Here is a 46,339-nt window from a genome sequence, read left to right as displayed (position 1 = left end):
GTGGTGGAAGTTGCCGGGTGTGGCCTGCCCACACCGTGCGGCTCTGGCAGCGATGCTAACCCGCGTTTATTCCCCACACGAGGCCAGCCCGTACGTCACGGAAGTCATACTGACTTACTCACCGTATCACCGGGTGAGCGCGGGCGTCGGGTATCCACCTGTATTGTTGACCACCTCGACCGCCGACGACCGTGTGCATCCGGCACACGCGCGCAAGATGGCCGCGCGCATGCAGGCGCTGGGCGCGGACAAGGTCTGGTATCGGGAGAACACGGAAGGCGGGCACGGCGGTTCCGATGAACTGGAGCAGGCCGAGCACGATGCGATGGTGTTCGAGTTTTTGTGGCGCTGTTTAGGCGCTCCCGCTTGAGCGCGACGCGGGTCTGAAAGAGGCCGTTCCAGGGTCTCGCATCGGGCGGCGAGATCAGCCGATTTGCGCGACGACCGGCGCGTGGTCCGACGGCTGATCCCATTTGCGCGGCACCTTGTCGACGTCGCACGACGAGCATGCCTCGGCCAGCGCTTTCGACAGCAGAATATGGTCGATGCGCAGCCCCGCGTTGCGGCGAAACGCGAGCATCCGGTAGTCCCACCACGAGTAGATCTTCTCCGGCTGTTCGAACTGGCGGAACGCGTCGACGAGGCCGAGGCTGATCAGCCGAACGAACTCCGCGCGTTCTTCGGGCGACACCAGATTCTGGCCTTCCCACGCTTCTGGATCGTGCACGTCGCGATCTTCAGGTGCGATGTTATAGTCGCCGAGCAGCGCGAGTTTCGGATGCAGTGCCATTTCGCTCGCGATCCAGTCGTGCAGCGCGGCGAGCCAGCGCAGCTTGTACGCGAACTTCTCGGTGCCCGGCGCCTGGCCGTTCGGGAAGTACGCGGAGACGACGCGCACGCCTTCGATGGTCGCGGCGATCACGCGTTGCTGCGGATCCTCGAAACCGGGAATGTTCCGCACGATGCTGTCTTCGTCGACGTTCAGCCCCTCGCGCACCAGGATGCCGACGCCGTTATACGTTTTCTGGCCGGCGAACCAGCTCCGATAGCCTTTTTCCGCGAGCTCGGCGCGCGGAAATTTTTCGTCGGGCAGCTTCAGTTCCTGGAGGCACAGCACGTCGGTGTGACTCGTTTCGAGCCAGTCGATGACGTGTTGCTGGCGGACTTTGAGGGAGTTGACGTTCCAGGTGGCGATTTTCATGAAATTCTCACGTTCTTGCTGGGCCATTCGGGTTATTCCGGTAGCCCGCATCTTATCGTGCGCGATGGGCGTCCGTGAAAATTGCCGTCGCCGCTGTCGAGCCTAACGGCGGAAAATAAAAGCGTGGAGCGGGCAGGGCGCAGCGTATAGTGGGATCACATTCGCGCTCACGCATCGGGAGACATCATGGCCGAACTCTATCCAGCCCTCTATAAGAATTTCGAAGTGCATCCGCTGGTGTTTTCGCGGGCGTTCGACAAATTCGACGGCCACAAGCGCCACGCCGAAGGTTACGACGTCGCGGTGCGCGTCTGCCGGCCGGGCGCGATCAGCGGCTCGAAAGCGAGCCGCGTATTTCGTCTCGTGCTGCCGGCCACATTCTCCGATTTCGGTGTCGCCAAACGCAGCGCGAGCCAGTACGGTGCCGACATTATCGACGGCAAGGTGGAAGGCGCCACGGTGCAGGATCTTTGAACGGCGTCGTGCATGCACGCGTTGTTTGAAATAAGTCCGGTGATTGTTTGACGTCTTGCGAGCATCTCTATACAATCCGTTTTCTCTGACGCGGGGTGGAGCAGTCTGGCAGCTCGTCGGGCTCATAACCCGAAGGTCGTAGGTTCAAATCCTACCCCCGCAACCAAGCATTGTTGAAAGCCCGTTGGCGCAAGCCAAGCGGGCTTTTTAACTGGTGGCGTCGGTTCTTCATGCAGTGGCATGCCGATTCCTACATGCCGCCATTCACTTCACCTCGACCGCCCACTCAACCGCCGCTTGCGCATGCAACGCGGTCGTATCGAACACCGGCAGCACGGAATCTTCCGGCTTGATCAGCAACGTGATTTCGGTGCAACCGAGAATCACCGCTTGCGCTCCGCGCGCGGCGAGGTCTTCGATCACACGCTGATACACCTCACGCGAATCGTCAGTGATCTTGCCGTGACACAGCTCGTCATAAATGATGCGGTGCACGTATGCGCGTCCGGCTTCGTCGGGAACCAGCGTGTCGAGTCCATGACGCTCGCGCAAGCGGCCCGTGTAAAACGTCTGCTCCATCGTATAACGTGTGCCGAGCAAACCCACTCGCTCGATGCCCGCGGCGCGCAGTGCCTCGCCGGTCGGATCGGCAATGTGGAGAAACGGCACCTCGATCGCCTGCTCGATCGATTCATACACGCGATGCATTGTGTTCGTCGCCAGCATCACGAGATCGGCGCCGCCTCGTTCGAGCCGGCGCGCGGCATCGGCCATCTGCTCGCCGAGCGCGCTCCAGTCGCCGGCGCGCTGAAGCGTTTCGACCGGCGCGAAGTCGACAGTGAGCATCAGGCTGCGAGCGTTGTGGTGGCCGCCGAGGCGCGCCTTCGCGTGGCGGTTGAGCAGCTTGTAGTATTCGGCGGACGATTCCCAGCTCATCCCGCCGATCACACCGATCGTTTTCATCTGCGTGCTCCGTGATTGGATGCATCACGTATGCGTGGACGCGATGCATCGGCCGTTCGAAAAGCGGAGTATAGGCGGGCACCGGGCGCGCAGCCGGTACGGATTCGCCGCCGCGCGCCGGTACGGCGGTCTCGCTAAAACGCGCGCAAACGGTTTCTGACGCCGATAGAATCGCTATCAGTCAACGAGCGGTCAACAGGGAGCGATACATGGATCTGATCATCCGCCGCGCGATGCTGCCGCGAGGCGCCGCGCCGCAACACACGCAACCGGTCGACATCGGCATCGACGCGGGCCGCATCGTTGCCGTCGAACCGAATCTGGCCGCGAGCGCGCGCGAGGAACTCGACGCCGCCGGCTCCCTCGTCACGCCGCCGTTCGTCGATCCGCATTTCCACATGGATGCGACGCTGTCATACGGCTTGCCGCGCGTGAACGCATCGGGCACCTTGCTGGAAGGCATCGCGCTGTGGGGCGAATTGAAGCCGGACCTGACGCAAGAGGCGTTGATCGAACGCGCGCTGCAGTACTGCGACTGGGCCGTCGCGCGCGGGCTGCTGGCGATCCGCAGTCACGTGGACGTGTGCGATCCGCGTCTGCTCGCGGTCGAGGCGCTCGTCGAAGTGAAACGCCGTGTCGCGCCGTATCTCGACCTGCAACTGGTTGCCTTTCCGCAAGACGGCGTCTTGCGCAGTGCCGGCGCGTTCGAGAACCTCAAGCGCTCGATTGCGATGGGCGTGGACGTGGTCGGCGGGATTCCGCATTTCGAGCGCACGATGGCCGACGGCGTGCAGTCCGTGCGCATGCTGTGCGAATACGCGGCGGAACAGGGCTTGCGCGTCGACATGCATTGCGACGAATCGGACGACCCGCTGTCGCGTCACATCGAAACGCTCGCGGCCGAAACGCATCGGCTCGGCTTGCAAGGGCGCGTCACCGGTTCGCATCTGACCTCGATGCATTCAATGGACAACTACTACGTGAGCAAGCTGTTGCCGCTGATCCGCGAAGCGGGTGTCCATGCGATCGCGAACCCGCTGATCAACATCACGTTGCAGGGCCGCAGCGACACCTATCCGAAACGGCGCGGCATGACCCGTGTGCCGGAGATGATGGCGGCGGGCATCAACGTGGCGTTCGGCCACGACTGCGTGATGGATCCGTGGTACAGCCTGGGCTCGGGGGACATGCTCGAAGTCGCGCACATGGGCCTGCACGTCGCGCAGATGACGGGCGTCGACGGCATGCAGGCGTGTTTCGATGCGGTCACGGTGAACGCCGCGCGGATTCTCGGGCTGGAAGGTTATGGCGTAGCGCCGGGCTGCGCGGCCAATCTCGTGCTGCTCGACGCGCGCGATCCGGTCGAAGCGATCCGTCTGCGGGCGGCACGCCTTGCCGTGGTGAGCCGCGGCAAGGTGGTGAGCCGGGCGCCCGCCGCGCGCGCCGCGTTGTCACTGGCGGGGCGTCCTTCGGAAGTGGACTTCAAGCTGCGTCGGGGTTAGCCCCGCCGCACAGCGCAACGCAGGCGCTGCCGGCGCGCACGAAAAAGCCGGTGCTTGCTCACGCAAGTCACCGGCTTTCTTATCGGTGCAACGCCAACGCGCCGACGGATGCTTCAACGCAAGATCAATGCGCCGCGGCGGGCGTCATGCCGTTGTGCCGCAACAAGGCGTCGATGCTCGGCTCGCGGCCGCGGAACGCCTTGAACGATTCCATCGCCGGACGGCTGCCGCCCACTTCGAGAATCTCCTTGCGATAGCGCATGCCCGTTGCCTGATCGAGCACGCTGCCGCTCGCGGCTTGCGCCGCTTCCTCGAACGCGGCGTAGGCATCGGCGGACAACACTTCGGCCCACTTGTAGCTGTAGTAGCCCGCTGCATAACCGCCCGCGAAAATATGGCTGAACGTATTCGGCCAACGCGAGAACGGCGCTTGCGGCACGACATGAAAACGCTCGTTGATCTCGCTCGCGAGTTCGGTGGCGTTCTTCGTGCCGGCCGCGTCGAAACCGGTATGCAGTTGCATGTCGAACATCGAGAACACGATCTGCCGCAGCGTGCCGAGACCGCTCTGGAAATTCTTCGCGGCGAGCATCTTGTCGAACAGCTCGCGCGGCAGCGGCCTGGCCGTCTCGACGTGCGAAGTCATGTCGCTCAGCACGTCCCACTCCCAGCAGAAGTTCTCCATGAATTGCGACGGCAGTTCGACCGCGTCCCACTCGACGCCGTTGATGCCGGACACGCCCAGTTCATCGACGCGCGTGAGCATGTGATGCAGACCGTGGCCGAATTCGTGGAACAGCGTGATGACTTCGTCGTGCGTGAAGCAGGCGGGCTTGCCGCCGACCGGCGCGGAGAAGTTGCAGGTCAGATACGCAACCGGCGTTTGCACGCCGCCGTGCGCGTGCTTGTGACGCCCGCGCGCGTCGTCCATCCATGCGCCGCCGCGTTTGCCTTCGCGTGCGTACAGGTCGAGGTAGAACTGCGCGACGAGGCCGCCGTCCTGATTCTCGACGCGGAAAAAGCGCACGTCGGGATGCCATACGGCCGCTTCGTCGCGACGGATGCGCACGCCGAACAGCGTTTCCGTGACCTTGAAAAGACCCTTGAACACGGTGTCTTCGGGGAAGTACTGTTTGACTTCGTTTTCCGAAAACGAATAGCGCTTCTGACGCAGGCGTTCTGCCGCAAACGTCATGTCCCACGGTTGCAGTTCGGTCATGCCGAGTTCGTTGGCGGCGAATTCGCGCAACTCTTTCCAGTCCTGTTCGGCATGCGGGCGAGCGCGCACGGCGAGGTCTTCGAGGAAGGCCATCACCTGCGCGGGCGATTCGGCCATTTTCGGCGCGAGCGAGACCTCGGCGAAGTTGTTGTAGCCGAGCATGCGCGCTTCTTCCGCGCGCAGTTGCAGCTGTTCGGCTAGCACGGCGGTGTTGTCCCACTCGGGCTTGCCGTTGCCGTATTGCGGACCGAGTTCGGAGGCGCGCGTCACGTAGGCGCGATACACCGCCTCGCGCATCGCGCGATTTTCCGAGTACTGCATCACCGGAAAATACGAGGGGAAGTGCAGCGTGAATTTGTAGCCGGTTTTGCCTTCGCGTTCGGCGGCTTCCTTCGCGGCTTCGATCACGTCTTCCGGCAGACCGGCCAGTTGCGCTTCATCGCCAGCCTCGACGACGTAGGCATACGCGTTGGTCGCATCGAGCACATGATCGGAAAACGCCTTCGAGAGCGCCGCCTGGCGCTCCTGCAATTCGGCGAAGCGCGGCTTCTGATCTTCCGGCAATTCCGCGCCGGACAAACGGAAATCGCGCAGCGCATTGCCGAGGATTTTCTTGCGCTCGCCGGTGAGCGAGACGAAATCGCTGCTGGCGTGCAATGCCTTGTACTTCTCATAGAGCGCGAGATTCTGTCCGACGCTCGACCAGAATTCCGTGACGCGTGGCAGGTTTTCTCCGTACACCGCGCGCAGTTCCGGCGTATCGGCGACGGCGTTCAAATGGCCCACCACGCTCCATGCGCGCGACAGCGGTTCGGTGCCGCGTTCGACCGGCTCGACCACGTCGGCCCACGAGGCGGGGGTGATCGGTTGGGCGGCGCGCTCGACGGCGGCGGCCGCGTCGGCGAGCAGCACATCGAGGGCGGGCGTCACGTGTTCGGGGCGGATTTCGCCAAAGCGCGGCAGATCGGAGAAATCGAGGAGCGGATTGTCGTGATTCGAGGCGGTAGTGGACATGAGGCTTCCTGTCTGACGCGGGTGAACGGGGTAATCGGGGCGCTTCGACGGGCGCGCGACGACGCCCCGATAAGCGCCCCGATAAGACCGGATAAAGACATTATTGGGGCAGGACACGCCGATTCCAATCCGTCGGCAGACAAATTATCAGATGTCGCGGTTCCGCGCGCGAGAGAAGTGTGGGCGGCGCAACGCGCCGTTGGGGCTTGATTACGCCGTTGCGGCCGCTTCGCGCTCGGCGGCTTCGATCGTGTTGACGAGCAGCATCGTGATGGTCATCGGGCCGACGCCGCCCGGTACCGGCGTGATGTAGCCGGCCACTTCCTTGACGCCCGCGAAGTCGACGTCGCCGCACAGCTTGCCGGCTTCGTCGCGATTCATGCCGACGTCGATCACCGCGGCGCCCGGCTTCACCATCTCGGCGGTGAGAATGTTGCGCAGCCCGGTGGCGGCGACCACCACGTCGGCGTTGCGCGTGTGCGCGGCCAGATCGCGCGTCTTGCTGTGGCAGATCGTGACGGTCGCGCCGGCTTCGAGCAGCAGCAGCGCCATCGGCTTGCCGACGATGTTCGAGCGGCCGATCACAACAGCATTGGCGCCCTGCAGCGGAATCTGGTAAGCGGCCAGCATCTTCATCACGCCATACGGCGTGCACGGGCGGAACAGCGGCTGGCCGGTCAGCAGCGCGCCGGCATTGGCGACGTGAAAGCCGTCGACGTCCTTCTCGGGCGCGATCGCCTCGATCACCTTATGACTGTCGATATGCGGCGGCAGCGGCAATTGCACCAGAATGCCGTGGATGCGCGGATCGCGGTTCAGTTCGTCGATGCGCGCGAGCAGATCGGCTTCGGGCAAGTCGGCCGGATAGCGGTCGAACGACGAGCCGAGACCGTTGTCGTGGCAGGCCTTCACCTTGTTGCGCACATACACTTCGCTGGCCGGATTCGCGCCCACCAGCACCACCGCGAGGCCCGGCTGATGGCCGCGGGCGGTGAGGGCGGCGGCGCGCGCGGCGACGTCGGCGCGCAGGGTCTTGGAAAGGGCTAGGCCGTCGATCAGTTTGGCAGTCATGGTCGGTCGAGATGGGCAGTTTGGAAAGCGGGCGGGGCGCGCACGTCGATGGCGCTTTTCAACCGGAACGGGTCGGCACGTGAAAAGCGCGCGGCGCGAATCGGCGATAAGCAGCGCTGCAAAGTCCGACATTATACCGACCCGCATGACGAGCCACAGGGCGATTCCGGCTCGCGCGAGAGCGCCGCGCTTCCCGTGGCACGGCCGTTGCATAGGAAGACGAGCGCTGCGCCGATATCCGCGTTGAGCGGCGGCACGGACGCGCGCCGCACTGCTCGCCCGTGCGGCGGGATGGAGCGCGATGGGAGCGATCGGCGAGCATGCGCAAACGGGCAAACGAACAAGACCCGGCCAAGGCGTACCCGGAATCAGCGAGCCGCTCGGGCAAAGGCAGAGGGAAAACAGAAGGGAAACGGAGACGAAGCGGGCCGGACTCGTCGACAGTCCGGCCGTTGAAACTCGAAAACGCCTGGCGGGGAGGCCGCCTGTCGCGCTTATTGTGCTTGCTGCGGCTTGTTCGACAACGCCAGTCGCAGCAGATCCGCGACGGTGTTGACGTTGAGTTTTTCCATGATGTTCGCGCGGTGCGCCTCGACCGTCTTGATGCTGATGCCGAGGTCGTCGGCGATCTGCTTGTTCAGGCGGCCGGCGATGATGCGCTCCAGCACCTGGTGCTCGCGCGCGGTCAGCTTGCCCAGTCGTTCGGCGGCGGCGCGCTGTTGCTGCACGCTGGTGCTTTCGCTGCGCGCCTTGTCGAGCATGCGCTCGACCAGCTTGCGCAACTCGGCTTCGTCGAACGGTTTTTCGATGAAGTCCATCGCGCCTTTCTTCATCGTCGAGACCGCCATCGGCACGTCGCCATGGCCCGTCACGAAGATGATCGGCAGCGAGGCGTTGTCGGCGATCAGGCGTTCCTGCAACTCGAGTCCGCTCATGCCGGACATCCGCACGTCGAGAATCAGGCACGCGATCTGGCCGGGGTGCTGATGCGGCTGCCAGGCGTCGATGAACTGCTCGGCGCTGGAGAAGCATTGCACGCGGTAGCCGTTCGCCTCCAGCAGCCAGCGCAGCGAATCTCGCACGGCCTCGTCGTCGTCGACGACAAAGACTGTTTCCTGTGTGGTGACTGGGCTGTTCATAGCTCTCCCGTAACGGTTTGTGGTGTCGGCGCCTGTGACCCGCCGTTGCTCGGGCCGTCAGGCTCTCCAATGGGCAGACTGCAATGGAACGTGGCGCCCGTGATGTGGCCGTCGGACTCGACGTTGTTCACCACCCACAGACGGCCGCGATGCGATTCAATAATCGAACGGCAAATGTTCAACCCCATGCCCATACCGTCGGACTTGGTGCTGTAAAACGGTTCAAACAGACGCTCGGCCGTTGCTTCGTCGACACCCGGCCCCTGGTCGACCACGCTGATCCTGACAAAGCCGCCTTCCAGCCGCACGACCACGCGAATCACCGGATCGACGGCGTCGGGGCGTGCCTCGTGCATGGCTTCGGCGCCGTTCTTCAGCAGGTTGACCAGCACCTGCTCGATCAGCACCGGATCGACGTAGATCACCGGCAGGCGCGAACGCAAGTCCGTGACGATGCGAATGCGGCGCTTCCTCGCCTCGAGTTCGGCCAGACCCACGGCATCCGCGACGATATCGGCCACGCGCGTGGCCTGCCGCTTCGGCTCGCTGCGTTTGACGAACTCGCGAATGCGCTTGATGATCATGCCCGCCCGCACCGCCTGCTGCGCGGTTTTTTCGAGCACGGGCAAGAGATTATCAGGCGTCGTTCGACCGGATTTAACCAGTGCAACGGTTCCCGAGCAATAGTTATTGATCGCGGCGAGCGGCTGGTTCAGTTCGTGCGCGAGCGAGGAGGCCATTTCGCCCATCGTCATCAGACGGCTGGTGAACTGCAGCTTCTCGTCCTGCTGGCGCGACAGTTCCTGAGCCTGCTTGCGCGTGGTGATGTCGGTCGCGATCTGCATCTGCGCGAGATGGCCGTCCACCCACTGAATGTACTGGCGGCGCACCTCGAACCATTTCTGGATGCTTTGCACGTAGATTTCCTGCGCGTCGGCGGTGCTTTCGGTCAGCGCCGCGGCGGGCAGACCGGCATAGGTGTCCACCATGTCGATCGAATCGGACGACGCCTGCGAGCTATCGAAGCCGCCGCCCGCCAATTCCAGATGACCGTCCGGGCGAATGCCGAAGAGATGCCGGTAGTAGCGGTTGGCGAACAGCAGTTCGGCCTCGTCGGCGGCCAGCACGGACACCGCGGCGTCGAGGCTTTCCAGGACCGTGGTGAAGCGCTCGTGCGCGGCGGCGAGTTCCTCGCGCGCGCGCTTCGGTTCGGTGATGTCGGTCATCGACGACATCCAGCCGGTTTGACGGCCCGAACTGTCGATCAGCGGCGACACGTACAGGCGCGCATGGAACAGCGAACCGTCCTTGCGGCGCACCCGCAGTTCGAAACCCGACGAGGGCGCCTTGCCGCGCAGCGTCATGTCGAGCTGGCGCTGCATTTCCGGATACGCGTCGCGCGGCCAGTAGGCGAACGGCGCGGTCTTGCCGACCAGATCGCTTTCGTCCCAGCCGGTCATGCGGCAAAACGCCGGATTGACGTGAGTAATGCGGCCATGCATGTCGAGCACGCGCATGCCGATCAGCACCGAGTTTTCCATCGCACGGCGAAAGAAGGCTTCGGCGTACAGCGCCTGCTGCGCTTCGAAACGTTGCCGCGTGTGTTTCCACAGGCTCCACAAACTCCACAGCACGAAGCACGACAGGCCCGCCACCAGCCAGACCAGCGTGTTGTTGGTGAAGTTGGTCATCTGCGGGAACGCGTACACGCGCACCGAAACGCCCTGGCCCGGCGGATCGAGCGGCAGATCGTAGAACATGTCGCGCGGCAGGCGCGGGCGGGTCGACGTAGTGGTCAACTCGCGGTTGTTCACGTCGATGATCGAGATCTTGTACTTGGCGGACAGCTCAGGCGGAATGTCGTGCTTCAGGATGCCTTCCACCGAAAACACGGCGGCGACGGTGCCGAGAAACTCGCGGTCGCGGAACACCGGCGTTTGCAGCGTGATGTAGCCGTTGCCCAGGTCGTCGTAGATCAACGGCGAGTACACCTGGCGGCGCGTGCTGCGCGCCTCGGCAAACGCGGCTTTCACGGCCTCGTCCATCTGCGAGTCGTTCGGCTTGGCGAGGCGCTGGCCGAACACCGGCAGCGCGGTATTGGGCCAGCGCGGCTGCTGCTGGCTCGTGTACCAGTTCATGTAGAGGATCTCGGGATGCCCCTGCATGATGTCCGTGGTGGACACCTGGAACGAATGCGGGTCGCCGTGGCCGGCGACGAGGTCGCGCGCGAGCGCCTGGATCTGTTCCTGCGCGCCGGTCATGGAAAGGCGGATCTGCTGCTGCGCCCATGCGACGTTACGGTAAAGCGTGTCTTCCTGCTGCTGTTGCTCGCGCCGGTTCAAACTCCACAGAATCAGGCTCATGACGACCAGAAAAACGAGGATCGACAGAAGCGGCGTGAGCAAATAGGAATTCGACCACCATGGTCCATGGTGCCAGCGGGAGGACGGCGTCGAATCCGCCGAATGACCGGCGGTGCGCGCCGAGCGTGCGAAAAGCCGTTCGGTCAACATGCGTGGCATTGTAGCGCAGCGCGTCGCTCGTAAATGGCGCAAAAAAGCGCGGAAACTCACGTTAATCGGAGCAAACTACCCGGCGTATCCGTCGATCGGCAGTCAAATCAGGTTGCGTCGCAGCAATTTTCCGCATTGTGAGAATCGATCTCGCAATTCGAAAATTTTGTTGCGCGGACGTCGGGACCCTTATTACAATCGGCCGAAGCTGCCGCGGCCGTGCTTCGTCCGCGTCGTCTGTCCAAAGAGCGTTCCTCTATATCCAGGAGACGAGCATGTCCGCTGTACCCGACGAAGTCATGAAATATGTCGCCGCCGAAAAAGACGACGATCCCCAGGAAACCGGCGAATGGCTTGAAGCGCTGGATGGCGTGATTTCTGCTGTTGGCCCCGATCGCGCTCACTACCTGATCGAAAAGCAAATCGAATTCGCCCGTGTGCACGGCGAACATCTGCCGTTCTCGGCGAACACTCCCTACATCAATACGATTCCTGTCTCGCGTCAGGCGCCGATTCCGGGCGACCAGGATCTCGAACACCGCATTCGCTCGTACACGCGCTGGAACGCCATCGCGATGGTATTGCGCGCGGGCAAGGACACGAACGTCGGCGGCCACATCGCATCGTTCGCGTCGGCTGCCACGCTGTATGACGTCGGCTACAACCACTTCTGGCATGCGCCGTCGGCCGAGCATGGCGGCGACCTCGTGTTCGTGCAGGGCCATTCGTCGCCGGGCGTGTACTCGCGCGCGTTCCTGCTCGGCCGTCTGACCGAAAACCAGCTCGACAACTTCCGCCAGGAAGTGGGCGGCGAGGGCATCTCGTCGTATCCGCACCCGTGGCTGATGCCCGACTTCTGGCAATTCCCGACCGTCTCGATGGGTCTCGGCCCGATCATGGCGATCTATCAGGCGCGCTTCATGAAGTACATGCAGGCGCGCGGCATCGCGAAAACCGAGGGCCGCAAGGTCTGGGCTTTCCTCGGCGACGGCGAGACGGATGAACCGGAATCGCTCGGTGCGATCGGCATGGCCGGCCGCGAACGGCTCGACAACCTTGTGTTCGTGATCAACTGCAACCTGCAGCGCCTCGACGGTCCGGTGCGCGGTAACGGCAAGATCATCCAGGAACTCGAGAGCGAATTCCGCGGCGCGGGCTGGAACGTCATCAAGGTGATCTGGGGCAGCCGCTGGGACGCGCTGTTCCAACGCGACAAGTCGGGCGCGCTGATGCGCCGCATGATGGAAGTCGTCGACGGCGAATATCAGACGTACAAGTCGGAGTCGGGCGCGTTCGTTCGCGAGCACTTCTTCAACACGCCGGAATTGAAGGCGCTGGTCGCCGACTGGTCCGACGAGGACATCTGGAATCTGAACCGCGGCGGCCACGATCCGCACAAGATCTACGCGGCGTTCTCGGAAGCGACGAACGCCAAGGGCCAGCCGACCGTGATCCTCGCCAAGACGATCAAGGGCTACGGCATGGGCGAAGCCGGTCAGGCGATGAACATCACCCACCAGCAGAAGAAGATGCAGGTGGATCAGCTGAAGAAATTCCGCGACCAGTTCCGTCTGCCGATCTCCGACGAAGACCTCGTCAACGTGCCGTACCTGAAGTTCGAGGAAGGCTCGAAGGAACTCGAGTACATGCGCGCCCGCCGTCAGGATCTCGGCGGTTATCTGCCGGCGCGTCGCCAGAAGGCCGAATCGCTGCCGGTGCCGGAACTGTCGGTATTCGAGCCGCTGTTGAAGGGCACGGGCGAAGGCCGCGAGATTTCCACGACGATGGCGTTCGTGCGGATTCTCAACATCCTGTTGAAGGACAAGGCGCTCGGCAAGCGCATCGTGCCGATCGTGCCGGACGAGTCGCGTACCTTCGGCATGGAAGGTCTGTTCCGCCAGATCGGCATCTGGAATCAGGACGGCCAGAAGTACGTGCCGGAAGATTCCGACCAGCTTATGTTTTACCGTGAGTCGGAAACCGGTCAGATCCTGCAGGAAGGCATCAACGAAGCCGGCGGCATGTCGGACTGGATCGCGGCCGCGACGTCGTACTCGACGCACGGCGAGATCATGATCCCGTTCTACATCTTCTACTCGATGTTCGGTTTCCAGCGCATCGGCGACCTCGCATGGGCCGCGGGCGACATGCGCTCGCGCGGCTTCCTGCTGGGCGGCACGGCTGGCCGCACGACGCTGAACGGCGAGGGTCTGCAACACGAAGACGGCCATTCGCTGCTGTGGGCCGCCTCGGTGCCGAACTGCATCAGCTATGACCCGACGTTCGGCTACGAACTCGCCGTCATCATGCAGGACGGTCTGCGCCGCATGGTCGCGGATCAGGAAGACGTGTACTACTACGTCACGGTGATGAACGAGAACTACGAGCACCCGACGATGCCGCAGGGCGAATCGGTAGCCGCCGACATCATCAAGGGCATGTACGCGTTCCGCAAGGCGGAGGCCGACAAGAAGGCGCCGCGCGTGCAGTTGATGGGCGCGGGCACGATCTTCAACGAAGTGATCGCCGCCGCCGACCTGCTGAAGAACGACTGGGGCGTCGCCGCCGATCTGTGGAGCGTGCCGAGCTTCACCGAACTCGCGCGCGAAGGCCATGAAGTGCAGCGCTGGAACCTGCTGCATCCCACCGAAGAGAAGAAGCTCTCGCACGTCGAGAAGCTCCTGAAGGACACGCAAGGTCCGGTCATCGCCTCCACCGACTACGTGCGGGCGCTCACCGAGCAGATTCGCGCGTTCGTGCCGCAGAAATTCGTCGTGCTGGGCACGGATGGCTATGGCCGTTCGGACACGCGTGAAAAGCTGCGCCACTTCTTCGAAGTCGACCGCTACTGGGTCACGGTTGCCGCGTTGAATGCACTGGCAGACGAAGGCACGATCGAACGCAAGGTCGTCGCCGAGGCGCTCAAGAAATACAACCTTGATCCCGCCAAACCCAACCCGATGACCGTCTAAGGCATCATTCCCCGTGTGCCACGGCGTGCGCGCCTGCCCTGATCGACAGGGCGGGGCGCGTGCGCGGCCCAGGAGACACTAACAATGAGTCAAGCGATCGAAGTCAAGGTGCCGGATATCGGCGATTACAAGGACATCCCTGTGATCGAGGTGCTGGTGAAGGCGGGTGATACCGTCGAGAAAGAGCAATCGCTCGTTACGCTGGAGTCCGACAAGGCGACGATGGACGTGCCGAGTTCGGCTGCGGGCGTCGTGAAGGAAGTGAAGGTCAAGGTTGGCGACAACGTGTCGGAAGGTTCGTTGATCGTCGTGCTGAATGGCGCGGGTGCCGGTGCTTCGGCTGCCGCGCCTGCTGCCGCACCGGCGCCCGCGCCGGCCGCCGCGCCTGCGCCGGCTCCCGCCGCGGCTCCGGCGCCTGCCCCGGCCCCGGCCGGCGGCGGTCTGCAAGAAGTGAAAGTGCCGGATATCGGCGACTACAAAGACATTCCCGTGATCGAAGTCGCGGTGAAGGTCGGCGATCGCGTCGAGAAAGAGCAGTCGCTCGTGACGCTCGAATCCGACAAGGCGACCATGGACGTGCCGAGTTCGGCCGCCGGCGTCGTCAAGGAAGTGAAGGTCAAGGTCGGCGATACGGTGTCGGAAGGCTCGGTGATCGTCGTGGTGGAAGCGGAAGGCGGCGCGGCTGCGCCGGCGCCCGCCGCCAAACCGGCAGCCGTCGAGAAGCCGTCGGATGCGCCGGTCGCGCCGTCGCCGGCTCCCGCTTCGCCGTCGGCGCTCGCTCAGGCCCCGCTGATTCCGGCCGGCGAAGGCGGGGCGCGTCATCCGAGCCATGCCTCGCCGTCCGTGCGCAAGTTCGCGCGCGAACTCGGCGTCGATGTGACGCAAGTGCAGGGCACGGGTCCGAAGGGCCGCATTACGCAAGCCGACGTCACCTCGTTCATCAAGGGGGTGATGACCGGCCAGCGCGCGGCGCCGGCGGGTGCGGCAGCGCCTGCGGCGGCAGGCGGCGGCGAATTGAATCTGCTGCCGTGGCCGAAGGTCGACTTCACGAAGTTCGGTCCGATCGATCCGAAGCCGCTGTCGCGCATCAAGAAGATTTCGGGCGCGAATCTGCATCGCAACTGGGTCATGATTCCGCACGTCACGAACAACGACGAGGCGGACATCACCGAACTCGAAGCGCTGCGCGTGCAGTTGAACAAGGAAAACGAAAAGGCCGGCGTGAAGATCACGATGCTGGCGTTCGTGATCAAGGCCGTGGTTTCCGCGCTGAAGAAATTCCCGACGTTCAACGCGAGCCTCGACGGCGATAACCTCGTGTTCAAGCAGTACTACCACGTGGGTTTTGCCGCGGATACGCCGAACGGTCTGGTCGTTCCGGTGATTCGTGATGCGGACAAGAAGGGTCTCGTCGAGATCGCGAAGGAGATGACCGATCTGTCGAAGGCGGCGCGCGAAGGCAAGCTCAAGCCGGATCAGATGCAAGGCGGCTGCTTCTCGATTTCGTCCCTTGGGGGGATCGGCGGGACGAACTTTACGCCGATCATCAATGCGCCTGAAGTCGCCATTCTCGGTTTGTCGCGTGGCGCGATGAAGCCGGTTTGGGACGGCAAAGCGTTTGTGCCGCGGCTCATTTTGCCGATGTCTTTGTCGTATGACCATCGGGTTATCGATGGGGCGGAGGCGGCGCGGTTCAATGCTTATCTTGGGTCGATTCTTGCCGATTTTCGGCGTGTGATTCTTTGATCTTGTGATGGTTGTCTGCGGCGCGGATGGCTTTGTTTAGGTGGTTATCCGCGTCTCTCTGTTGAACCTGTTTTTCTTGTGGTCTATTGGCGTCGCCCCTGTGCGGGGCGGCACCTACTTTTCTTTGTACCCCAAGGGCACTTCCTTCGGGGCGTCTTCCAAAGAAAAGTAGGCAAAAGAAAGGCGCGTCCTTGGGCGGAAGGCAAAGGCTGATTCTGTTCGCGTCTTATGTGACCGTTAGGCCGGAAATCCTGGGTTCACCCTCATCACCGATCAATAAAAGAAGGGGACACTATGAGTCTCGTCGAAGTAAAAGTGCCGGATATCGGTGACTTCAAGGACGTCGATGTCATTGAAGTCAATATCAAAGCGGGCGATGTCATCGAGAACGAACAGGCGCTGATGACGCTCGAGTCCGATAAGGCCTCGATCGAAGTGCCGAGCGATACCGCCGGCACCGTCAAGGAAGTGCGCGTCAAAGCCGGCGACAAAGTCTCGCAAGGCTCGATCATCGCGCTCGTCGAAACGTCCGCGGACGCGGCTCCGGCCAAGGATGCACCGAAGGCGCCGGCCAACGAACCCGCCAAAGCGCCGGCTCCGGCCGCCACGGCGCCCAAGGCCGCCGCGCCCGCTCCGCAGGCCGGCAGCTTCTCCGGCAACGCCGACATCGAGTGCGACATGCTCGTGCTCGGCTCGGGCCCCGGCGGCTATTCGGCTGCATTCCGCTCGGCCGATCTGGGCATGAAGACGGTGCTCGTCGAGCGTTATTCGACGCTGGGCGGCGTTTGTCTGAACGTCGGCTGCATTCCGTCGAAGGCGCTGCTGCATACCGCGCTCGTCATCGACGAAGCCGAAGCGCTCGGCGCGCACGGCATCACGTTCGGCAAGCCGCAAATCGATCTCGACAAGTTGCGCGACTTCAAGTCGGGCGTCGTCAAGAAGCTCACCAGCGGTCTCGCCGGCATGGCGAAAATGCGCAAGGTCGACGTCGTGACGGGTACCGGCGCGTTCGTCGATCCGCATCACATGGAAGTGCAGACCGAAAGCGGCAAGAAGGTCGTCAAGTTCAAGCAGGCGATCATCGCCGCGGGCTCCGAAGCGGTGAAGCTGCCGTTCATTCCGGAAGACCCGCGAGTGGTCGACTCGACCGGCGCGCTGGAATTGCGTCAGATTCCGCAGCGCATGCTGGTGATCGGCGGCGGCATCATCGGCCTCGAAATGGCGACGGTGTATGCGACGCTCGGCGCGCAGATCGACGTGGTCGAAATGCTCGACGGTCTGATGGCCGGTGCCGACCGTGATCTGGTCAAGGTCTGGGAGAAGTACAACAGCAAGCGTTTCGCCAACGTCATGCTGAAGACCAAAACCACCGCGGCCGAAGCGAAAGACGACGGCATCTACGTCTCGTTCGAGGGCGAAAAGGCCCCGGCGGAAGCGCAACGCTACGATCTCGTGCTGGTCGCCGTCGGCCGTACGCCGAACGGCAAGAGGATCGGTGCCGACAAGGCCGGCGTTGCCGTGACGGACCGTGGCTTCATCGAGGTCGACAAGCAGATGCGCACCAACGTGCCGCACATCTTTGCGATCGGCGATATCGTCGGTCAGCCGATGCTCGCGCACAAGGCCGTGCATGAAGCGCACGTCGCCGCTGAAGTCGCGCACGGCGAGAAGGCCTACTTCGACGCGTTGCAGATTCCGTCGGTGGCGTACACCGATCCGGAAGTGGCCTGGGCCGGCAAGACGGAAGACCAGTTGAAGGCCGAAGGCGTCAAGTACGGCAAGGCGGTGTTCCCGTGGGCCGCTTCAGGCCGCGCGATCGCCAACGGCCGCGACGAAGGCTTCACGAAACTGCTGTTTGACGAGGAAACGCATCGCGTGATCGGTGGCGGGATCGTCGGTCTGAACGCGGGCGACCTGATCAGCGAAGTGTGTCTCGCGGTTGAAATGGGCGCGGATGCAACGGATATCGGCAAGACGATTCATCCGCATCCGACGCTCGGCGAATCGATCGGGATGGCCGCCGAATTGTACGAAGGCGTCTGCACCGATTTGCCGCCGCAGAAAAAGAAGTAATGCTGTCGAGCCCGCGCGTTTTCAGGCGGGCTCTATAAAAAAACGGCGCGCCCCGCGAAGGGCGCGCCGTTTTTTTTCGCGGCGGGCTGGATGTAGCGTTCGCCGTGCAAGACGGTGGAAACGAACAAACGGCCGCGCGTGTCAGGCAACAACTCAGGCAAAAAAATCCCGGCCTTTCGCCGGGCAAACGATACGTTATTCAACGTATCGGAGCGTTCGGCCAATCGAGGCGGGCGAGCGGCAACCGCTCGACGCTGTTGCCTGGAGCAGCGCCGGCCCAACGGGTGAGCTGGACCGGCGTGATGGCGATGCCTGATGAAACTTAAACTGCCTTCTTGGCCGACGAGCGCGATGCTTGCGCAGCGGCTTGCGAAGCTGCCTTCGATGCGGCCGTGGCGGCAGCATTGAAGTTGCTTTCGGCGATTTCGACGGCTTGCTTGGTCGCCTTGTGGACCGTTTCGTACGTGGTGTTGGCGGCGGTGATAGCCGACTTCATCACGGCGACAGCGGTTTCCGAACCAGCCGGCGCATTCTTCGCGACGTTTTCGACGAGCGACTGCACCTTGCGGTTTTGCTCTTCGAATTGCGCTTCAGCGACGCGGGCGAATTCACCTTGGGTTGCCGAGACGATTTCATACACGTGGCGGCCATACGACAGCGCCTTTTCAGCCACCGGCTGTGCAAGGCTTGCTTGCAGGGCCAGCAATTCCTGCGCGTCTTTCACCGACAGCGCGCGTTGAGCATTTTCCTGGCTTTCCGCGAGCGTCGATTTCACGACTTGCAGGTTCAGCTCAACCAGCTTTTCGACGCCTTCGAATGCCTTGGTCGTAAGGCCGAACAGCGTTTCAAAGTTGGCTTTCTGGGCGGCGGCGAATTGCTCAGGGGTCAGCAGAGTCATGGTTTACGCTCCTGGATTGCGGTCTGTCTGTGCGGACCGCATTGGGTTGGTGGCGAGACGTTAGATCGTCTGCCTGGACCGCGATGTTTTGTGCATCGCAGCAATGGTTGCTATTTTAGGATGCCTGTCGCGAATGTCAAGCACTTTTTGTGCGTCGCACAATCTTAAGAAGTTGCTGATAAAACAAGAACTTATGCGCGAAGCATGACCGGCGTATGACCAGGTCGATTTGACATTTGCACCCCACTGGTGCCAGTCGAAATCGGTAATGATTGCCGCGCCACAGGACTTTTCGTGAGTTCGTCCATCCGACGTAAACCAGAAGGTCTCATGGAACGTTAATGGCTGATGCTAGTCGAATGCGCGTTGGCGTCTCCAGCAAGCGTTTAACAGCTTGCCGCAAGATCCGGCGTTGTTCCCTTGCGTTCGCAGAAGCGTTGTGCATCGGCGCTGTGACCGTACTTCCCCTATTAAGGTTGTTTCCGCGTTTGCCGTTATGCTGTAAGAAGCATCCCTTTCCGTGGATGGCGGCAACGGCGAAGCAACGCGCCGGCGATCGTTTTTTTCGATCGAGGCGTGGCACTTATTTGTGTTTTGGCGATCGGATCTTACAAGCCGGTTTAAGGACCGCGTATAAGTGCTTCAAATTGCTAATTTTTCGTTGTTTTACTACACTTGCGGAAACCCCTCGCCGCTCCCTACCGAACACCCATGAAAACCGACATGTTTTCGTCGCTAAAAGTGATCCGCGGCGCGGCCCGCAGCACCGCTCTGTCGGTGGCCGTCTCCATGGTCATCACAGCGGCGTTCGCCGCGCCTGTGAGCGCTTTTGCCGCCACGCCTGCTGCAACCGCAAAAACATCCAAACAAGCCAAAACGGCCAAAAAGCCGGCAACCGCCAAGGTGTCGAGCAAGTCGTCGAAGGCCGGCAAAGGCGCGACCGTCAAGGCCGTTGCCGCCGACGACGACACGCCGCGCGCAAGCGTCAAGCGTAAGCGCGTAACGTACACGTCGAATGGTCGCCACCATTCGGCGGTGCGCCGTGTCGCCTATGAGCCGCGTCAGCCGACGGTCGGCCAGGCTTTTGGTCTGCACGAAACGCCGGACGCGTTGATGCTGCGCTCGAGCGTCGCCTACGTGATCGATCAGAACACCGGTGAACCGCTCTTCGACAAGAACTCGCGCGCCGTGGTGCCGATTGCGTCGATCACCAAGCTGATGACCGCGATGGTGGTGCTGGATTCGAAAGAGTCCATGACCGACCAGCTGGAAGTCACCGACGAAGACCGCGACTACGAGAAAAACACCGGCTCGCGTCTATCGGTGGGCTCGGTGCTCTCGCGTGAAGACATGCTGCATATCGCGCTAATGGCGTCGGAAAACCGCGCGGCCGCAGCGCTGTCGCGTTATTTCCCCGGCGGCCGCCCGGCGTTTCTTGCGGCAATGAACGCGAAGGCGAGGCAACTCGGCATGACCGACACGCACTTCGAGAACGCCACGGGTTTGACGAGCCAGAATGTGTCGAGCGCGCGCGACCTGGTGAAGATGGTCAACGCGGCGTATCAGTATCCGCTGATCCGCAAGTTCTCGACCGATCACAGCTACGAGGTCTACACCGGCAAGCGTTCGCTCGCGTACAACAGCACGAATGCGCTGGTGCGCAATCCGACGTGGGACATTGGTCTGCAAAAGACCGGTTTCATCAATGAGGCGGGTGAGTGCCTCGTCATGCAGGCGACCATTCATGGCCGTCCGATGGTCCTCGTGCTGCTCGACTCGTCGGGCAAATACTCGCGCTTTGCGGACGCCACGCGTCTGCGCACATGGCTGGATAACGGCGGCGACCAGCCGCGCATCACGAGCGCGGACGCCGGCGGCGCCGGCACCTGAAATGCTTCCTTTGGCGGCCGGTTTGCACACTGGCCGCCTCCAACGAAAAAGCCTCGCAACTTGCGAGGCTTTTTTTGTGCGGCAGCGATTCAAGCTGCCGACGGTTTACGCGTGGCTATGCGTATGATCTTGCGAGGCCTGCGGCCGGTAGCCGAGCGACTCCGAAATCATCAGCGCCGTTTGACTGAGCTGGCCGAGCCACGAGTCCTGCAAACGGTCGGCCGGTGCCGACAGCGACAGACCCGCGACCAGCTTGCCGGTGTCGTCGTAAATGCCGGCGGCGATGCAGCGCACGCCCAATTCCAGTTCCTCGTTATCGCGCGCGCAGGCCTGCTGACGCACGTGCGAAAGCTCGCGCTCCAGCTTGGTCAGGTCGGTGATGCTGTTTTGCGTGTGACCCGACAAACCCGTGCGGGTGGCGTAGGCGCGAACGCGGGTGGATTCGTCGGCGGCGAGAAACAGCTTGCCCACCGACGTGAGATGCAAAGGCGCCCGCCCGCCGATGGCCCGCACCACCTGCATGCCGGAGCGTTCCGAATAGGCGCGTTCGATATAGACGATCTCGTCGCCCTGGCGTACCGACAGATTCACTGTCTGGCCCGTCTGACGATGCAGTTCGCGCATCGGCGTGAGCGCCGCGTCGCGCACCGACAGGCGTGCCTTTACCAGATTGCCCAGTTCGAGCAGGCGCATGCCGAGACGATAGGTGCCGGGATCCGACCGGTCGACCAGCCGGCACATCACCATGTCGTTCAGGATGCGGTGCGCGGTGGACGGATGCAACTCCGTGCGGATGGCGAGTTCTTTCAGGCTGACCGGGTCGCTATGCGCAGCGAGTGCGTCGAGCAAGCGCATCATGCGTTCGATCACCTGGATCGAAGTTTTGGGATCCGGGTTCGTATCGCTCATGGGAGGAATCGGTTGACGCGTCAAACAGCGGAAAACTGATTGTATCTCGTATCGTGAAAAAAGCGAACGCGGTTCGAAGCGCTATTCCAAATTAACGTGGCACGCGTCCTATGCCTTCCGGCCGTTGGTATTGTGCGCCAAACGGCGGATAATCAGGGACGTTTTCCCGAAGGAGGGCTCATGCGAGTCGGATTGTTCGTCACCTGCCTGATCGACCTGATGCGTCCGGAGATCGGTTTTTCGGTCATCAAGCTGATCGAGGGCGCCGGTTTCGAGGTGGTGGTGCCTCCCGCGCAAACCTGCTGCGGGCAGCCCGCATACAACTCCGGCGAACGGCGCATCGCGCGCGACCTCGCGGAGAAAGCGCTGCGTGAGTTCGAACAGTTCGACTACGTCGTGGTGCCGTCCGGCTCGTGCGGCGGCATGATCCGCGCGCACTACGGCGATCTCTTTGCCGACGATCCCGAATTGATGAACCGCTTCGGCCGCTTGCGGCCGAGAGTGTTCGAGCTGACCGATTTCCTCGTCAACGTGGCCAGGGTGCAATTGCAGCCCGGCGAATTCGCGGGGCAGGTGACTTATCACGATTCCTGTTCGGGATTGCGTGAACTCGGCGTCAAGACGCAGCCGCGCGCGCTGCTCGCACAAGTGGGCGTGGCGGTGACCGAAATGAAGGGCTGCGAGCACTGCTGCGGTTTCGGCGGCACCTTCGCGGTCAAGTACGGCGATATTTCCACGGCGATCGTCGACGAAAAATGCGCGAACATCAGCGCGAGCGGCGTGGGCACGGTGGTGCTGGGCGACCTCGGCTGCATGCTCAATATCGAAGGGCGGTTGCGGCGCACCGGCGACACCACGACGCGGGTGTTGCACATCGCGCAGGTGCTCGCCGGCGACGCGTGAAGGCGTGCCGCGTTCCATTCCGCGCGCTTCATTTCGAACGTCTCATCCGAATGCCCGATTCCGAATAAGCACAAGGCCGCCATGCAAGTCCAATCGATGCAGTTCAAGGCTCGCGCGGGTCAGAAACTCGCCGACCAGCGTCTGCAGCAGAACCTCACCAAGCTGTCGACCAAATTCGTGTCGGCCCGCGCCGCGGCCATGACCGCCATCGACTTTCCCGCCACCCGCGCGGCGTTGAAGGAGCGCCGTGATCGCGCGCTGGAAAACCTCGATGTGTGGCTGGAAACGTTCGAACGCGAGGCGACCCGGCGCGGCGTCACGGTGCTGTTCGCCGAGACGACCCAGGAAGCCGCCCGGCTCGTCGGCGACATCTCGCGCCGGCATGACGTGAAGAAGGTGATCAAGACCAAGTCGATGGTCACCGAGGAAATGCGCCTGAACGAGGTGCTCGGTCAGATGGGCGTGCAGTCGATCGAAACCGATCTGGGCGAATACATTCTGCAGATCAACGACAACGAACCGCCGAGCCACATCATCGCGCCGGTCGTCCATAAGGATAAGGACGAGATCGCCGATCTGTTCGCGAAGACCCACAACCGGCCACGCCTCACCGAAATCACCGATATGACGCGGGAAGCGCGCGAAGTGCTGCGTCCGCATTTCCTGTCGGCGGACATGGGCGTGACGGGCGGCAACTTCGTGGTGGCGGAAACCGGCTCGGTCGTGCTCGTCACGAACGAGGGCAACGAGGGCATGTGCACGGTGATGCCGCGCGTGCATGTCGCCGTCACGGGTATCGAGAAGGTGCTGCCCACGCTCGAAGACCTCGCGACGGCGATGCGTCTGCTGCCGCGCTCGGCGACGGGCCAGGCGACGTCGAACTATTTTTCGGTGCTGACCGGGCCGCGCGGCGAGGCGGATCAGGATGGCCCCGAGCATATGTACGTCGTGCTGGTCGACGGCGGACGCACGGGGCTCATAGGCGGCGATTTCCAGGAGATGCTGCGCTGTATCCGCTGCGGCGCGTGCATGAACCATTGCCCGGTCTATCAGAAGGTGGGCGGCCATGCATACGGTTGGGTGTATCCCGGCCCGATGGGTTCGGTCCTGACACCGAGCTATGTCGGCATCGACAAGGCGCTGGATTTGCCGCAGGCAGCGACCTTATGCGGCGAATGCAATAGCGTGTGCCCGGTGGGAATTCCCTTATCCGATCTGTTGCGCAAGCTGCGTGAGAAGCAGGTGGAGCGGCGTCTGCGGCCGTGGAAGGAGCGTGCGGGGTTGGCGGTGTGGGGTTTCCTCGCGCTGCATCCGGACGCTTATGCGCTCTTCACCAAGGTGGCCGTGCGCGTGCTGGAGCGGATGGGCGGGAAAACTCGTTCGATTGCGAGGCTGCCGTTAGGCGGTGCGGGCTGGACCCATACCCGCGAGATGCCGGCGCCGGTGGGGCGCACCTTCAGGGAGCTGTATGCCGCGCAGCGCAGTCACATCGGCTGAGTAGGCGGCGCGATCTTGTTGCCGACTGAGCGGCTGTCAGCCGCGAATCGGCATCGCTCTCTTGCGACTGGCGCCGTTGGCCGGCTTGCTCGCGGCCGGGCGCGGCGCGCGAGGCGCCGCTGTGTCGAGCCGGAGCGCCCGCTGTCGCTCAAGCACGACCGCAGGGTCCGTCGGGTGGATCAATGGTCGGTCATTCCACCGGACTGGCGGCCAGGCACGCCCCTGATGACCGGCGCGCCACCCCGTCCGCCGCCGTTGCCAGCCTGTTGCGGAGGTGGAGGCGGAGGACTACCGGCTCCGGGGCGTGCCGCATTCGATCCGCTCGGCCCACCCGGTCCGGCGACAGCGCCTTGTGGCGGCGGCCCGCCGCGAGCCCCTCCGCCGTTCGGCTGACCACGCCCCCCGCCGTTATCGCCGCGGTAGCCGTCGCGGTAACCGTTGTAGGGTCGACCGCGATCGGGATAGCCGCGGTAGCCTCCCCAGTAGCCGGGTCCGTCGTAATACGCCGGGCCGTAGTAATTGCCGTAGCCCATGTACACGCTGGTCTGCGGCGCGCCATAGGCGTAGCCGTCATAGCCGCTGTAGCCGTTGCCGTACATCGGCGTGCCGTCCGGATATACCGCGCAGCCGCTCAGCAACGCAGCGGTGGCGAGACCTACGATTGAAGCAATGCGTTTCATCTGATGGACCGGTGCGAAAGTTTCATGTCTATGAGACCGCTATTATCGCGATACGTCATGCGAGCTTTGTATGCGTTTGTAAGGATTTCTTTTTTGTGCCAACCAGCGCGCGGAGGCGGTGCGCGGAATCCGTCAATTCACTGTTCCATTCATAGCAACGCTGTATCTCGCGCCAGCCGGTTTTTCTCGATTGCGAATTTCTATAGGATTCGACATGGGAATAGTGAATCACGAGTTCACGCGCCCCTCAATCGGAAGAAACAACATCATGAAAAAGACAATATCGGTGTATTGGCCGCTCGCCATCGTTGTGCCGCTTGCCGCGGCCGCCTATCTGCACATTTGCGGCGGTGCCGCTTCGCGCGCCTCGCAGGCGCCGCTCGCCGCCGATCAATTGACCGCGGAACTCGCGCGCGCTGTTTCATACGGCATGGTCGGCGATGCGTCGACGCTGCCGGCAAAGCCGATACGCGCCGTCGCCGCGACGCCGCTCGCCGAAGCGTCCTGAGCGCGAGACCTGACGCGATCCAATAGACACAGCAACATGCCGCACGCTGCGGCGGTAGAAGCAGCGCCTGGCCGAGGCGGCGGGGCGCCCGGCGAGATTCCGCGCGCCTTTGTATAATCGCGGCACCGTTCGCCAACCGTCGTTTCCTGCGCGTCGAAGCGCCTGAAAGTCTCTAATGAAAACCGTGTCCATCTGCTTCGTCTGCCTCGGGAACATCTGCCGTTCACCGACCGCGGAAGGCGTGATGCGCCACCTCGTTGGCGAAGCCAGGCTCGCGGAGCGCATTCTGATCGATTCGGCGGGCACCGGCGACTGGCACATCGGCGCGCCGCCCGACGACCGTGCGCGACATGCGGCCGGCCGGCGCGGTTACAAATTGGAAGCGCTGCGCGGACGCCAGATCGCCCCGGCCGATTTCGAGCGCTTCGATCTGCTGATCGCGATGGACGACAAAAACGTCGCGGCCTTGCGTCGGATCTGCCCGCCGGAGCAGCGCGACAAGATCCGACTGCTGATGGAATTCGTCCCCGAGACGGACAGCCGTTGGAGCGGCACGCGCGAAGTCGCCGATCCCTATTTCGGTGGCGCGGACGGTTTCGAGCAAGTGCTGGATCAGTGTGAAGCGGCGTGCCGCGGGCTGATCGCGGCGTTGCGTCCCCAGTTGACGGCCTAGTCCTGCGGGGAGCCGCGCCGGACGCATCCAGCAATTAAACAAATGACCCAAATCGCGACAGGGATACTTGACTAATTCACTCATGTATTTATACTTGACCAAACTTGTCGAGAATTGCGGTTCCCACACATATGAGACTCACCACGAAAGGCCGTTTCGCCGTCACGGCGATGATTGACCTGGCACTGCGCCAGGAGCAGGGCCCGGTGACGCTTGCGGGTATCAGCCAGCGCCAACATATCTCCCTGTCGTATCTCGAGCAGCTGTTTGGCAAGCTGCGTCGCCATGAAATCGTCGAGTCCGTGCGCGGACCGGGCGGCGGCTACAATCTGGCCCGTCGCGCTGAAGACGTGACCGTGGCCGACATCATCATCGCGGTCGACGAGCCGCTCGATGCCACCCAATGCGGTGGCAAGGGCTCGTGCGAGGGCACCAAACAGCACGACGGCCACTGCATGACGCATGAACTGTGGTCGACGCTGAATCAGAAAATGGTCGAGTACCTGGATTCCGTCTCTCTCAAGGATCTGGTCGACCAGCAGCGTGCGCGCGAAGGCGTGCCGACCGTGTTGCGCGACCGGCGCAACGAGGCGCCGGCGGTCGAGCCCGTTCGCGCGGCGCCGAAAGGGCCCAATTCCGTTTTCAACATGGCCGGTTCCTAGGCGCGGTAGCGCGCGGTGTGGCGCGGTGTGAAGCATCACCGCAGCCGGATCGAGAATCCAGAAGCCAGAGCATATGACGTCCCCGGAGCGATACATGAACAACGACATTCCCCACCTGCCCATTTACATGGACTACAGCGCCACGACCCCGGTCGACCCGCGCGTGGTGGACAAGATGATTCCGTACTTGCGCGAGCAGTTCGGCAACCCCGCCTCGCGCAGCCACTCGTATGGCTGGACCGCGGAGCGCGCGGTCGAGGAAGCGCGCGAGAACGTGGCCGCGCTGGTGAACGCCGATCCGCGCGAGATCATCTGGACCTCGGGCGCGACGGAATCGGACAACCTCGCGATCAAGGGCGCCGCGCACTTCTACAAGAGCAAGGGCAAGCACATCGTCACGGTGAAGACCGAGCACAAGGCCGTGCTCGATACCTGCCGCGAACTCGAGCGCGAAGGCTTCGAAGTCACGTATCTGGACGTGAAGGACGACGGTCTGATCGACCTCGACGTGTTCAAGGCCGCGCTGCGTCCGGACACGATCCTCGTGTCGGTGATGTCGGTGAACAACGAGATCGGCGTGATCCAGGACATCGAGGCGATCGGTGAAATCTGCCGTGAAAAAGGCATCATTTTCCACGTCGACGCCGCGCAAGCCACCGGCAAGATCGACATCGATCTGCAAAAGCTGAAGGTCGACCTGATGTCGTTCTCGGCGCACAAGACCTATGGCCCGAAGGGCATCGGCGCGCTGTACGTGCGCCGCAAGCCGCGTATCCGTATCGAGGCGCAAATGCACGGCGGCGGTCACGAGCGCGGCATGCGTTCGGGCACGCTGGCCACGCACCAGATCGTCGGCATGGGCGAGGCGTTCCGTATCGCGCGCGAAGAGATGGCGACGGAGAACGAGCGCATTCGCATGCTGCGCGATCGTCTGTTGCGCGGCCTGTCGGAATTGGAAGAAGTGTATGTGAACGGCGACATGGAAAAGCGTGTGCCGCACAACCTGAACATCAGCTTCAATTTCGTCGAAGGCGAATCGCTGATCATGGCGGTAAAGGACGTCGCGGTGTCGTCGGGCTCGGCTTGCACGTCGGCTTCGCTGGAACCGTCGTACGTGCTGCGCGCATTGGGTCGCAACGACGAACTCGCGCACAGCTCGATCCGCTTCACGGTGGGCCGCTTCACGACCGAGCAGGACGTCGACTATGTAATCAACCTGCTGAAGACCAAGATTTCGAAGCTGCGCGATCTGTCGCCGCTGTGGGAAATGCACCAGGACGGGATCGACATCTCGACCATCCAGTGGGCAGCGCACTGACGCGCCGGTTTGTGAACGTCGAATTCATCGAATTGCAGGTTGAAACGAATCAAGGAGTGTGATCATGGCTTATAGCGACAAGGTACTGGACCACTATGAAAACCCGCGCAACGTCGGTTCCTTCGCGAAGGACGACGATGCGGTCGGCACCGGCATGGTCGGCGCGCCGGCCTGCGGCGACGTGATGAAGCTGCAGATTCGCGTCGGCGCGGACGGCGTCATCGAAGACGCGAAGTTCAAGACGTATGGCTGCGGTTCGGCGATTGCGTCGAGCTCGCTCGTCACCGAATGGGTGAAGGGCAAGACGCTCGATCAGGCCATGTCGATCAAGAACACGCAGATCGCTGAAGAACTCGCGCTGCCGCCGGTGAAGATCCACTGCTCGATCCTCGCGGAAGACGCGATCAAGGCAGCGGTCGCCGACTACAAGCAACGCCACGGCGTTGCCGCGGTTGTCGAGGGCGACAAGCAAACCGCGTAAGCGGGCGTCGGGATTCGAAGTGAGCCGGAAACGGCGGCGCAACGAACGCGCCGCCCGGCATGAGCGATATTTGATGCAGGCAGGGTGGCAGCGCGAGGAATCACCGCGGCGATAAGCCCGAGTGACGAAACGCGGACTGCCCGCACACTGCGCAATGAGAAACGCAATGGCAATTACGTTGACCGAAAAGGCAGCACAGCACGTCCAGAAGTATCTGATCCGCCGCGGTAAAGGCGTCGGGCTGCGCCTCGGCGTGCGTACCACCGGTTGCTCCGGCCTCGCCTACAAGCTCGAGTACGTGGACGAACTCGCGCCCGAAGACCAGGTGTTCGAATGCAACGGCGTGAAGATCATTGTCGACCCCAAGAGCCTCGCCTATATCGACGGCACTGAACTCGACTTCGCGCGCGAAGGATTGAACGAAGGCTTCAAGTTCAACAATCCGAACGTGAAGGACGAATGCGGTTGCGGCGAGTCGTTCCGGGTATAAACCGGAACACTTCCGCGTGCGGCGGACAAAAGGCGGCGCGGGCCGCCTTTTTAGTTTCATCCGCGTTTTTAGACGGCACTCTTGTGCGCTTTCCTGAACGGACCTCTTCTATCCGATGGCCTCGCTGAACGACAGCCACTTCGACCTGTTCGGTCTGCCGGCGCAATTCGCGCTCGACGCAACGACGCTCGATCACGCGTACCGCACCGTGCAGGCCCAGGTGCATCCCGACCGCTTCGCGGCGGCCGGCGACGCGCAAAAGCGCATCGCCATGCAGTGGGCGACGCGCACCAACGAGGCGTATCAGACGCTGCGCGATCCGCTCAAGCGCGCTACTTACCTGCTGCATCTGCGCGGCATCGACGTCGGCGCGGAGAACAATACGGCGATGGAGCCGTCGTTCCTGATGCAGCAGATGGAGTGGCGCGAAGGCATCGAGGACGCCGCCGCGGCGAAAAACGTCGACGCGCTCGACGCCCTGCTGACCGAACTGCGCGACGAAGAGCGCATGCGTTTCACCAAGCTCGGCGCATTGCTCGACAGCGGCGCGAATCAGGCGGCGGGCGAGGCGGTGCGGCAGTTGATGTTCATCGAGCGGGTAGCGTCGGAAATCGACGCGCAGATCGAGCGGCTCGAACACTAGCGATCCGGGCGCGAGCCAACGCCGCGCCAGAACGCAGCCGGAACAGCCGAAGCTTTATATCCAGCAACGCGAAAATTCAGGACGGGGCGAAGCGGCCCCGAGAAGATCCAGATGGCCTTACTGCAAATCTCCGAACCCGGCATGGCGCCGGCGCCTCATCAGCGGCGCCTGGCGGTCGGTATCGACCTCGGCACCACCAATTCCCTCGTCGCCGCCGTGCGCAGCGGCGTACCCGACGTGCTGCCCGACGACGACGGCCATGTGCTGCTGCCGTCGGTGGTGCGTTACCTCGAAAAGGGCGGTCGCCGCATCGGCCGGGCGGCCAAGGCTGAAGCGGCCACCGACCCGCGCAACACGATCGTGTCGGTCAAGCGCTTCATGGGCCGGGGCAAGGCGGAAGTCGAGGGCGCCGAGAACGCGCCGTACGATTTCATCGACGCCCCAGGCATGGTGCAGATCCGTACCGTCGACGGCGTGAAAAGCCCGGTGGAAGTGTCGGCGGAAATTCTCGCCACGCTGCGCCAGCGCGCCGAGGACACGCTCGGCGACGAACTGGTCGGCGCGGTCATCACGGTGCCTGCTTACTTCGATGAGGCGCAGCGCCAGGCGACCAAGGACGCCGCCCGCCTCGCGGGCCTGAACGTGCTGCGTCTGCTGAACGAGCCGACGGCGGCCGCGATCGCCTACGGCCTCGACAACGGCTCCGAAGGCCTGTACGCGGTGTACGACCTCGGCGGCGGCACCTTCGATCTGTCGATTCTGAAGCTCACGAAGGGCGTGTTCGAAGTGCTCGCGGCGGGCGGCGATTCCGCGCTCGGCGGCGACGATTTCGATCACATGTTGTATCGCCATGTGCTGGAGCAGGCGGGTATTGCCCCGCAAACGCTCGCGCCTGAAGACGTTCGCCTGCTGCTCGACAGCGTGCGCGTGACCAAGGAGGCGTTGTCGGACGCGCCGAGTGCAACGCTACAGGCGACGCTCTCGAACGGCGCCCGGATCGATCTGACGATCGAGGAAGCCACTTTCGAGGCCATCACGCAGGCGCTGGTGCAGCGCACGCTCGGGCCCACGAAGAAAGCGCTGCGCGACGCCAGGGTCACGACGAAGGACATCAAGGGCGTCGTGCTGGTCGGCGGCGCGACGCGTATGCCGGTGATTCGCCGCGCGGTCGAGTCGTTTTTCGGCCAGCCGCCGCTCATCAATCTCGACCCGGATCAGGTCGTCGCGCTCGGCGCGGCGATCCAGGCCGATCTGCTCGCGGGCAACCGCGGCGCGGACGGCGACGACTGGCTGCTGCTCGACGTGATCCCGCTGTCGCTCGGCGTGGAGACGATGGGCGGTCTGACCGAGAAGATCATCCCGCGCAATTCGACCATTCCGGTCGCGCGCGCGCAGGATTTCACGACCTTCAAGGACGGCCAGACGGCGATGGCGATCCACGTCGTGCAAGGCGAGCGCGAGCTCGTCAGCGATTGCCGCTCGCTCGCGCGTTTCGAGCTGCGCGGCATTCCGCCGATGGCGGCCGGCGCGGCGCGCATCCGCGTCACGTATCAGGTCGACGCCGACGGTCTGCTGTCCGTGTTCGCACGCGAGCTGGCCTCGGGCGTGGAAGCGTCGGTGGTGGTGAAGCCGTCCTACGGTCTCGCCGACGACGACATCGCCAGAATGCTCGAAGACAGTTTCTCGACCGCCGAAGTCGACATGCGCGCCCGCGCGCTGCGCGAGGCGCAGGTCGAAGCGCGGCGTCTCGTGGAAGCGACCGACGCGGCGCTCGCCGCCGACGCCGAATTGCTCGACGACAGCGAACGCGCCGAACTCGACGCGCTGTTGAACGCGCTGCGCAACGTCGAGCAAAGCGACGACGTCGACGCGATCGAAGCCGCGACGAAAACGCTCGCCGAAGGCACCGACGAATTCGCCGCGCGCCGCATGAACAAGGGCATTCGCCGCGCGCTCGCCGGCCGCAAGCTCGACGAGATCTGAGTCGCGCCGGCGGCACGCGGGCCGCGAAGCCCGCTAACCCAAACCGAAGCGCGCCGCGCGGACTTAAAAAGTCCGCGTGCCGCCAGTAAAATGGTACGTAGGCTGTTGCGCCGACCGTGCCTCAGACCTAAACGGAAAATGTATGCCTCAAATCGTTGTGCTGCCTCACGTCGAACTGTGCCCGGAAGGCGCGGTGATCGACGCCGTACCCGGCAAGAGCATCTGCGACAACCTGCTCGATAACGGCATCGAAATCGAGCATGCTTGCGAGAAGTCGTGCGCGTGCACGACCTGTCACGTGATCGTGCGTGAGGGTTTCGCCGCCTTGACGCCGTCCGAGGAAGACGAGGACGATCTGTTGGACAAGGCGTGGGGGCTCGAGCCGGCCTCGCGTCTGTCGTGCCAGGCGATCGTGCCTGAAGAGCAGGATCTGGTTGTCGAAATCCCGCGCTACTCGATCAATCACGCGAAGGAAAACCACTAACAGGAGGATGCAGCCATGAAGTGGACCGATACGCAAGACATCGCGATGGCCCTGACTGACAAGCACCAGGACATCGACCCGCAGCAGGTGCGCTTCACCGACTTGCACCGCTGGGTCACCGAACTGGAGGGGTTCGACGACGATCCCAACCGGTCGAACGAGAAGATCCTCGAAGCGATTCAGGCTGCATGGATTGAAGACGCGGATTACTGAGTTTTCGCCGCCGTCGCGCGATGACTGGCGCGGCGGCCGCGGCAAGGAAAAAGGCGATTCCATTGGAATCGCCTTTTTTAACGCCTGCCTGCCGCACTATCGCAGCCTGGGCTGCCGCCGACGCTCAGCCCGCCACGAGCGTGCCGTTTTCCACGCGCACGCGCTGACCTTGCTGGAACGGCGGGGCTTCATGGTACGTAAAGTAGCGCGTCTTGCCGTTTTCCATCCGCACCCGCACCGAATAGGAAGTCGTGCTGCGGATGTGCTTTTCGACCGAATTGCCCGCGAGACCGCCGCCCAGCGCGCCGAGCAAGGTCATCGCGGTACGGCCGTTGCCGCTGCCGAACTGATTGCCGACCACGCCGCCGGCCACCGCGCCGCCGACCGCGCCGATACCGGTGCCGTGGCCTTCCTGACGCACCGCCGAAATAGCGACCACCGTGCCGCACGTGGAGCAATAAGCCGACCGCGGCTGCTGCTGTTGCTGTTGCGCATATTGCGGCGCCGCCTGCGCTTGTTGCTGCTGCGCGTACTGTTGCTGGGCGGGCGCCGGAGCAGGGGCGCGTTGCGGTTGCTGTTCAGCCTGTTGTTGAGCGGCTTGCTGAGCGTTCTGCGGCGCGCCTTGTTGCGCCGACTGTTGCGCTGACTGCTGCGCCGATGGATTCGCCGGTGCGGCAGAGTCGATGACGTTCGGCTGCGTCGTCACCTGGGCGGTTTGCGTCTGGTCGGTTTGCGCGCCGTTGCTCGAGGCTTTGGGAAAGAGCCCTGTCATGGCCGCTGTCGCCACGAGACTGGCAATGATGACCGCGCCCGCGGCTGTCGCGACGAGCGGATGGATACGGCGTGGTTGCGTGGATTTGAAATCTGGACTGTCCATACTGGCCTCCGTCTTAAGCAGAGTCGACTGTTATTGAGACTGAGTGTCGGGGCAAATCGATCCCGCGAGGGTTTCAATTTGTAACATGTTGGAGGCAATCATCCCGGGCTGACCGCATCGAAGCTCGCGCTGCGGGGCAGGGTGTGCGGATTCCTTCAAGGCTCGCAAACAGTTGCTGAGAACACGGCGTGGTCGCTAGGCAGGCCTTTTACCGATGGTTACAACCATCAACGGCTGCATACGGCTTTTTGCGCGCCGCAAGAAAAACGCCCGGCGTCAGTTCAATCGAGCCGGGCGTTTCACTTGATGCGAGGCCGCGCAACGATCAATCCTCGCGGCGCAGATGCGGAAACAGAATCACGTCGCGGATGCTCGGGCTGTCGGTCAGCATCATCACCAGGCGGTCGATGCCGATGCCGCAACCGCCGGCCGGCGGCATGCCGTATTCGAGCGCGCGGATGTAGTCGGCGTCGTAGAACATCGCTTCTTCGTCGCCGGCCTCTTTCTGGTCGACCTGCTTCTTGAAGCGGGCGGCCTGGTCTTCCGGATCGTTCAGTTCCGAGAAGCCATTGGCGATCTCACGGCCCGTGATGAACAGCTCGAAGCGCTCGGTGATGCCGGGCACCTTGTCCGACGCGCGCGCGAGGGGCGACACCTCGACCGGGTAGTCGATGATGTACGTCGGCTCCCACAATTGCGACTCGGCGGTTTCCTCGAACAGCGCCAGTTGCAGCGAACCCACGCCGGCATTGAGGAACTGCGGCTGCGACGCGTCCACGCCGAACTTCTTCAACTCGGTACGCAGGAATGCGCTGTCGGCGAGTTGCTGGTTCGTGTATTGCGGCGCGTACTTCTGGATCGCCTGCGTGATCGTCAGCCGGTGGAACGGCTTGGCGAGATCGAGCTCGCGGCCCTGATAGGTGATCGTGGCGGTGCCCAATGCGTCGATCGCCGCCTGGCGGATCAACTGCTCGGTGAAGTCCATCACCCACCTGTAATCGGTGTACGCCGCGTAAAACTCGATCATCGTGAATTCCGGATTGTGGCGCACCGAGACGCCCTCGTTACGGAAATTCCGGTTGATCTCGAACACGCGCTCGAAGCCGCCGACCACCAGCCGCTTCAGATACAGTTCGGGCGCGATGCGCAGGAACATCTGCATGTCAAGCGCGTTGTGGTGCGTGGTGAACGGCTTGGCCGCCGCGCCGCCCGGAATCGGGTGCAGCATCGGCGTTTCGACTTCCATGAAATCCGCGTCGGCCATGAACTTGCGGATCGACGAGATCGCCTTGGTGCGTGCGACGAACGTCTTGCGCGTTTCCGGCGTGACGATCAGGTCGACGTAGCGCTGGCGGTACTTCATCTCCTGATCCGACAGGCCGTGGAATTTGTCCGGCAGCGGACGCAGCGACTTCGACAGCAGACGCAGGTTCGTGCAACGCACCGAGAGCTCGCCCTTGTTGGTGCGGAACAGCACGCCGCGCGCCGCGACGATGTCGCCCATGTCCCACTTCTTGAAGGCGTCGTACGTTTCCTGGCCGACGTCGGCCGGCGTGATGAAGAACTGGATCTGACCCGAACCGTCGCGCACGGTGGCGAAGCTCGCCTTGCCCATCACGCGCTTGAGCATCATGCGGCCGGCGATCGCGACTTCGAGCGGGTTGGCCTCGAGCGCTTCCTTGTCCGCGTGCTCGTACTGCGATTGCAGATCGTCCGCGTGATGCGTGGGACGGAAGTCGTTCGGATAGGCGACGCCGTGCTCGCGCAGTTCGCGCAGCTTTTCGCGGCGCTCGGCGATGATCTTGTTGTCGTCCAACTCGGGCACGACGTTCGGCTGGGCCGCATTAGGCTGCGCCACATTACGCTGGGTCGATTCGGTCATGATGATCTGGTATTCGGTGGCCCGCATCGGATGAATCTCGCGCGGGTGGCCTGCGAGTACGTCGACGAACAGGCGTTAAAAAAGATGCGGCGCGGCAATGCGATGCATGCCGCGCCGGTTGCGCTTTAGACGCCCTGTTTCAGGCTGGCGCTGATGAACGGATCGAGGTCGCCGTCGAGCACGCTCTTGGTATTGCTGATTTCGACGTTGGTGCGCAGATCCTTGATACGGCTGTTGTCCAGCACGTACGAGCGAATCTGATGACCCCAGCCCACATCGGTCTTGCCGGCTTCGAGCTTGTCCTGCTCGGCCTGACGCTTGCGGATTTCCGCTTCGTACAGGCGCGATTTCAGCATGGCCATGGCTTCGGCGCGGTTGCGGTGCTGCGAACGGTCGTTCTGGCACTGCACGACGATGCCCGACGGCATGTGCGTGATACGCACCGCGGAGTCGGTCTTGTTGATGTGCTGACCGCCCGCGCCGGACGCGCGGTAGGTGTCGATGCGCAGATCGGCCGGATTGATGTCGACTTCGATCGAATCGTCGACTTCCGGGTACACGAACACGGACGAGAACGACGTATGACGCCCGCCCGACGAATCGAACGGCGACTTGCGCACGAGGCGGTGCACGCCGGTTTCGGTGCGCAGGAAGCCGTACGCGTATTCGCCCTCGATCTTGATGGTCGCGTTCTTGATGCCCGCGACGTCGCCCTCGGTCTGTTCCAGCACTTCGGTCTTGAAGCCCTTGCGCTCGCAGTAGCGCAGGTACTGGCGCAGCAGCATCGACGCCCAGTCGCACGCTTCGGTGCCGCCGGCGCCGGCCTGAATGTCGAGGAAGGCGTTGTTCGGGTCGGCCGGATTCGCGAACATCCGGCGGAATTCCATGTCGGCGACGCGCTGTTCGAGCCCTTGCGCGTCCGTTTCGCAGGCGATCAGGGTTTCATCGTCGCCTTCCTCGCGGGCCATGTCGAACAGGTCCTGCGCGTCGCGCAGGTCGTTGTCGAGCGAGGTGAGTTTGCCGACCACGTCGTCGAGCAGTTTCTTTTCCCGGCCGAGGGCCTGGGCGTGCTTCGAGTCGTTCCAGACGTCCGGGTCTTCGAGTTCCCGGTTGACTTCGATCAGGCGACGAGACTTGTCGTCGTAGTCAAAGATACCCCCGTAGGTCGGCCGCGCGCGTGCGCAGGTCCGCCAGAGAGGCTTCGATCGCGTTGAGACGTTCCGCTTCCATGTCGATCTTTTGTGGCTTCGTAAAAAGGGGAAATTATAGCCGATCGGCGCGCCGCGCCGGGCGCTCCCGAGCGATCCGGCGCGCGTTCCGGGTTGATTTTGCAGTGGTTTTGGCGCCGCCGCGCATGCCGGCCGAGCGTCGCGCGACTAGCTTGCCGCGTGCTCGACGATCAATTGCACCCGCGACACGCCGTTCCATGTGTCGCTCGCGAGGCGATAGGCGACGGTGGTGCGCGCGGGCAGCGTGTCGGTGTGGTTGAACCAGATCGCGTTGAAGCGCTGGCGGCCGCGCACGAGTTGCAGCTTCAGATGCTTGTCCTTCACCAGCGCCTGGGACGCGATGTCGAATTCGCCGGAAAACACCGGCGCCGGGAAGCCTTGGCCCCACACGGCGGCGTCGAGCATCTCGACGAATTGCGGCGTGAAGTAGGCGTCCTCGAGTTCGCCGTCGGTCTCGATGGTGCGCGACAGCGCCTCCTCGGAGAGCCATTCGCGGCCGACCGCCTCGAACGCGGCGGTGAAGCGCGGCACGTCGGCGGCGGCGAGCGTCAGGCCCGCGGCCATCGCGTGGCCGCCGAACTTGACGATCAGGCCGGGCTCGCGCTTCGAGATCAGATCGAGCGCGTCGCGCAGATGAAAGCCCGCGATCGAACGGCCCGAGCCCTTGACGAGCTGGCCGCTGTCGTCGGCGAGCGCGAACGTGAACGAGGGGCGGTGGAACTTCTCCTTCAGGCGCCCGGCGACGATGCCGATCACGCCCTGGTGCCACGCCGGATTGAACAGCGTGATGGTGGTCGCGCCGTCGGGGTCGATCGTGGAAAGATCGTCGAGCGCCTGCTGCTGCATGCCGGCTTCGATCTCGCGGCGTTCGCGGTTCATCGTATCCAGTTGCTGCGCGAGGTCCCATGCGCGGCCGATGTCGTCGGTGGTCAGGCATTCGATGCCGAGCGACATGTCGGACAGACGGCCGGCCGCATTCAGCCGCGGGCCGAGCGCAAAGCCCAGATCGAAACCCGACGCGCTGCGCGCGTCGCGCGCGGCGGCGCGAAAGAGGGCGGCGATGCCCGGCTGCATCTTGCCTTTGCGGATGCGCTGCAAGCCTTGCGCGACCAGCACGCGGTTGTTGCCGTCGAGCTTGACGACGTCCGCGACCGTGCCGAGCGCGACCAGATCGAGCAGGCCGTCCAGACGCGGCTCGGGATGCAGGTCGTTGAACGCGCCGCGGCGGCGCAATTCGGCGCGCAACGCCAGCAGCACGTAAAACATCACGCCGACGCCCGCGATGCACTTGCTCGGAAACGTGCAGCCCGGCTGATTCGGATTGACGATCGCGCGGGCCGCGGGCAGTTCGTCGCCGGGCAGATGGTGATCGGTGACGAGCACGTCGATGCCGAGCGCGTTGGCCGCCTCCACGCCGTCGACGCTGGCGATGCCGTTGTCGACCGTGATCAGCAGATCCGGCTTGCCGGACGCGTTCCTCGCGGCCAGCGCGACGATCTCGGGCGTGAGGCCGTAACCGTATTCGAAGCGGTTCGGCACCAGATAGTCGATCCGGCCGCCGAACATGCGCAGGCCGCGCACCGCGACCGCGCACGCGGTGGCGCCGTCGCAGTCGTAGTCGGCGACCACCAGCATGCGGCGCTTGTCCTCGATCGCGTCGGCGAGCAGCGCGGCGGCGTCCTCGCAGCCCTTGAGTCCGGCGGGCGCCACGAGGCGCGCGAGACCGGTTTCGATTTCGTCGGGCATGCACACGCCGCGCGCGGCGTACAGGCGCGCGAGCACCGGATGCAGGCCGTGACGGATGAGAATTTCGGCGTCGACGGGAGACGAGGCGCGCGTAACGATTCGAGTCATTCGGAAAGGCCGTGGATCAGGCGATCAATCATTCGATGAAAAGCGAGGCGAGCACGCGCCGCCGCCAGAATTTGCGCAGGTCGCCGCGCGTGACCGAGAGCGTCACCGAGCCGGTGTCGCCGCACAAGGTCAGGCCGAGTTCGCCGAGCCGGCCGGATTGCAGCGCGTCGAGCGCCGGTTCGAACCAGTCGCTCTGCAACGCCGCGAAGGCGTCGTTCCAGCGCGCCCAGTCCTGCTGGATGTACGGCGCGGAGAACGGATCGAGTTCGACCAGCGTGGTGGGTTCGGCGTTGCTCGCGGCATGGCTCATGCTCCCGAACGTACCGTTGACGGCGGCGGACAGCGCGCCGAACGAAGCCGGCGGCGCGCCGGTCCGCACACCGGCGGTCATCGCGAGACCGCGTGTCGCGGCGGCGTCGGAGAACACCCGCGCGAACGGACTGCGCACCGGTTGCGCCGCGCCTTGCGCATGAAACCAGATCGAGTTGACGGCCGGCAGGCCGCGCGCCTCGCGCGCTTCATTGACCGGATGCTCGAACCACGCCATCTGCACTTCGTTTTGCAGCTTCATCCACGCGCGCGAGCGCTCGCCGGAATGCGCCTCGTGCGGCAGCCAGATTTCGATGTTGCGGCCGCTCGCGCGCAACGGCGACGCGCCCGCCAGCGTGCCGAAGCCTTCGCCGGACAAATACCAGCGCGTGGGTTTGGGCGCCTCGATGCGCACGCCGAGTTCCTCGATCAGCGGCCGGGCGACCGCGAGCAGCGCGCCGGCTTCTTCATCGGACAACTCCAGCGAGGCGGGATCGATCAGCACCAGATGGTCATGCGCGATCCGCACATGCACCGGTTGTACGCACGCCCACGTCGCGTTGCCGGGCTCGCCGCCATCGGCGCGCAGCATGTAGGGCGCAAGCGGCGCCTCGTCGGCGGCGGCCGCGCCGCTCGGCAGTGCGCCGAACTGGCGCGCCACCCAGCGTTCATGTGGCAGCGTGCGCTGAAAGTCCTCGCCGATCACCCGTTCGACCAGCGTGGCGCGCGCAATCAGCCGGTCGAGGGCCGGGCTCTGGATGTCGTGTAAGGCGGTGGAGGCGTCCGCGGCGGCGGGCAGCGCGAAGGGCAGGAGGAGATGAAGGCGGTCGGCGTGCATGATGCTGCGCATTGTAGGGCAAAGAGTGCGACTATTCAGACCAAACGCGGACCCGACACGAACCATGCCGCGGACCGTATCGACACATTCCGGCGCCATGCGAGGGCCGCGCCGATACCAGCAAGCCGCGCGCGGCGGCACCGCGCACATGACGCAGGAGACCGGCATGTCGCGTGAACTGAAAACCGAGCAGGAACTGCTCGCACTCGTCGTCAAGGCGCTCGATGCCAATCCGGCCACGGCCGGTTGGATTCCGACCGGCTTTCACGAGACCGTCGAGGACGAAACCGGCTGCAACTGGGATATCACTCACCTGCATCGCGACCGCAAGGACGCCGAGCTGCGCGACGCGGCGGCGAATCAGGCGGCCGCGCTCATCAATGATCTGAGGGGGCGCTACAACCTGAGTTAGCGTGCGCGGCGGCGTCGCGGGGGGGGGGGCGGCGGGGGGCCGCCGCCGGCGAGCGTCCCGCTCGCAAGCCGTTTGCGCGAATCGGCGGCATTGTATGGCAAACTTCGCGCTTGATTGGCGGCGGTGCGGCGTCGGTGGGCGGGCGTCGGAGGCGCGAGCTTTGCCCGGACGCCGGAACGTCATACCGGAACCATCGCGGGTGCCGCGACACCAATGATCACGGCGCTCATGCCGCAAGCATGACCGTCGTCATATCGCGGCTGGCCGCCGTCATCGCGCAGCAAAACGCTCAAGAGCAGCCGAAGAACGCAGAAAAGGATTCGCTTGAAATTTCCCTACGAATGGCAGATTGGCTGGCGCTACACCCGCGCCGGCAAACGCACGACCGGCAACGGCTTCATTTCCTTCATCGCGCTCGTTTCGATGTCGGGCATCGCGCTTGGCGTCGCGGCGCTGATCGTCGTATTGTCCGTGATGAACGGTTTCCAGAAAGAGGTGCGTGACCGCATGCTGTCGGTGCTCGCGCACGTCGAGATCTTTTCGCCGACCGGCTCGATGCCCAACTGGCAATTGACCGCCCAGGAAGCTCGCCAGAACAAGGAAGTGATCGGCGCGGCGCCTTATGTCGAGGCGCAGGCGCTGCTCACGCGCCAGGACGCCGTGAGCGGCGTGGCGCTGCGCGGCGTCGAACCCACGCTCGAGCCGCAGGTGTCCGACATCGGCCGCGAGATGAAGGGCGGCAAGCTGACCGACCTCGTGCCGGGCGACTTCGGCATCGTGCTGGGCGCGGACCTCGCCACCAATCTCGGCGTGCAGGTCAACGACAAGATCACGCTGGTCGCCCCCGAAGGCACGATCACGCCGGCCGGCATGCTGCCGCGTTTGAAGCAGTTCACGGTGGTGGGCATCTTCGAGTCGGGGCATTACGAATACGACAGCACGCTCGCGCTGATCAACATCAAGGACGCGCAGGCGCTGTTCCGCCTGCCCGCGCCGACCGGCGTGCGGCTGCGCCTGACCGACATGCAGCGCGCGCCGGAAGTCGCGCATCAACTCGCGCGCAGTCTGTCCGGCGACCTGTACATCCGCGACTGGACCCAGCAGAACAAGACCTGGTTCTCGGCGGTGCAGATCGAAAAACGCATGATGTTCATCATCCTCACGCTGATCATCGCGGTGGCGGCGTTCAACCTCGTGTCGTCGCTGGTGATGACGGTGACCAACAAGCAGGCCGACATCGCGATTCTGCGCACGCTCGGCGCGCAGCCCGGTTCGATCATGAAGATATTCGTGGTGCAGGGCGTGACGATCGGCTTCGTCGGCACGGCAACCGGCGTCGCGCTCGGCTGCCTGATCGCGTGGAGCATTCCGTGGCTGGTGCCGATGATCGAGCATCTGATCGGCGTGCAGTTCCTGCCGCCGTCGGTGTATTTCATCAGCGAACTGCCGTCCGAGCTGATTCCGGCCGACGTCGCGCGCATCGGCATCATCGCCTTCGCGATGTCGGCGCTGGCGACGCTTTACCCGAGCTGGCGCGGTGCGAAAGTCCGTCCCGCGGAGGCGCTGCGCTATGAATGACCGTTCCGCTACGTTACCCATGACCTCTCAGGAAAGCGCGCCGCATCCCTACGTGCTGGAAGCAACCGGCATTTCCAAGTCGTTCGTGCAGGGCGGCCTGAACGTGCAGGTGCTCAACAACGCCGAACTGAGCGTGCGGCGCGGCGAGAAACTCGCGATCGTCGGCGCGTCGGGTTCGGGCAAGAGCACGCTGCTGCATGTGCTCGGCGGCCTCGACGATCCGAGCGCCGGCCACGTCTCGGTGATGGGCAAGCCGTTCACCCGGCTCTCCGAGCGCGAACGCAACGACCTGCGCAATCGCGCGCTCGGCTTCGTGTATCAGTTCCACCACCTGCTGCCCGAGTTTTCCGCGCTCGACAACGTCGCGATGCCGCTGCGGATTCGCCGCATGACCACCGAAGCGTCGCGCCGCGAAGCGCTCACGGTGCTGGAGCGCGTCGGCATGGGGCATCGCGCGAAGCATCGTCCGGGCGAGCTGTCGGGCGGCGAGCGCCAGCGGGTGGCGATCGCGCGCGCGCTGGTCACGAAGCCCGCGTGCGTGCTGGCGGATGAGCCGACCGGCAATCTCGACGGCAGCACCGCCGACACCGTGTTCAACCTGATGCTCGAACTGTCGCAAACGCTCGACACCAGTTTCGTGATCGTCACGCATGATCCCGAATTGGCCGGACGTTGCGACCGCATCATGCGCCTGCGCGACGGCGTGCTTCACGAAGAGCCGCCGGTGCCGGTGTGATCGCCGTGAAGGCGCTGATCGATGATGGGATCGATGCGGGGATCGATGCCCCGTGGAACGTGAGCTGATACGCCACCACTAGCAAGGCACGCCATGTGGATAGATACGCACTGCCATCTCGACGCTTCCGAATTCGACGCCGACCGCGACCAGGTCGCGGCGGCGGCGCGCGATGCAGGTGTGGGGCGCATCGTGATTCCGGCGATCGGCCGCGAGAACTTCGCGACGGTGCGTGAACTGGCGCACCGGGTCGACGGCGGCGCGTACGCGCTCGGCATTCATCCGCTTTTCACGCCGTCCGCGCAGGAGCGCGATCTCGAACTGCTGCGCATGGAAATCGAGGCGAGTCTCGACGACCCGCGCTTCGTCGGCATCGGCGAGATCGGCCTGGATTATTTCGTCGAGGGTCTCGACGACGCGCGCCAGCAATTCTTCTATAACGGCCAACTGCAACTCGCGCGCGAATTCGGTCTGCCGGTGATCTGCCACGTGCGTAAGTCACAGGACCAGGTGATCAAGGGGCTGCGGCGGCATCAGGTTCACCGCGGCATCGCGCATGCGTTCAACGGCAGTTTTCAGCAGGCTCAGGCGTATATCGACCAGGGCATGCATCTCGGCTTCGGCGGCAATCTGACTTTCGAGCGGGCGCGGCAGATTCGCCGCCTCGCCGAGCAATTGCCGTTCGACGCGCTGGTCGTCGAGACCGACGCGCCTGACATCGCGCCTTCCTGGATGTACAAGCAGCGCAATACGCCGGAACAGATTCCGGGCATCGGCGCGGGCCTCGCGCAATTGCGCGGCATGAGCGCGGACGAAGCCGCCCTAGGCACAACGGCTAACGCGCTCGCCGCACTGCCGCGGCTCGCGCTTTCCTCTGCATAATCGAACTCGATGGTTTGAGTGATTCGCGCCGGGCGCAGCTCACGCCCGGCGGGCTCGTCGACGCTTGCACGCCGAGCGTCGCGTCGTCGTTCGGCGCCGGTTGGCGGAGGGCGAATGCGGGCATGGTGGTGCGGGTTTGCGTTGGGCGTGATGGGGTTGCAGCGGCAGGCCGCGTTGCCGGATTGGCACGAGTGGTGGATGCTCGCGTTGCTCGGCGGCGGCGCGCTAGTAGTGGCGGCTTGGGGATGGCGGGGTGGGTCGTCGGGCGGGGCACGCGGCGAGGAGGCTGGTGTTGCGCATGACGGTTTGATCGCGGAAAGGGCCGTGGGTGTGGGTGCGGGAATGGGTATGGATGTGGTCGCGGCTACGAACGTGGTCACGACTGCCGATGTGGCCACGGCTACGAATGCGGTCGGGACTGCGGATGTGTCCACGGCTACAAATGCGGTCGCGACTGCGCATGTGTCCACGACTACGAATGCGGCCTCGGCTGCGCATGTGTTCACGGCTACGAATGCAGCGTCGGCCCCGCATGTGGCTACGGCTACGAATGCGCCTACGGCTACGAATGCGCCTACGGCTACAAATGCAGCCACGGCAATCCATGCGCCCACGGCTGTAAACACAGCCACCGCTGCCAACACGGCTGCGTCTGCGTCTACGCTCGGGCACCCGCTGCGGTTCAGCACACCCATTCGTTCGTTCATCGGCTGGAGCGCCCTGTGGTGTGCCGCCTTCTGCTCGGGCTTCGGCTACGCGGCCTGGCGCGCGGAAGCACGGCTCGCGGTGAGCTTGCCGGTCGCCTGGGAAGGCCGCCATATCGACGTGATCGGCACGATCAAGGGTTTGCCGTCGCGCGGCGACAAAGGCACGCGCTTTCTGTTTCAGGTCGAATCGGCCGATGCGCCTATCGCCGCTTTCCCGCGCGTGATTCAACTGTCGTGGATCGCCGACGATGCGCCGGCGCCTTTACTCGAACCGGGCGAGCGCTGGCGCTTGACGGTGCGGCTCAAACGGCCGCACGGCAACGCGAACTTCGGCGTGCGCGATGCCGAAGCGAACCTGCTTGCCCGCAACGTGCGCGCCACCGGCTATGTGAGCGCACCCGCGCATGCCATGCGCTTGCCGGGCCATGCGCGCGGCGTGAGCGTGACCGTCGACCGCTGGCGCGCCGCGTTGCGGGCGCGCATCGACAAAGTGCTCGCCGACGCGCCGCATCGCGGCATCGTGGTGGCGCTCGCCGTCGGCGCACAGGACGAAATCAGCGACGCGGACTGGCTGCTGATGCGCGGCACCGGCACGAGTCATCTGGTGGCTATATTGTGGTGAAGAACACACATAGTCTCTCTGTTCCTTGGAACGCTGCTTATTTGCCGTGCGGAACTCTCTTCTGTGGTTGCTTTCCGGTAAGATTTAATATCCCGACGATAGTAGAGCGGTAAATGCGACTACTCGAAGAAGTTGTCATCCTTCTGAGCGACAAGAATGGTTCGCTGACGGATGCGCTACTAAAGATGAAGGTGTTGATGCACCGGATCGGACACAAGGAGCTTGCTGGATGGATGAACGACGAGTTGAACGGCTACACGCCCGACAGACCGGTTCCTGATTATCGAATCATCCCGATACGTCTTCACGGTGACATTTCCAACATCGCTTGGCGGTACCCTGCGACACAGTTACCCACGGCGCATCTTGAAAAAGACGTGCGGGAAAGATTCCGCATCGAGAAGCTACGTCAATCAGTTCAGGTGTTAGAACAACTGTCGGCAGGAACGGACTCTTTAATGAGACCGGTCCAACCAGAGTTCTATGGGCTTCTGGCCAAGGGTGGGATTGACCCAAGTTTTCATATAGATAGGGCGTGGGTCCAGTTCGAACCCACGCAGATCGTAAATGCGCTTATTGAAGTTCGGTCCCGGTTGCTGGATTTCGCGCTCAATCTACAAGGGGAGCTTGGTGACGTGGCGGACGACGAGATGAAGGAAGCGGCAAAGGGTATCGACGCTCCGGGAATGTTTGCATCTGCGGTTTTCGGCGATAACGCGACATTTGTTTTCGGAAACAACAACGAAACCACGATCACCAACGCCGTCACAAAAGGAGATTTCACTGCTTTGGCGAAAGCCTTCAAGGACACCGGGGTCAGCGAATCGGATGTGAAAGAACTGAAGGCCGCCGTAGACGATGACGATCCCAAGCTCGTAGCCGACACGAAGCAATTCGGCCCGAAGGTTAAGGCATGGATGACCAAGATGACCGGGAAGGCGATTGACGGCGCATGGGCGATTGGGATCGGTGCTGGTGGAAACCTGTTGGCGGACGCCCTTGGCAGCTACTACGGCATCAAATGATAGGGGTGTCCAGCGCAGTCAGTGCAATCGGCCAAACATTGGACGCATGTCCACTTGACTTCAACGAGACCCGTCACCTAGGTCAACGAGCAGTTCGCCGGATACGAAGAGACAACAAATGCCATTTGCTGATGTAAGCGATCCCGACGCCGTGCGCGAAGCTATTAAGGAATTCGACAGTAAGGGACGCGACGTTTTCCTTAGCGAGTATGGTTTCGGCAAAGCCAGAGACTATTTTCTGGTTGTCGATGGCAAACGCTACGACTCCAAGGCGATCTTCGGCGTTGCGCACAAATATCAGTTCCCGGACCTTGGACCGCTTAGGTGGCGTGATTTCAGCGGCGGCGCGACAACTGTCGAGCGAAAGCTCGATGCTATGGGTTTTGACATAGAAGGGCGACGGCAGGACGCGGGTAATTCTGCATCAAGCGTTGATACGACCAAAGCGCACGACGAAGCGGAAGCGGCTGGCGCGTTTGATCCACATAGCGACGCAGACGCACGACAAAAATCATTGGCAGCTATTGTTCGACGGCAAGGTCAGCGTGGGTTCAGGCGCAAACTGCTTCATGCCTACGGACGGCAATGCGCGATCAGCGGTTCGGCTGTACAGGAAATCTTGGAAGCTGCGCATATCGTTCCGTACCGTGGACCCCAGACGAATCATGTCAGCAATGGACTTCTCCTTCGGGCAGACCTGCATACTCTTTTCGATCTCGGTCTCCTTGGTATCGACCCGCAAACAAAGACAGTAGTGGTTGCCGCCGCACTGCGTACCACCGAGTACGGTGCGCTGCATGGGAACAAGCTGCGTCTTCCCGTCATGCTTAGAGACCATCCCAACACGACGGCGTTGGCGCGTCATTTCGAGAGCAGCGGTCTCACGCTGTAGACTTGTCGCCAAATAGTTCTGAGATGACGCTACCAGTCGCCTATCCCACGGAACCGCTCGAAAGTATCAAGGCCATTCTTGGCGATGATCCACTCGCGCACTTGGAGAACTTGCGCCCTGATGACTTGATCTTGATCGCGGCGTTCATTCAGACGTTCAATTTCGTCGAATTCAATCTACGCCGGTCGGTGTCTTCATTTGCTCACGCAGGATTGGTTCAACGGAAGAAGCGTGTTATGCCATCCGATCTGGTGGAAAAGAGGTGGCCTCGCTCGTTCGGACAGTTTTCTGAGATTTTTAAGTGGAACGTCCGGGGCGGTCATGCTGCCAATTTGATCGCAGGCAGCGTCGCGAAGTATGCCTCATCCGGCGTGCGG

At 63.3% G+C, this 46,339-nt stretch carries 41 protein-coding genes, 1 tRNA gene and 1 pseudogene; 28 read left to right on the top strand and 15 right to left on the bottom strand.

All coding sequences use genetic code 11. The features are described from left to right. Positions 1-370: prolyl oligopeptidase family serine peptidase (locus ACTJLC_RS28855; protein WP_440845979.1), on the top strand; the 370-nt coding region annotated here is incomplete at its 5' end. A 54-nt stretch (positions 371-424) separates the two neighbouring features. Here the strand turns inward: ACTJLC_RS28855 and xth are convergent. Then, positions 425-1,201: an exodeoxyribonuclease III gene (xth, locus tag ACTJLC_RS28850; protein WP_440845977.1), complete on the bottom strand. Its 777-nt coding sequence runs from the start codon at positions 1,199-1,201 to the stop codon at positions 425-427. Between the two features lie 186 nt (positions 1,202-1,387). Between xth and ACTJLC_RS28845 the strand changes: the two genes are divergently transcribed. Then, positions 1,388-1,675: a hypothetical protein gene (locus ACTJLC_RS28845; protein WP_073427536.1), complete on the top strand. Its 288-nt coding sequence runs from the start codon at positions 1,388-1,390 to the stop codon at positions 1,673-1,675. An 89-nt stretch (positions 1,676-1,764) separates the two neighbouring features. After that, positions 1,765-1,841, top strand: a tRNA-Met gene (locus ACTJLC_RS28840). Between the two features lie 98 nt (positions 1,842-1,939). On the opposite strand, the gene ACTJLC_RS28835 is transcribed toward ACTJLC_RS28840, so the two are convergent. Next, positions 1,940-2,638: an aspartate/glutamate racemase family protein gene (locus ACTJLC_RS28835; RefSeq protein ID WP_310129193.1), complete on the bottom strand. Its 699-nt coding sequence runs from the start codon at positions 2,636-2,638 to the stop codon at positions 1,940-1,942. Between the two features lie 209 nt (positions 2,639-2,847). On the opposite strand from ACTJLC_RS28835, the gene ACTJLC_RS28830 reads away from it, so the two are divergent. Next, on the top strand, positions 2,848-4,140 hold the full coding sequence (locus ACTJLC_RS28830; RefSeq protein WP_310129192.1) for an amidohydrolase family protein: 1,293 nt from the start codon (positions 2,848-2,850) through the stop codon (positions 4,138-4,140). 124 nt (positions 4,141-4,264) lie between these two features. Here ACTJLC_RS28830 and ACTJLC_RS28825 read toward each other — a convergent pair whose 3' ends face one another. The 4 genes from ACTJLC_RS28825 to fixL form a co-directional block, all read right to left on the bottom strand. Beyond that, positions 4,265-6,373: a M3 family metallopeptidase gene (locus tag ACTJLC_RS28825; protein WP_310129189.1), complete on the bottom strand. Its 2,109-nt coding sequence runs from the start codon at positions 6,371-6,373 to the stop codon at positions 4,265-4,267. A gap of 210 nt (positions 6,374-6,583) precedes the next feature. Then, positions 6,584-7,444, bottom strand: a complete 861-nt coding sequence (gene folD / locus ACTJLC_RS28820; RefSeq protein ID WP_073427540.1) for a bifunctional methylenetetrahydrofolate dehydrogenase/methenyltetrahydrofolate cyclohydrolase FolD — start codon at positions 7,442-7,444, stop codon at positions 6,584-6,586. A gap of 494 nt (positions 7,445-7,938) precedes the next feature. After that, positions 7,939-8,583 (bottom strand): oxygen response regulator transcription factor FixJ, encoded by a 645-nt coding sequence (fixJ, locus tag ACTJLC_RS28815; protein ID WP_073427541.1) that lies wholly within the window; start codon positions 8,581-8,583, stop codon positions 7,939-7,941. Next, positions 8,580-11,096 carry an oxygen sensor histidine kinase FixL gene (gene fixL, locus ACTJLC_RS28810; RefSeq protein WP_073427542.1) on the bottom strand — a complete coding sequence of 839 codons (2,517 nt, stop codon included), beginning with the start codon at positions 11,094-11,096 and terminating at the stop codon, positions 8,580-8,582. The genes fixJ and fixL overlap by 4 nt, the downstream gene beginning before the upstream one ends. A gap of 275 nt (positions 11,097-11,371) precedes the next feature. On the opposite strand from fixL, the gene aceE reads away from it, so the two are divergent. The 3 genes from aceE to lpdA all read left to right on the top strand — a co-directional run bounded on the left by aceE (position 11,372) and on the right by lpdA (position 17,887). Beyond that, positions 11,372-14,068 (top strand): pyruvate dehydrogenase (acetyl-transferring), homodimeric type, encoded by a 2,697-nt coding sequence (gene aceE, locus ACTJLC_RS28805; protein WP_440845973.1) that lies wholly within the window; start codon positions 11,372-11,374, stop codon positions 14,066-14,068. Positions 14,069-14,152: 84 nt separating this feature from the next. Continuing rightward, complete coding sequence (gene aceF, locus ACTJLC_RS28800) at positions 14,153-15,814, top strand: dihydrolipoyllysine-residue acetyltransferase (RefSeq protein ID WP_083083348.1); 1,662 nt, start codon at positions 14,153-14,155, stop codon at positions 15,812-15,814. A gap of 294 nt (positions 15,815-16,108) precedes the next feature. Then, positions 16,109-17,887 carry a dihydrolipoyl dehydrogenase gene (lpdA, locus tag ACTJLC_RS28795; RefSeq protein ID WP_310129184.1) on the top strand — a complete coding sequence of 593 codons (1,779 nt, stop codon included), beginning with the start codon at positions 16,109-16,111 and terminating at the stop codon, positions 17,885-17,887. 32 nt (positions 17,888-17,919) lie between these two features. Here the strand turns inward: lpdA and ACTJLC_RS28790 are convergent, their stop codons facing one another. Together ACTJLC_RS28790 and ACTJLC_RS28785 are read right to left on the bottom strand one after the other, a co-directional pair. Next, the gene (locus tag ACTJLC_RS28790) at positions 17,920-18,111 is read right to left on the bottom strand and encodes a hypothetical protein (RefSeq protein ID WP_310119951.1); all 192 of its coding nucleotides are present in this window, start codon (positions 18,109-18,111) and stop codon (positions 17,920-17,922) included. A 98-nt stretch (positions 18,112-18,209) separates the two neighbouring features. Further along, positions 18,210-18,785 carry a phasin family protein gene (locus ACTJLC_RS28785; RefSeq protein WP_083083351.1) on the bottom strand — a complete coding sequence of 192 codons (576 nt, stop codon included), beginning with the start codon at positions 18,783-18,785 and terminating at the stop codon, positions 18,210-18,212. A gap of 711 nt (positions 18,786-19,496) precedes the next feature. Between ACTJLC_RS28785 and pbpG the strand changes: the two genes are divergently transcribed. After that, a complete protein-coding gene (pbpG, locus tag ACTJLC_RS28780; RefSeq protein WP_310129182.1) occupies positions 19,497-20,675 on the top strand; it encodes a D-alanyl-D-alanine endopeptidase in 1,179 nt (392 codons plus the stop codon). A gap of 105 nt (positions 20,676-20,780) precedes the next feature. On the opposite strand, the gene ACTJLC_RS28775 is transcribed toward pbpG, so the two are convergent. Next, on the bottom strand, positions 20,781-21,584 hold the full coding sequence (locus ACTJLC_RS28775) for an IclR family transcriptional regulator (protein ID WP_073427548.1): 804 nt from the start codon (positions 21,582-21,584) through the stop codon (positions 20,781-20,783). A gap of 180 nt (positions 21,585-21,764) precedes the next feature. On the opposite strand from ACTJLC_RS28775, the gene ACTJLC_RS28770 reads away from it, so the two are divergent. Then, complete coding sequence (locus ACTJLC_RS28770; protein ID WP_310129180.1) at positions 21,765-22,487, top strand: (Fe-S)-binding protein; 723 nt, start codon at positions 21,765-21,767, stop codon at positions 22,485-22,487. An 81-nt stretch (positions 22,488-22,568) separates the two neighbouring features. Further along, entirely contained in the window at positions 22,569-23,984 is a 1,416-nt protein-coding gene (locus ACTJLC_RS28765) for a lactate utilization protein B (RefSeq protein WP_310129178.1), read from the top strand. A 179-nt stretch (positions 23,985-24,163) separates the two neighbouring features. Here ACTJLC_RS28765 and ACTJLC_RS28760 read toward each other — a convergent pair whose 3' ends face one another. After that, positions 24,164-24,664 carry a hypothetical protein gene (locus ACTJLC_RS28760; RefSeq protein WP_310129176.1) on the bottom strand — a complete coding sequence of 167 codons (501 nt, stop codon included), beginning with the start codon at positions 24,662-24,664 and terminating at the stop codon, positions 24,164-24,166. A gap of 268 nt (positions 24,665-24,932) precedes the next feature. Here ACTJLC_RS28760 and ACTJLC_RS28755 point away from each other — a divergent pair, with 268 nt between their 5' ends. From ACTJLC_RS28755 to iscX, 10 genes are all read left to right on the top strand, one after another. Then, entirely contained in the window at positions 24,933-25,172 is a 240-nt protein-coding gene (locus tag ACTJLC_RS28755) for a hypothetical protein (protein ID WP_310129174.1), read from the top strand. 175 nt (positions 25,173-25,347) lie between these two features. Continuing rightward, positions 25,348-25,845: a low molecular weight protein-tyrosine-phosphatase gene (locus tag ACTJLC_RS28750; protein ID WP_310119949.1), complete on the top strand. Its 498-nt coding sequence runs from the start codon at positions 25,348-25,350 to the stop codon at positions 25,843-25,845. A gap of 131 nt (positions 25,846-25,976) precedes the next feature. Continuing rightward, positions 25,977-26,507: a Fe-S cluster assembly transcriptional regulator IscR gene (iscR, locus tag ACTJLC_RS28745; protein ID WP_073427554.1), complete on the top strand. Its 531-nt coding sequence runs from the start codon at positions 25,977-25,979 to the stop codon at positions 26,505-26,507. Between the two features lie 94 nt (positions 26,508-26,601). Further along, a complete protein-coding gene (locus ACTJLC_RS28740; RefSeq protein ID WP_073427555.1) occupies positions 26,602-27,825 on the top strand; it encodes an IscS subfamily cysteine desulfurase in 1,224 nt (407 codons plus the stop codon). Between the two features lie 64 nt (positions 27,826-27,889). After that, positions 27,890-28,306, top strand: a complete 417-nt coding sequence (iscU, locus tag ACTJLC_RS28735; protein ID WP_073427556.1) for a Fe-S cluster assembly scaffold IscU — start codon at positions 27,890-27,892, stop codon at positions 28,304-28,306. Positions 28,307-28,472: 166 nt separating this feature from the next. Beyond that, a complete protein-coding gene (gene iscA / locus ACTJLC_RS28730) occupies positions 28,473-28,796 on the top strand; it encodes an iron-sulfur cluster assembly protein IscA (protein WP_073427557.1) in 324 nt (107 codons plus the stop codon). 115 nt (positions 28,797-28,911) lie between these two features. After that, the gene (gene hscB, locus ACTJLC_RS28725) at positions 28,912-29,439 is read left to right on the top strand and encodes a Fe-S protein assembly co-chaperone HscB (RefSeq protein ID WP_073427558.1); all 528 of its coding nucleotides are present in this window, start codon (positions 28,912-28,914) and stop codon (positions 29,437-29,439) included. A 111-nt stretch (positions 29,440-29,550) separates the two neighbouring features. Then, on the top strand, positions 29,551-31,422 hold the full coding sequence (hscA, locus tag ACTJLC_RS28720; protein WP_310129171.1) for a Fe-S protein assembly chaperone HscA: 1,872 nt from the start codon (positions 29,551-29,553) through the stop codon (positions 31,420-31,422). 142 nt (positions 31,423-31,564) lie between these two features. Beyond that, positions 31,565-31,906: an ISC system 2Fe-2S type ferredoxin gene (gene fdx, locus ACTJLC_RS28715; protein ID WP_073427560.1), complete on the top strand. Its 342-nt coding sequence runs from the start codon at positions 31,565-31,567 to the stop codon at positions 31,904-31,906. A 15-nt stretch (positions 31,907-31,921) separates the two neighbouring features. Continuing rightward, complete coding sequence (gene iscX / locus ACTJLC_RS28710; RefSeq protein ID WP_007181290.1) at positions 31,922-32,119, top strand: Fe-S cluster assembly protein IscX; 198 nt, start codon at positions 31,922-31,924, stop codon at positions 32,117-32,119. 124 nt (positions 32,120-32,243) lie between these two features. Here the strand turns inward: iscX and ACTJLC_RS28705 are convergent, their stop codons facing one another. From ACTJLC_RS28705 to ACTJLC_RS28685, 5 genes are all read right to left on the bottom strand, one after another. Continuing rightward, positions 32,244-32,996, bottom strand: coding sequence for a glycine zipper 2TM domain-containing protein (locus ACTJLC_RS28705; RefSeq protein WP_310129168.1), 753 nt, complete (start codon positions 32,994-32,996; stop codon positions 32,244-32,246). Positions 32,997-33,321: 325 nt separating this feature from the next. After that, on the bottom strand, positions 33,322-34,878 hold the full coding sequence (gene lysS / locus ACTJLC_RS28700; protein ID WP_310129351.1) for a lysine--tRNA ligase: 1,557 nt from the start codon (positions 34,876-34,878) through the stop codon (positions 33,322-33,324). A 125-nt stretch (positions 34,879-35,003) separates the two neighbouring features. Then, a protein-coding gene (gene prfB, locus ACTJLC_RS28695; protein WP_114162214.1) for a peptide chain release factor 2 occupies positions 35,004-36,108 on the bottom strand; the annotation gives its coding sequence in 2 pieces (ribosomal slippage) (positions 35,004-36,026 and positions 36,028-36,108; 1,104 coding nt in all). Positions 36,109-36,254: 146 nt separating this feature from the next. Further along, positions 36,255-37,961, bottom strand: coding sequence for a single-stranded-DNA-specific exonuclease RecJ (gene recJ, locus ACTJLC_RS28690; RefSeq protein ID WP_310129166.1), 1,707 nt, complete (start codon positions 37,959-37,961; stop codon positions 36,255-36,257). 28 nt (positions 37,962-37,989) lie between these two features. After that, entirely contained in the window at positions 37,990-39,120 is a 1,131-nt protein-coding gene (locus ACTJLC_RS28685; protein ID WP_310129164.1) for a regulator, read from the bottom strand. A gap of 154 nt (positions 39,121-39,274) precedes the next feature. Here ACTJLC_RS28685 and ACTJLC_RS28680 point away from each other — a divergent pair, with 154 nt between their 5' ends. The 8 genes and pseudogenes from ACTJLC_RS28680 to ACTJLC_RS28645 all read left to right on the top strand — a co-directional run. Beyond that, on the top strand, positions 39,275-39,520 hold the full coding sequence (locus ACTJLC_RS28680) for a hypothetical protein (RefSeq protein WP_152035333.1): 246 nt from the start codon (positions 39,275-39,277) through the stop codon (positions 39,518-39,520). 324 nt (positions 39,521-39,844) lie between these two features. Further along, positions 39,845-41,098 carry a lipoprotein-releasing ABC transporter permease subunit gene (locus ACTJLC_RS28675; RefSeq protein ID WP_073427565.1) on the top strand — a complete coding sequence of 418 codons (1,254 nt, stop codon included), beginning with the start codon at positions 39,845-39,847 and terminating at the stop codon, positions 41,096-41,098. Beyond that, positions 41,091-41,834 (top strand): lipoprotein-releasing ABC transporter ATP-binding protein LolD, encoded by a 744-nt coding sequence (gene lolD, locus ACTJLC_RS28670; protein WP_083083361.1) that lies wholly within the window; start codon positions 41,091-41,093, stop codon positions 41,832-41,834. Before ACTJLC_RS28675 ends, lolD begins: the two co-directional genes overlap by 8 nt. 93 nt (positions 41,835-41,927) lie before the next feature. Then, positions 41,928-42,716, top strand: coding sequence for a TatD family hydrolase (locus ACTJLC_RS28665; RefSeq protein ID WP_310129160.1), 789 nt, complete (start codon positions 41,928-41,930; stop codon positions 42,714-42,716). A gap of 696 nt (positions 42,717-43,412) precedes the next feature. Continuing rightward, positions 43,413-44,036, top strand: a pseudogene (locus tag ACTJLC_RS28660) (ComEC/Rec2 family competence protein); the annotation flags it as partial. A 122-nt stretch (positions 44,037-44,158) separates the two neighbouring features. After that, positions 44,159-45,070, top strand: a complete 912-nt coding sequence (locus ACTJLC_RS28655) for an AbiTii domain-containing protein (RefSeq protein WP_440845962.1) — start codon at positions 44,159-44,161, stop codon at positions 45,068-45,070. A 118-nt stretch (positions 45,071-45,188) separates the two neighbouring features. After that, positions 45,189-45,962 (top strand): HNH endonuclease, encoded by a 774-nt coding sequence (locus ACTJLC_RS28650; RefSeq protein WP_440845960.1) that lies wholly within the window; start codon positions 45,189-45,191, stop codon positions 45,960-45,962. Positions 45,963-45,985: 23 nt separating this feature from the next. Continuing rightward, positions 45,986-46,339 (top strand): hypothetical protein (locus ACTJLC_RS28645; protein WP_440845958.1); only part of this gene is annotated, 354 nt, incomplete at its 3' end.

The organism is Paraburkholderia sp. 22099 (genome assembly GCF_052045835.1).
In the GTDB taxonomy this organism is placed as follows: Bacteria; Pseudomonadota; Gammaproteobacteria; order Burkholderiales; family Burkholderiaceae; genus Paraburkholderia; species Paraburkholderia terricola.
The sequence above is the reverse complement of the archived record's forward strand: the minus strand, read 5'-3'. Positions and strand labels throughout refer to the sequence as shown.

Bases quoted from the DNA above. Each gene is read 5' to 3' on its own strand.
- ACTJLC_RS28765 (WP_310129178.1), top strand. From the start codon at position 22,569: ATGCAAGTCCAATCGATGCAGTTCAAGGCTCGCGCGGGTCAGAAACTC.
- ACTJLC_RS28740 (WP_073427555.1), top strand. From the start codon at position 26,602: ATGAACAACGACATTCCCCACCTGCCCATTTACATGGACTACAGCGCC.
- ACTJLC_RS28685 (WP_310129164.1), bottom strand. From the start codon at position 39,120: ATGCGCAGCATCATGCACGCCGACCGCCTTCATCTCCTCCTGCCCTTC.
- iscU (WP_073427556.1), top strand. From the start codon at position 27,890: ATGGCTTATAGCGACAAGGTACTGGACCACTATGAAAACCCGCGCAAC.
- fdx (WP_073427560.1), top strand. From the start codon at position 31,565: ATGCCTCAAATCGTTGTGCTGCCTCACGTCGAACTGTGCCCGGAAGGC.
- pbpG (WP_310129182.1), top strand. From the start codon at position 19,497: ATGAAAACCGACATGTTTTCGTCGCTAAAAGTGATCCGCGGCGCGGCC.
- ACTJLC_RS28775 (WP_073427548.1), bottom strand. From the start codon at position 21,584: ATGAGCGATACGAACCCGGATCCCAAAACTTCGATCCAGGTGATCGAA.
- recJ (WP_310129166.1), bottom strand. From the start codon at position 37,961: ATGACTCGAATCGTTACGCGCGCCTCGTCTCCCGTCGACGCCGAAATT.
- fixJ (WP_073427541.1), bottom strand. From the start codon at position 8,583: ATGAACAGCCCAGTCACCACACAGGAAACAGTCTTTGTCGTCGACGAC.
- ACTJLC_RS28825 (WP_310129189.1), bottom strand. From the start codon at position 6,373: ATGTCCACTACCGCCTCGAATCACGACAATCCGCTCCTCGATTTCTCC.
- ACTJLC_RS28750 (WP_310119949.1), top strand. From the start codon at position 25,348: ATGAAAACCGTGTCCATCTGCTTCGTCTGCCTCGGGAACATCTGCCGT.
- iscR (WP_073427554.1), top strand. From the start codon at position 25,977: ATGAGACTCACCACGAAAGGCCGTTTCGCCGTCACGGCGATGATTGAC.
- ACTJLC_RS28665 (WP_310129160.1), top strand. From the start codon at position 41,928: ATGTGGATAGATACGCACTGCCATCTCGACGCTTCCGAATTCGACGCC.
- ACTJLC_RS28835 (WP_310129193.1), bottom strand. From the start codon at position 2,638: ATGAAAACGATCGGTGTGATCGGCGGGATGAGCTGGGAATCGTCCGCC.
- lolD (WP_083083361.1), top strand. From the start codon at position 41,091: ATGAATGACCGTTCCGCTACGTTACCCATGACCTCTCAGGAAAGCGCG.
- ACTJLC_RS28705 (WP_310129168.1), bottom strand. From the start codon at position 32,996: ATGGACAGTCCAGATTTCAAATCCACGCAACCACGCCGTATCCATCCG.
- ACTJLC_RS28785 (WP_083083351.1), bottom strand. From the start codon at position 18,785: ATGACTCTGCTGACCCCTGAGCAATTCGCCGCCGCCCAGAAAGCCAAC.
- aceE (WP_440845973.1), top strand. From the start codon at position 11,372: ATGTCCGCTGTACCCGACGAAGTCATGAAATATGTCGCCGCCGAAAAA.
- ACTJLC_RS28845 (WP_073427536.1), top strand. From the start codon at position 1,388: ATGGCCGAACTCTATCCAGCCCTCTATAAGAATTTCGAAGTGCATCCG.
- hscA (WP_310129171.1), top strand. From the start codon at position 29,551: ATGGCCTTACTGCAAATCTCCGAACCCGGCATGGCGCCGGCGCCTCAT.
- iscA (WP_073427557.1), top strand. From the start codon at position 28,473: ATGGCAATTACGTTGACCGAAAAGGCAGCACAGCACGTCCAGAAGTAT.
- folD (WP_073427540.1), bottom strand. From the start codon at position 7,444: ATGACTGCCAAACTGATCGACGGCCTAGCCCTTTCCAAGACCCTGCGC.
- ACTJLC_RS28650 (WP_440845960.1), top strand. From the start codon at position 45,189: ATGCCATTTGCTGATGTAAGCGATCCCGACGCCGTGCGCGAAGCTATT.
- aceF (WP_083083348.1), top strand. From the start codon at position 14,153: ATGAGTCAAGCGATCGAAGTCAAGGTGCCGGATATCGGCGATTACAAG.
- iscX (WP_007181290.1), top strand. From the start codon at position 31,922: ATGAAGTGGACCGATACGCAAGACATCGCGATGGCCCTGACTGACAAG.
- xth (WP_440845977.1), bottom strand. From the start codon at position 1,201: ATGAAAATCGCCACCTGGAACGTCAACTCCCTCAAAGTCCGCCAGCAA.
- lpdA (WP_310129184.1), top strand. From the start codon at position 16,109: ATGAGTCTCGTCGAAGTAAAAGTGCCGGATATCGGTGACTTCAAGGAC.
- lysS (WP_310129351.1), bottom strand. From the start codon at position 34,878: ATGACCGAATCGACCCAGCGTAATGTGGCGCAGCCTAATGCGGCCCAG.
- ACTJLC_RS28760 (WP_310129176.1), bottom strand. From the start codon at position 24,664: ATGAAACGCATTGCTTCAATCGTAGGTCTCGCCACCGCTGCGTTGCTG.
- ACTJLC_RS28755 (WP_310129174.1), top strand. From the start codon at position 24,933: ATGAAAAAGACAATATCGGTGTATTGGCCGCTCGCCATCGTTGTGCCG.
- ACTJLC_RS28770 (WP_310129180.1), top strand. From the start codon at position 21,765: ATGCGAGTCGGATTGTTCGTCACCTGCCTGATCGACCTGATGCGTCCG.
- ACTJLC_RS28830 (WP_310129192.1), top strand. From the start codon at position 2,848: ATGGATCTGATCATCCGCCGCGCGATGCTGCCGCGAGGCGCCGCGCCG.
- fixL (WP_073427542.1), bottom strand. From the start codon at position 11,096: ATGTTGACCGAACGGCTTTTCGCACGCTCGGCGCGCACCGCCGGTCAT.
- ACTJLC_RS28680 (WP_152035333.1), top strand. From the start codon at position 39,275: ATGTCGCGTGAACTGAAAACCGAGCAGGAACTGCTCGCACTCGTCGTC.
- ACTJLC_RS28655 (WP_440845962.1), top strand. From the start codon at position 44,159: ATGCGACTACTCGAAGAAGTTGTCATCCTTCTGAGCGACAAGAATGGT.
- hscB (WP_073427558.1), top strand. From the start codon at position 28,912: ATGGCCTCGCTGAACGACAGCCACTTCGACCTGTTCGGTCTGCCGGCG.